50 protein-coding genes and 1 pseudogene (1 of these 51 running past the window's edge) are annotated in these 57,671 nt (G+C 64.1%); 26 read left to right on the forward strand and 25 right to left on the reverse strand.

Annotated elements, in window-relative coordinates; all coding sequences use genetic code 11:
* The 3 genes from HV796_RS43425 to HV796_RS23060 all read left to right on the forward strand — a co-directional run.
* Positions 1-545 (forward strand): RHS repeat-associated core domain-containing protein (locus HV796_RS43425; RefSeq protein WP_217477983.1); only part of this gene is annotated, 545 nt, incomplete at its 5' end.
* Between the two features lie 9 nt (positions 546-554).
* Positions 555-959 (forward strand): RHS repeat-associated core domain-containing protein, encoded by a 405-nt coding sequence (locus HV796_RS43430; RefSeq protein WP_217477984.1) that lies wholly within the window; start codon positions 555-557, stop codon positions 957-959.
* 19 nt (positions 960-978) lie between these two features.
* Positions 979-1,458 carry an Imm50 family immunity protein gene (locus HV796_RS23060; protein ID WP_175228829.1) on the forward strand — a complete coding sequence of 160 codons (480 nt, stop codon included), beginning with the start codon at positions 979-981 and terminating at the stop codon, positions 1,456-1,458.
* Between the two features lie 59 nt (positions 1,459-1,517).
* Here HV796_RS23060 and HV796_RS23065 read toward each other — a convergent pair whose 3' ends face one another.
* Complete coding sequence (locus HV796_RS23065) at positions 1,518-1,751, reverse strand: SymE family type I addiction module toxin (RefSeq protein WP_175228830.1); 234 nt, start codon at positions 1,749-1,751, stop codon at positions 1,518-1,520.
* Positions 1,752-2,389: 638 nt separating this feature from the next.
* Here HV796_RS23065 and HV796_RS23070 point away from each other — a divergent pair.
* The 8 genes from HV796_RS23070 (at position 2,390) to HV796_RS23105 (ending at position 13,157) form a co-directional block, all read left to right on the forward strand.
* The gene (locus tag HV796_RS23070) at positions 2,390-3,307 is read left to right on the forward strand and encodes a class I SAM-dependent methyltransferase (protein WP_175228831.1); all 918 of its coding nucleotides are present in this window, start codon (positions 2,390-2,392) and stop codon (positions 3,305-3,307) included.
* Between the two features lie 344 nt (positions 3,308-3,651).
* Complete coding sequence (locus tag HV796_RS23075; RefSeq protein WP_175228832.1) at positions 3,652-3,927, forward strand: DUF3311 domain-containing protein; 276 nt, start codon at positions 3,652-3,654, stop codon at positions 3,925-3,927.
* Positions 3,924-5,474, forward strand: a complete 1,551-nt coding sequence (gene mctP / locus HV796_RS23080) for a monocarboxylate uptake permease MctP (RefSeq protein ID WP_175228833.1) — start codon at positions 3,924-3,926, stop codon at positions 5,472-5,474. Before HV796_RS23075 ends, mctP begins: the two co-directional genes overlap by 4 nt.
* A 262-nt stretch (positions 5,475-5,736) precedes the next feature.
* Positions 5,737-7,602: a methyl-accepting chemotaxis protein gene (locus HV796_RS45455; RefSeq protein ID WP_175228834.1), complete on the forward strand. Its 1,866-nt coding sequence runs from the start codon at positions 5,737-5,739 to the stop codon at positions 7,600-7,602.
* A 202-nt stretch (positions 7,603-7,804) separates the two neighbouring features.
* Complete coding sequence (locus tag HV796_RS23090; RefSeq protein WP_175228835.1) at positions 7,805-8,551, forward strand: gluconate 2-dehydrogenase subunit 3 family protein; 747 nt, start codon at positions 7,805-7,807, stop codon at positions 8,549-8,551.
* Positions 8,552-8,553: 2 nt separating this feature from the next.
* A complete protein-coding gene (locus tag HV796_RS23095) occupies positions 8,554-10,326 on the forward strand; it encodes a GMC family oxidoreductase (RefSeq protein ID WP_175228836.1) in 1,773 nt (590 codons plus the stop codon).
* On the forward strand, positions 10,323-11,672 hold the full coding sequence (locus HV796_RS23100) for a c-type cytochrome (protein ID WP_175228837.1): 1,350 nt from the start codon (positions 10,323-10,325) through the stop codon (positions 11,670-11,672). The genes HV796_RS23095 and HV796_RS23100 overlap by 4 nt, the downstream gene beginning before the upstream one ends.
* Before the next feature lie 315 nt (positions 11,673-11,987).
* Positions 11,988-13,157, forward strand: a complete 1,170-nt coding sequence (locus HV796_RS23105; protein ID WP_175228838.1) for an FUSC family protein — start codon at positions 11,988-11,990, stop codon at positions 13,155-13,157.
* 99 nt (positions 13,158-13,256) lie between these two features.
* On the opposite strand, the gene HV796_RS23110 is transcribed toward HV796_RS23105, so the two are convergent.
* The 5 genes from HV796_RS23110 to HV796_RS23130 all read right to left on the reverse strand — a co-directional run bounded on the left by HV796_RS23110 (position 13,257) and on the right by HV796_RS23130 (position 18,721).
* Positions 13,257-13,688, reverse strand: coding sequence for a VOC family protein (locus HV796_RS23110; RefSeq protein WP_175228839.1), 432 nt, complete (start codon positions 13,686-13,688; stop codon positions 13,257-13,259).
* A 253-nt stretch (positions 13,689-13,941) separates the two neighbouring features.
* Positions 13,942-14,901: a transaldolase gene (gene tal / locus HV796_RS23115; protein WP_175228840.1), complete on the reverse strand. Its 960-nt coding sequence runs from the start codon at positions 14,899-14,901 to the stop codon at positions 13,942-13,944.
* 369 nt (positions 14,902-15,270) lie between these two features.
* Positions 15,271-16,485: a benzoate/H(+) symporter BenE family transporter gene (locus tag HV796_RS23120; protein WP_175228841.1), complete on the reverse strand. Its 1,215-nt coding sequence runs from the start codon at positions 16,483-16,485 to the stop codon at positions 15,271-15,273.
* Positions 16,486-16,671: 186 nt separating this feature from the next.
* The gene (locus HV796_RS23125; protein WP_175228842.1) at positions 16,672-17,847 is read right to left on the reverse strand and encodes a vWA domain-containing protein; all 1,176 of its coding nucleotides are present in this window, start codon (positions 17,845-17,847) and stop codon (positions 16,672-16,674) included.
* Between the two features lie 31 nt (positions 17,848-17,878).
* Positions 17,879-18,721, reverse strand: coding sequence for an AAA family ATPase (locus HV796_RS23130; protein WP_175228843.1), 843 nt, complete (start codon positions 18,719-18,721; stop codon positions 17,879-17,881).
* Positions 18,722-19,174: 453 nt separating this feature from the next.
* On the opposite strand from HV796_RS23130, the gene HV796_RS23135 reads away from it, so the two are divergent.
* Positions 19,175-19,543 (forward strand): c-type cytochrome, encoded by a 369-nt coding sequence (locus HV796_RS23135; protein WP_175228844.1) that lies wholly within the window; start codon positions 19,175-19,177, stop codon positions 19,541-19,543.
* A gap of 61 nt (positions 19,544-19,604) precedes the next feature.
* Positions 19,605-19,991: a c-type cytochrome gene (locus HV796_RS23140; protein ID WP_175228845.1), complete on the forward strand. Its 387-nt coding sequence runs from the start codon at positions 19,605-19,607 to the stop codon at positions 19,989-19,991.
* A gap of 151 nt (positions 19,992-20,142) precedes the next feature.
* Here the strand turns inward: HV796_RS23140 and HV796_RS23145 are convergent, their stop codons facing one another.
* From HV796_RS23145 to rsxB, 3 genes are all read right to left on the reverse strand, one after another.
* Positions 20,143-20,577 carry a DUF1841 family protein gene (locus HV796_RS23145; RefSeq protein ID WP_175228846.1) on the reverse strand — a complete coding sequence of 145 codons (435 nt, stop codon included), beginning with the start codon at positions 20,575-20,577 and terminating at the stop codon, positions 20,143-20,145.
* Between the two features lie 156 nt (positions 20,578-20,733).
* Positions 20,734-21,378, reverse strand: coding sequence for an endonuclease III (nth, locus tag HV796_RS23150; protein ID WP_175228847.1), 645 nt, complete (start codon positions 21,376-21,378; stop codon positions 20,734-20,736).
* A 17-nt stretch (positions 21,379-21,395) separates the two neighbouring features.
* The gene (rsxB, locus tag HV796_RS23155; protein ID WP_175228848.1) at positions 21,396-22,316 is read right to left on the reverse strand and encodes an electron transport complex subunit RsxB; all 921 of its coding nucleotides are present in this window, start codon (positions 22,314-22,316) and stop codon (positions 21,396-21,398) included.
* A gap of 421 nt (positions 22,317-22,737) precedes the next feature.
* Between rsxB and HV796_RS23160 the strand changes: the two genes are divergently transcribed.
* Entirely contained in the window at positions 22,738-23,370 is a 633-nt protein-coding gene (locus HV796_RS23160) for a TetR/AcrR family transcriptional regulator (RefSeq protein ID WP_175113257.1), read from the forward strand.
* A gap of 130 nt (positions 23,371-23,500) precedes the next feature.
* Here HV796_RS23160 and HV796_RS23165 read toward each other — a convergent pair whose 3' ends face one another.
* On the reverse strand, positions 23,501-24,778 hold the full coding sequence (locus tag HV796_RS23165) for a polyhydroxyalkanoate depolymerase (protein ID WP_175228849.1): 1,278 nt from the start codon (positions 24,776-24,778) through the stop codon (positions 23,501-23,503).
* A 194-nt stretch (positions 24,779-24,972) separates the two neighbouring features.
* Entirely contained in the window at positions 24,973-26,838 is a 1,866-nt protein-coding gene (locus HV796_RS23170; RefSeq protein ID WP_175228850.1) for a glycoside hydrolase family 15 protein, read from the reverse strand.
* A gap of 274 nt (positions 26,839-27,112) precedes the next feature.
* Between HV796_RS23170 and HV796_RS23175 the strand changes: the two genes are divergently transcribed.
* The gene (locus tag HV796_RS23175; RefSeq protein WP_175228851.1) at positions 27,113-27,358 is read left to right on the forward strand and encodes a hypothetical protein; all 246 of its coding nucleotides are present in this window, start codon (positions 27,113-27,115) and stop codon (positions 27,356-27,358) included.
* 249 nt (positions 27,359-27,607) lie between these two features.
* On the opposite strand, the gene HV796_RS23180 is transcribed toward HV796_RS23175, so the two are convergent.
* The gene (locus HV796_RS23180) at positions 27,608-27,748 is read right to left on the reverse strand and encodes a DUF3096 domain-containing protein (RefSeq protein ID WP_175228852.1); all 141 of its coding nucleotides are present in this window, start codon (positions 27,746-27,748) and stop codon (positions 27,608-27,610) included.
* A 347-nt stretch (positions 27,749-28,095) separates the two neighbouring features.
* Here HV796_RS23180 and HV796_RS23185 point away from each other — a divergent pair, with 347 nt between their 5' ends.
* Entirely contained in the window at positions 28,096-29,328 is a 1,233-nt protein-coding gene (locus HV796_RS23185; RefSeq protein WP_246356000.1) for a lactonase family protein, read from the forward strand.
* 65 nt (positions 29,329-29,393) lie between these two features.
* On the opposite strand, the gene HV796_RS23190 is transcribed toward HV796_RS23185, so the two are convergent.
* Positions 29,394-33,293, reverse strand: coding sequence for a DNA translocase FtsK (locus tag HV796_RS23190; protein ID WP_175228854.1), 3,900 nt, complete (start codon positions 33,291-33,293; stop codon positions 29,394-29,396).
* A 331-nt stretch (positions 33,294-33,624) separates the two neighbouring features.
* On the reverse strand, positions 33,625-34,209 hold the full coding sequence (locus tag HV796_RS23195; protein ID WP_175228855.1) for an META domain-containing protein: 585 nt from the start codon (positions 34,207-34,209) through the stop codon (positions 33,625-33,627).
* Between the two features lie 164 nt (positions 34,210-34,373).
* On the opposite strand from HV796_RS23195, the gene purT reads away from it, so the two are divergent.
* From purT to HV796_RS23210, 3 genes are all read left to right on the forward strand, one after another.
* Complete coding sequence (purT, locus tag HV796_RS23200) at positions 34,374-35,588, forward strand: formate-dependent phosphoribosylglycinamide formyltransferase (RefSeq protein ID WP_175228856.1); 1,215 nt, start codon at positions 34,374-34,376, stop codon at positions 35,586-35,588.
* A 106-nt stretch (positions 35,589-35,694) separates the two neighbouring features.
* A complete protein-coding gene (locus HV796_RS23205; protein ID WP_377693670.1) occupies positions 35,695-36,069 on the forward strand; it encodes an MliC family protein in 375 nt (124 codons plus the stop codon).
* A 578-nt stretch (positions 36,070-36,647) separates the two neighbouring features.
* Positions 36,648-38,111: a DEAD/DEAH box helicase gene (locus tag HV796_RS23210; RefSeq protein ID WP_175228857.1), complete on the forward strand. Its 1,464-nt coding sequence runs from the start codon at positions 36,648-36,650 to the stop codon at positions 38,109-38,111.
* A 142-nt stretch (positions 38,112-38,253) separates the two neighbouring features.
* Here the strand turns inward: HV796_RS23210 and HV796_RS23215 are convergent, their stop codons facing one another.
* The 4 genes from HV796_RS23215 to HV796_RS23230 are packed head-to-tail and all read right to left on the reverse strand — an operon-like array spanning position 38,254 to position 43,233.
* Positions 38,254-39,120: an efflux RND transporter periplasmic adaptor subunit gene (locus HV796_RS23215; protein WP_175228858.1), complete on the reverse strand. Its 867-nt coding sequence runs from the start codon at positions 39,118-39,120 to the stop codon at positions 38,254-38,256.
* A 12-nt stretch (positions 39,121-39,132) separates the two neighbouring features.
* A complete protein-coding gene (locus HV796_RS23220) occupies positions 39,133-39,333 on the reverse strand; it encodes a DUF1656 domain-containing protein (protein ID WP_175228859.1) in 201 nt (66 codons plus the stop codon).
* Positions 39,323-41,536 (reverse strand): FUSC family protein, encoded by a 2,214-nt coding sequence (locus HV796_RS23225; protein ID WP_175228860.1) that lies wholly within the window; start codon positions 41,534-41,536, stop codon positions 39,323-39,325. The genes HV796_RS23220 and HV796_RS23225 overlap by 11 nt, the downstream gene beginning before the upstream one ends.
* A gap of 17 nt (positions 41,537-41,553) precedes the next feature.
* On the reverse strand, positions 41,554-43,233 hold the full coding sequence (locus HV796_RS23230) for an efflux transporter outer membrane subunit (RefSeq protein WP_175228861.1): 1,680 nt from the start codon (positions 43,231-43,233) through the stop codon (positions 41,554-41,556).
* A 158-nt stretch (positions 43,234-43,391) separates the two neighbouring features.
* Here HV796_RS23230 and HV796_RS23235 point away from each other — a divergent pair, with 158 nt between their 5' ends.
* Both HV796_RS23235 and HV796_RS23240 read left to right on the forward strand, forming a co-directional pair.
* A complete protein-coding gene (locus HV796_RS23235) occupies positions 43,392-44,330 on the forward strand; it encodes a LysR family transcriptional regulator (RefSeq protein ID WP_175228862.1) in 939 nt (312 codons plus the stop codon).
* Positions 44,331-44,548: 218 nt separating this feature from the next.
* Complete coding sequence (locus HV796_RS23240) at positions 44,549-44,713, forward strand: hypothetical protein (protein WP_175228863.1); 165 nt, start codon at positions 44,549-44,551, stop codon at positions 44,711-44,713.
* A gap of 89 nt (positions 44,714-44,802) precedes the next feature.
* Here the strand turns inward: HV796_RS23240 and HV796_RS23245 are convergent, their stop codons facing one another.
* The 3 genes from HV796_RS23245 to wrbA all read right to left on the reverse strand — a co-directional run bounded on the left by HV796_RS23245 (position 44,803) and on the right by wrbA (position 46,834).
* Entirely contained in the window at positions 44,803-45,651 is an 849-nt protein-coding gene (locus tag HV796_RS23245; RefSeq protein WP_175228864.1) for a metallophosphoesterase, read from the reverse strand.
* Between the two features lie 121 nt (positions 45,652-45,772).
* Entirely contained in the window at positions 45,773-46,201 is a 429-nt protein-coding gene (locus HV796_RS23250) for a DUF2069 domain-containing protein (protein WP_175228865.1), read from the reverse strand.
* Between the two features lie 30 nt (positions 46,202-46,231).
* Entirely contained in the window at positions 46,232-46,834 is a 603-nt protein-coding gene (gene wrbA / locus HV796_RS23255) for an NAD(P)H:quinone oxidoreductase (RefSeq protein ID WP_175228866.1), read from the reverse strand.
* A gap of 86 nt (positions 46,835-46,920) precedes the next feature.
* Here wrbA and HV796_RS23260 point away from each other — a divergent pair, with 86 nt between their 5' ends.
* Complete coding sequence (locus tag HV796_RS23260; protein ID WP_175228867.1) at positions 46,921-48,279, forward strand: YihY family inner membrane protein; 1,359 nt, start codon at positions 46,921-46,923, stop codon at positions 48,277-48,279.
* 158 nt (positions 48,280-48,437) lie between these two features.
* Here HV796_RS23260 and HV796_RS23265 read toward each other — a convergent pair whose 3' ends face one another.
* The 3 genes and pseudogenes from HV796_RS23265 to HV796_RS23275 form a co-directional block, all read right to left on the reverse strand.
* Positions 48,438-48,764, reverse strand: a complete 327-nt coding sequence (locus HV796_RS23265) for an Mpo1-like protein (protein WP_175228868.1) — start codon at positions 48,762-48,764, stop codon at positions 48,438-48,440.
* A gap of 186 nt (positions 48,765-48,950) precedes the next feature.
* The gene (locus HV796_RS23270) at positions 48,951-49,793 is read right to left on the reverse strand and encodes an alpha/beta fold hydrolase (protein ID WP_175228869.1); all 843 of its coding nucleotides are present in this window, start codon (positions 49,791-49,793) and stop codon (positions 48,951-48,953) included.
* A pseudogene (locus HV796_RS23275) lies at positions 49,790-51,164 on the reverse strand (O-acetylhomoserine aminocarboxypropyltransferase). Before HV796_RS23275 ends, HV796_RS23270 begins: the two are co-directional and overlap by 4 nt.
* 212 nt (positions 51,165-51,376) lie before the next feature.
* On the opposite strand from HV796_RS23275, the gene HV796_RS23280 reads away from it, so the two are divergent.
* The 4 genes from HV796_RS23280 (at position 51,377) to HV796_RS23295 (ending at position 56,959) form a co-directional block, all read left to right on the forward strand.
* Positions 51,377-51,829 (forward strand): CBS domain-containing protein, encoded by a 453-nt coding sequence (locus HV796_RS23280; protein ID WP_175228870.1) that lies wholly within the window; start codon positions 51,377-51,379, stop codon positions 51,827-51,829.
* 358 nt (positions 51,830-52,187) lie between these two features.
* Positions 52,188-54,125, forward strand: coding sequence for an MFS transporter (locus HV796_RS23285; RefSeq protein ID WP_175228871.1), 1,938 nt, complete (start codon positions 52,188-52,190; stop codon positions 54,123-54,125).
* A 159-nt stretch (positions 54,126-54,284) separates the two neighbouring features.
* Positions 54,285-55,385 (forward strand): chorismate synthase, encoded by a 1,101-nt coding sequence (gene aroC / locus HV796_RS23290; protein WP_175228872.1) that lies wholly within the window; start codon positions 54,285-54,287, stop codon positions 55,383-55,385.
* 98 nt (positions 55,386-55,483) lie between these two features.
* Entirely contained in the window at positions 55,484-56,959 is a 1,476-nt protein-coding gene (locus HV796_RS23295; protein ID WP_175228873.1) for a tetratricopeptide repeat protein, read from the forward strand.
* Between the two features lie 112 nt (positions 56,960-57,071).
* Here the strand turns inward: HV796_RS23295 and HV796_RS23300 are convergent, their stop codons facing one another.
* Positions 57,072-57,671, reverse strand: the final stretch of a protein-coding gene (locus tag HV796_RS23300) for an electron transfer flavoprotein-ubiquinone oxidoreductase (protein WP_175228874.1). 1,074 nt of this gene lie beyond the right edge of the window; 600 of the gene's 1,674 nt are visible here — the last part of the coding sequence; its start codon lies beyond the right edge, outside the window; its stop codon occupies positions 57,072-57,074.

The raw sequence follows: 57,671 nt of genomic DNA on the forward strand, positions 1-57,671 counted from the left end.
CGCTGAACCAGTACACGGTGGCGGCGGGACGGAGCGCGACGTACGACCTGAACGGCAACCTGACGGGCGACGGGGTGTGGACGTACGCCTATGACCTCGATAACCGGCTGAAAACGGCGAGCCGTGCGGGCACCACTGCGACGCTGGCGTATGACCCGGAAGGGCGGCTGGTGAAGACGACGGTGAACGGCACGGATACCAGCCTGCTGTATGACGGGCAGAACCTGGCGGCGGAATACGGCAGCGCGGGAACGCTGACGCGACGGTATGTGTTCGGGCCTGGGGTGGATGCGCCGCTGGTGCAGTACGAAGGGGCGGGGACCACGTCGAAGAGCTGGCTGTATGCGAACCAGCAGGGCAGCGTGGTGGCGGTGGCCAACAGCACGGGCGCGACGACGGGTGGGGTGGGGTATGGACCGTTCGGAGAGACCGATGGCACATTGCCGACCCGCTTCGGGTACACGGGGCAGCAGTATCTGGCGGCGCTGGGTCTGTACTATTACAAGGCGCGGATGTATTCGCCGGGGTTGGGGAGGTTCCTGTAGACGGATCCGGTGGGGTATCAGGATGATCTGAACTGGTATGCGTATGTGGGGAATAATCCGGTCAATCTGACGGATCCGGGCGGGCTGATTGCGTCGGCGTCGGGGAACTTTGCGAGCAGTTCGGCGGCGGCGCCGGCCACGGCACCGAAGCTTGATACGCCAGCGTTCAGCATGCCTGCGGCGGCAACGAGTTCGGGCGCGATTCAGGTTGCGGCTCGTAATGTTAAATCGACGGGAAATCCGCCTGGTGTTCCTATATTTAATCCAAACGGCCTTGATGTAGATTACATCGACAGCGCCGGCAATTTGTCAGCTCAGTACCATGAAAGTCATGGTGAAGCCCATGGTCACAATTTCTGGGACGGAAAGCGTGACCCGGCCCATCTGCCGATGTCGCCTATACCATATCGGTGAATTGATTTAGGGAGTAGCAATGAACTCATCAGAAAACACATTTGGCTGGGAAATTGCGCGGTACGGAAAATTACTCTTAAACGTGCTCGGTGAATATCCCTCATTTCATGATTCATCAATTCGGAGCTTCTGTATGCGACGAGCGAGGCGTTCCTTGGTTGACGACAAAGGCAGCCCATTGCCGCCGGGGTGTGATAGAGACCTTGTTGATCTGACGCTAGAGATCGCCCACAATCGCTATGGGCCACGACCGTCTGAAGGCAACTCAGATTACCTGGTTACCGTGAATTTACTGAATATCACGACAGGGGAAATCGATATAAACGCGATGTTGGAAGAGGCTTGGATTCGGGACATTAACCTTGTCAAAATGGACGATGGGTTGGTTAGATTTGACCTGAATCCGAACCTTGGCTTGGATCTCGTTGTGACGTGTCATGAAGTTATCGTCGAGTCGATTCAGCCTTATGATCGGGATACGCTTTACCGCGTCGAATAGAGTCAACCTGTTCGAACTGATCGTTGAGAACAAGGGCCGCTGTCGCGGCCCTTCATGTTTCATGCTGGCGTAATGACGAGCCGCTGATGCTCGACGGTGATGCGCACGCGGGAGCGTGGCGCAAAGCCGGCGGTCTCGATCCACCGCCCGGAGAGCTTCATCCACGGATAGAGCGGCGGTTCCCTGCGCGGATGGAAGGGCGTGCGCGCCGGTTTCTGGTATCGCCATGACTGCTGGATGGTGACAAAGCGTTCGGTGACGGGTGGACGTGCCTTATGATGGGCGTTAGCCATGATCAACTCCTTGAGTGAGCTGGTGGTGGTCAGCGGGCCGTATGGGTTGCCGCCCATGCGGTCCGCGCTTTTACTGCGGTACTTCCCCTTCCTTCCTTTACCGGCTTGCGCCGGGGCTGCGTCGTGCGGCGGTCTTCCTGGCGGCGGGTGCCGGTCGTGCTGAATCCCATCGCCTCGTCTGGTACTTGATGATGAGGCTCTCGACGACTTCCCTGATGACGGCGCGCTCGTCGTCGGAGAGCTGCTGGACGGCCTCGAACTGCAGGGCGAGGTCATCGGAAGGCAGACGTTCTCCCTCCTCAAAAAGTAGCCAGTCGGTCGTGATGGCGAAGGTGACCTGCCCGGTTTTCTAAGGCCACTCGGTTCTAGCAATAACGGCCACACGCCGCAATCCGTATCGTTCAGTGAAAGTCACGCGACGTCGCGCGGCGGATTCGTGTCGGCACTCGGCGGTGGAGGGGACGGCGGCGGTGGAAATGGCGGCGGAGGCGGGCATGGATCCGGCGGCGGATTCCCTGAACCTTCTTGAGCTACAGGATTTGCCCCGCACGATGCATCGTTAGCCTCTTGCCCGCCCCGCCAATGCTATCCTCTCATCCGCCTCAACCCCTCCGCGCCTTCACGCGCACTCCCCATCAATGACGAAACTGATCAAACGCGCTTCCGCCGAAGCGCGTGCCTTCCGCCACAACCGCGACGACGCGCACGCGTCGCGCCAAAAGCTGCATCGCAAGAACCGCCACGCATCGAGCATCGAAGACTATCCGGAAGACGCCCCGCAAATCGAAGCCCTGCGCAAACCCCGTTTCGCCCCCGTTACCTTCTCGGAAGAAAGCGGCGTGCGCTATCTGCACTTCGGCACGGAATGGGTGCAGGGCGCGATGCGTCTTCGCAAACCCGATCATCTCGAACTCGAATACGCGCAACAGATGATGGCGTGGCTTCTGTTCCTCGAAACTCCGGCGCGCATCGTGCAACTGGGCCTCGGTTCGGCCGCGCTCACCAAATTTGCGCATCGTTTCCTCAAGCGCGCGAAAGTCGAAGCAATCGAACTGAACCCTGCAGTGGTCGTCGCGGCCCGCACGATGTTCGAACTGCCGCCCGACGACGCGCGGCTCAGCGTGCATGAAGCCGATGCGTGGGACTTCGTCAACGACCGCGCGAATCACGGCACGATCGGTGTGATGCAAATCGATGTGTACGATGCCACCGCGCGCGGCCCGGTGCTCGACAGCGTCGCGTTCTATCGCGCAGTGCGCGCATGTCTGACACACGCGGGCATCGCGACGATCAACCTGTTCGGTGACCATCCGAGCTTCGTGCGCAATATGAAGCGTCTGAACGAAGCATTCGACAGCCGTGTGGTTGCATTGCCCGAAGTGCACGAGGGCAATCGCATTGCCATCGCGTTTTCGGGGCCGCCGCTTCAGGTGCCGTTCGCGATGCTGCAGCAGCGCGCGAAGCTGATCGAAAAGACACTCGGCCTGCCCGCGCGCCAATGGCTGAAAGGGCTGCAAGCATCGACCGGACAGAACGGCGCGGCATTTACGATCTGAACGGCCTCCGAAAGGTTCAGCGACGGGCGGGTCCAGATGCAACGACTCGGCCCGCTCGCACGCTATCTTTCCTTACGCAGCCTCGCTTGACTGCTCGTTTGGCACTAGCCCGCTGACTAATGAGCGTCAACGCTCCGGGTCCTCCCGGCTTGACCGGTTATTCAACGCTCCTATACTCTTTCGATGCTTTCGGGGCGCCCGCAGGCGGGCCGCCCGCGCTTAGCCTCGCGGACCATCGCCCGTCGAACGCGGGCCACATCACAATTTAAAAGCAACGACGTTGCATGGGACCCGAGTCAGCGCTCAAGCGCTCATTTGGGGCGACCAATAAAAGAGGAGACGTCATGGCTCACGACGCCGACGCCAAAGCCAAAACAAACACCGTACCCAATGCCAATCAGTCCAGCAAACACTGGCTGTGGCTTCTATTGCTTCCCTGGATCGCGATGATCTGGGTGCCGTCCTACAACAGGATCGAACCGCAGCTGTTCGACTTTCCGTTCTTCTACTGGTACCAGTTGCTGTGGGTGTTGATTAGCGCAGTCATCACGGCGCTCGTCTACTTCAAGACAAAAACGAAAACGAAAGCGAAGTCGCGTTCGCCAGGAGATGCACGATGAATGCGATCGCAACCTTCGTCTTTGTGCTGTTCTTTATCGGCGTGACGATACTCGGTTTTATCGCTGCTCACTGGCGCCGCGGCGATCTCGCGCATCTCGAAGAGTGGGGCCTTGGTGGCCGGCGCTTCGGCACGATCGTCACGTGGTTTCTGCTGGGCGGCGATCTCTACACCGCCTATACGTTCGTTGCGGTGCCCGCGCTCGTGTTCGGCGCTGGCGCGACCGGCTTTTTTGCATTGCCTTACACGATCCTGATCTACCCGTTCGCGTTCGTCGTATTCCCGAAACTGTGGACCATCGCAAAACGCCACGGCTATGTGACGTCCGCCGACTTCGTCAACGCACGATACGGCAGCCGCATGCTCGCGCTGGCAGTGGCGCTCACCGGTATCGTCGCGACGATGCCATATATCGCGCTGCAACTGGTCGGCATCGAAGTGGTGATCGGCGCGCTCGGCTTCGATACGACCGGCTTCGTCGGTGACTTGCCGTTGATCATCGCGTTTGCGATTCTTGCCGCCTATACGTACACGTCGGGACTGCGCGCGCCGGCGATGATCGCGGTCGTCAAGGACGTGCTGATCTACATCACGATCGCCGCTGCGATTATCTGGATTCCGCCGCAGCTGGGCGGCTTCGGCCATATCTTCGGCGCGGTGCCGCCCGAGAAACTGCTGTTGAAGTCGCCTGACGTGTCGAGCCTGAACGGCTACAGCGCCTACGCGACCCTCGCGGTCGGCTCTGCGCTCGCGCTGTTCCTGTATCCGCACTCGGTTACCGCGATACTGTCTTCGGCATCGGGCAATACGATCCGCCGCAACATGGCGATGCTGCCCGCGTACTCGCTGGTGCTGGGTCTGCTCGCGCTGCTCGGCTTTATGGCGCTCGCGGCGGGCGTGAAGGACATGCCCGAGTTCGCGCCGTACTTCAAGGCGTTCGGCCCGAACTTCGCGGTGCCCGCGTTGTTCCTGCACTTCTTCCCGTCGTGGTTCGTCGGTGTCGCGTTTGCGGCGATCGGCATTGGCGCGCTGGTGCCGGCGGCGATCATGTCGATCGCGGCGGCCAATCTGTACACGCGCAATATCCATAAGGAGTTCGTGAATCGCAACATGACTCACGAGCAGGAGACGAATATCGCGAAGCTCGTTTCGCTGATCGTCAAGGTGGGCGCGGTCGCGTTTATTCTCGGTCTGCCGCTTACGTATGCGATTCAGCTGCAACTGCTTGGCGGGATCTGGATCATCCAGACACTGCCGGCCATCGTGCTGGGCCTCTATACGCGCGTGCTCGACTACCGCGGCCTGTTGCTGGGCTGGGCGGTCGGTATTGCGACCGGCACATGGATGGCGGTCTCGCTGAAGCTGGCCAGCTCGATCTTCACGATTCATATCGGCGGGCTCGCGATTCCGGGTTATGCGGCGGTGTGGTCGCTGATCGTGAATCTCGTCGTGTCGGTGCTGGTCAGCGTGCTGGTGCGCGCGTTCGGCATGAAGGGCGCCGAAGACCGCACCCGGCCCGAAGACTATCTGGACCCTGTCGAAGGATAAGGTTTCGCGCTAACACTCCGCCCGGACGCGAACCAAACACAGGAAGCCCGCAGCGTTTGCTGCGGGCTTTTTCAATTGCATTGCGCGATGCCTGGCATCGGCCTTATTGGGCAATTCGCAAACAAAATTAAAACGTCAACCATACATTTATATTTCATTTAACGCGTTTTCTCATACTCTGAAGCATTTGCTAAAGAAATTACCCTATGCGCCGTAAATAGTAGCGTTGCAGAAATAGATATCAGGCCTCGGGGAATAGCTAATGCGTATTTCGATCAAATTGCGCCTTGCACTCGCAATGGCGCTGCTTTCGGTGCTTTTGCTCGTCATTGGCGGCTTGGGCATCGCGGGGATGACCAGCAGTAACGACGCCAATCGCGATACCTACAGCGACCAGTTGCCGAGTGCGACCTATATCGGCGATGCGGAAATCGACTTGCAGCGCGAACGTTCGGCGCTGTTTCGTGCGGCGCTGAACCCGAGCGCACCGGATTTGCGCGGCATCATTACCCATTCGCGCGACTACCGCACCGAAGCGCGCGCGGCACTCGACAACTACATGAAGTTGCCGCGCACGCCTGAAGAAGACCAGCTTGCGCGCGACGTGCTTCAGAAGCGCACGGCGATGGACGACGGGCTCGATGCGTTCGGCAATGCGCTGCTCGGTGGCGACGGCGCGCAGATCATGAAGGCGACGCTATCGAACAACGACCTGTACGCGGCGTACCACGACGCAAGCGCGAAGCTGAGGGCGTATCAGTACTCGGCGGCCAAGGAAAACTTCACCGCGCAAGAGCACACGTTTGCGTTGTTCCGGATCATCACGTTGGTCGCCATGGCGCTCGGGGTGATCACCGCGAGCGGCAGCTTCGTGAGCCTGCGTGGCGCGATCTCGCATCCGCTTGTCGATGCGTTGTCGCATTTCGACCAGATCGCGCAAGGTGATCTGACGCGCTCGATTCGCTTGAAGTCGCGCGATGAAATGGGCCTGCTGATGCAAGGCATCGCGAACATGCAGGAGCGTCTGCTGCAGACCGTGCGCAATGTGCGCAACGGCAGCGAAGCAATTGCGACCGCGACGCGGCAGATGGCGGCCGGCAACGTCGACCTGTCCGCGCGCACCGAACAGCAGGCCGCTTCGCTGCAGGAAACCGCGGCGAGCATGGAAGAGCTGACGTCGACGGTCAAGCACAATGCGGACAACGCGCAGCAGGCGAGCCAGCTGGCGGCGACCGCGCGGCATGTCACGGTGGAAGGCAATCAGATCGTCAGCCAGGTCGTCGACACGATGAACGGCATCGGCGACAGCTCCGGCAAGATCGCCGAAATCACCAGCATCATCGAAGGTATTGCGTTTCAGACCAATATTCTTGCATTGAACGCGGCAGTCGAAGCAGCGCGCGCCGGCGAAAACGGCCGCGGCTTTGCCGTGGTCGCGGCGGAAGTGCGTTCACTCGCGCAACGCTCGAGCTCGGCCGCGAAGGAGATCAAGGATCTGATCGGCACGTCGGTCGATCGCGTACGCACGGGCACTGAGCTTGTCGCGCGCGCGGGCAGTACGATGCAGCAGATCAGCCAGTCGATCGAACGCGTGCATGACATCGTCGGCGAGATTGCGGCCGCGTCGCACGAGCAGAGCCGCGGCATCGAACAGGTGAACCAGGCGATTTCGCAAATGGATCATGTCACGCAGCAGAACGCGGCGCTGGTCGAAGAGGCGGCCGCGGCGGCGGCTTCGCTCGAAGATCAGGCGAGCAATCTGCGCGCGGCGGTGGTGAGCTTCAAGGTCGAGCAGGGCGGCGACACGGGCGCGCTTGCGACGCAGCGCGTAGCGCGTCCGGCTGTGGCGCCGACGCGCTCCGCAACGTCGGCAATGTCGCCTACGTTCGCAACGTCCTCTCCGTCCTCTCCGTCCTCTCCGACCGTTACGTCCGTTACGTCCGTTACGTCCGTTACGTCCGCCACGACGCCGGTCCGCGCCGCGCGGCGCGTGGTTCCGGCCGGCGCTGCGACGGCCGTCGGCTCCGCCGAAGCGGCGAGCACTTTCGCTGCACCTGCCATCGAGCTTGCTGCCCAACCTGTGGCACGCGCGCCGGCAGCGGCCGACCAGGACTGGACCGCCTTCTAGCCGCACGCGCGGCGCGCGAGCAACGGCGGTATTGCATCCGTCATCAGGCGCGACAGGTCCGCGCCTGATTCCAGCGCCGGATCCCGGCGCCTGGTTCAAACCGCTTCGCTCAAACCGCTTCGCTCAAACCGCTTCGTTCAACATCACGCAACGGTAAAACGCCGGTGCGCTATCCCCGCCATTTGACGACCCACGCTATCCGATGAAAAACGACGACCAGCCGCGCAGAAAATTTTTGCGCCAGGTATTCACCATTCTTCCCGCCACGGCGATCGCCCCTGTGATCGTCACGCAGGAAGGTTGCACCCATTCGCAAGCGTCGGACACCGCAAGCACGGCAGCGACCGTCGTGGCCGCCACCACCGCGGCGAAGTACGCGCCGGTCTTTTTCACCACGACGGAATGGGACTTCATTCATGCGGCCGTCGAAGAACTGATTCCCGCGGATCACACCGGTGCAGGCGCACGCGAAGCCGGCGTGCCCGAATTCATCGACCGGCAGATGGAAACGCCATACGGTCATGGGCGGCTCTGGTACATGCAGGGGCCATTCCATCCGGAGGTGGCGCCCGAACTCGGCTATCAACTCGGTCTCGTGCCGCGCGACGTCTACCGGCACGGCATCGAAGCATGCAACGCGGCATGTGTGCGTGACCACGGCAAGGTGTTTGCCGAATTGCCCCGCGAAACACGGGTGCTGGTACTCGAACAGCTCGAGGCAGGCAAGCTGCATCTCGATGCGGTGCCGCCGAAGCTCTTCTTCAGCACGCTGCTGCAGAACACGAAGGAGGGTTATTTCGCCGACCCGATGTATGGCGGCAACAAGGGCATGTCCGGCTGGAAGATGATCGGCTTTCCCGGCGCCCGCGCCGACTTCGCGGATTGGGTCGAGCAGCCGGGCGCGAAGTACCCGCTCGGTCCGGTATCGATTCTCGGGGAGCAGGCATAACGATGGCGATCAAAAAAGACAAAGTCGATGCGGTGATGGTCGGGTTCGGCTGGACCGGCGCGATCATGGCGATGGAAATGGCCGAAGAGGGGCTGAACGTGCTCGCGCTCGAGCGCGGCGAGATGCAGGACACCGCGAACACCGCGAAATACCCGAATATCGCGGACGAACTGGCGTACGCGATTCGCGGCAAGCTGTATCAGGATCTGTCGAAAGAAACGCTCACCTTCCGTCATGCGCCGGACGGGCTGGCGGTGCCGTACCGGCAGCACGGCGCGATGCTGCTCGGCAATGGCGTGGGCGGCGCCGGGTTCCACTGGAACGGACTCACGTGGCGGCCGCAGGCGTCGGACCTGCAATTGCGCAGCCACTATGAGCAGCGCTACGGCCGCGCGTTCATTCCGGACGACATGACCATTCAGGACTTCGGCGTCGCCTATGACGACCTCGAGCCGTATTTCACGCGTTTCGAAGAAGTCGCCGGTATCTCGGGCAAGGCGGGCAATCTGAACGGCACGATCGTCGCGGGCGGCAACCGTTACGAGTCGTGGCGCAGCAAGGAGTATCCGACGCCCGCGCTGAAAGACATCTACGGCGCGCAGCTGTTTGCGCGCGCTGCGCGCGAGCTGGGCTATGAGCCGTTCCCGATTCCCGCGGCCAACGTGTCGACGCCGTATACGAACCCGTACGGCGTGCGCCTTGGCCCGTGCAATTTCTGCGGCTTCTGCGAAGACTTCGGCTGCTATATGTATTCGAAGTCGTCGCCGCAGACCGCGATCCATCCGGCGTTGTTCCGGAAGAAGAACTTCGAATTGCGCACGCGCTGCCAGGTGCTGCGCGTCAATCGCGATGCGAGCGGCAAGGTCGCGACCGGCGTTACGTATATCGACGCGCAAGGGCGCGAGATCGAGCAGCCGGCCGACATCGTGTTCCTGAGCGCGTTCCAGATGCACAACGTGAGGTTGTTGCTGCTGTCCGGCATTGGGCAGCCGTACGATCCGGCGACCGGTGAAGGCGTTGTCGGCCGCAACTTCGCGTATCAGATGAACGGCGGCGTCAATGCGTTCCTGCCGGAAGGGACGCAGCTCAATCCGTTTATCGGCGCGGGGGCGGCCGGTCAGGCGATCGACGACTTCAACGGCGATGTGTTCGATCACGGGCCGCTCGGCTTCATCGGCGGCGCCAATGTTCGCCATATGCGTACCGGCGCGCGGCCGATCGGTCAGGCGAGCGTGCCGAAGGGCACGAAGGCCTGGGGCAGCGGCTGGAAGGCGGCTGTTCAGGACAGCTATCAACGGACGATGACGGTCGTTGCGCAAGGGTCGGTGATGTCCTATCGCGACAACTATCTGAGTCTCGATCCGAACTACAAGGACGCGTACGGCCAGCCGCTGTTGCGCGTGACGTTCGACTGGCACGACAACGAGCTGAAGATGACGCAGTACACGGTCGCGCAGGCCGAACGCATCGCGCGCGTGCTGACCGATCACGTCGACGTGAACGCGCGCCAAGCGGGCTCGCACTTCGACACGCGTGTCTATCAGAGCACCCATACGACCGGCGGCGCGGTGATGGGCGCCGATCCGAAGACGAGCGTGGTGAACCGTTATCTGCAGAGCTGGGACGTGCACAACGTGTTCGTGCTCGGCGCTTGCGCGTTCCCGCAGAACTTCGGCTACAACCCGACCGGGCTGGTCGGTGCGCTTAGCTACTGGTCAGCGCGCGCGATCCGCGACCAGTATTTGAAGAACCCCGGCCCGATGGTGCAAGCATGAGAAACGCGCTCACGAAACTTCGTTCCCGCGCGGCGGTGGCTGTTGCATTCACGTTGCTTGCCGGCGCCAGCGCGGCGGCATCGGCGGCATCGGCGGCATCGGCGGCATCGGCGGCGGCGTCGAACGGCGCGCGTGAGCGCGCCGACGATGTCGCGCTGATCAAGCGCGGCGAATACCTTGCTCGCGTCGGCGACTGCGTCGCGTGCCATACCGCGAAGAACGGCAAGCCGTTCGCGGGCGGTCTGGCGCTGCAGACGCCGATCGGCACCGTCTACTCGACCAACATCACGCCGGACCCCGAAACCGGGATTGGCACCTACACGTATACGGATTTCGATCACGCGCTGCGGCATGGCACATCGAAGGCCGGCTATACGCTGTATCCGGCGATGCCGTTTCCGTCGTATGCGCACATCCAGCCGGACGACGTGAAAGCGCTGTACGCGTACTTCATGCACGGTGTCGCGGCCGTTCATCAGCCGCGCACGCCGAACGGCATCCGCTGGCCGCTGTCGATGCGCTGGCCGCTCGCGCTGTGGCGCATCGCGTTCGCGCCCGGGGTTGCCGCCGGCACGAATGCGCAGGCCGCGGATGGCGCGACGATGTCGCTCGAGCGCGGACGATATCTCGTCGAGGGGCTCGGGCACTGTGGCGCGTGTCATACGTCGCGCGGCACGCTGCTGCAGGAACAGGCGCTCACCGACGGCAGCAGCGCGGCGTTTCTGCAGGGCGGTGTGGTCGAGCAATGGTTCGCGAATAATCTGCGTGACGACCGCGTGGACGGACTTGGCGAATGGAGCCGCGACGAGATCGTCGCGTTCCTGAAAGCGGGCCGCAATGCGCACTCGGCCGCGTTCGGCGGGATGCGTGAGGTCGTGCTCGACAGCACGCAATACATGAGCGAGTCGGACCTGAACTCGATCGCCGCGTATCTGCAGTCGCTTGCGCCGGCGCGGCAGCAGGCGGCACTCGTGTACTCGAACACCGCGGCGCTCGCGCTGCACGCGGGGCAGACCAACGTACCCGGTGCGCGGACCTTCCTCGATAACTGCGCGGCTTGCCACCGCTCGGACGGCAAGGGTTACGAAGGCGTATTCCCGCGGCTTGCGCTGAGTTCGACGGTGAATGCGCAGGATCCGACTTCGCTGGTGAGCCTCGTGCTGCACGGCGCGTCGATGCCGGGCACCGCGAGTGCGCAGACGGTGTTCGCGATGCCCGCGTTCGGTCAGCGTCTGAACGATCAGCAGGTCGCGGATGTCGTCACGTTTATCCGCGGCGCGTGGGGCAATCAGGCGCTGGCGGTCGACGCCGACACCGTGCGGCGCATTCGCAGAAGCAGCCCGTGATCCGATGCGCGTCGCATGCGACGCCGCGTCACCTGGGAAGCGTTCGCCGATGCGGTGACGCTGTGCCGTGCGCGGCTTTCCCGGCGCCGCCCGCGTCATTGCCCGCAGTGGCGGCGGGCTTGCTTTCAGACAATTGCCCGACTGTGCGTCCCGATTACGTCCCGATTGCGTCTCTGTTGCGTCCCGCTTGCGTCTGCGTCGCGCGCTGGGCGATTTTCTTTGTTCGCGCACTGTCCGACCGCTAGCGAGGTGCGCGATACTGCGCAAAGCATGCACTGACGTGAACTCCCGGATTCGAACGACTGCGAGGCGACCATGGCGCTGGACGATTCGGAACACGCGGCCGGCGGCCCGGCCATCGCGCAAGGCGGGCGCCGCCGCTCGGCCGTCACACGTCTGATGCGCACGCTGACGTCGCCGTACTACCGCTATCGGAACGCGAAGGTGCTGCACGGGTTACGCGTAGGCGCCGCGATGATCGTGGCGATCGCGGTCATACACGCGACCGACTTGCCGCACGGCATCTGGGCGCCGATCACCGTGCTGATCGTGATCGGCGGTTTGCAGCATCACGGCAATATCCGGCGCAAGGCGCTGGAACGGACCATCGGCACGCTGCTCGGCGCGGCGATCGGTCTTGCGCTGATCGTCCAGCACAGCCTGTTCGATTCGATCGTGCTGACGGCGCTGTGCATGTCGGTAGTGGCGGGGATCTGCGCGGCATTTGCGATCGGCTCGTACGGCTACATGGCGCTGCTGACCGCGATCACGATGTGCATTGTCGGCGGTCTCGGTGACAACCAGGTGGTCGATGGCCTGTGGCGGGCGGCCGACGTCGCCATCGGCATCGTGATCGCGCTCGCCTTTTCGTTTGCGCTGCCGCTACACGCGACCTACACGTGGCGCTATCAGCTTTCCGACAATCTGCGCGACTGCGCGCGCATCTACACGCGCATGGCGCATGGCGACTGGCTGTCCGCCGAAGAACAGGACGCGACGTTTCTGCGCATGGCGCGGCGCCTTGTGCAACTGCGCGCGGTGATGCCGTGGGTCGCGAAGGAGATCGAAGTCGCGCCGGCGCGACTCGATCAGATCCAGCAACTGCACCGGATGTTGCTCAGTACGCTGGAGATCATGTCGAACGGCGTACTGACGCGCGCCGATCCGGCGATGCGCGCCGGGTTTGCCGGCCAGTGCGGCCGGGACGCGTCCGCGGTGCGCGCGGTGCTGCTCGAACTGGCGCGCGCACTGCGATTTACAAATGTGCCGCACTTCAGGATGCCGGACGCATTGTCGTCCGCGCTGCAGGACCGCGACGCGGTCGCGAACGCGGCGCCGGAGTTGCAGGGCCCCTGCTGGTTGAACGAGCGTGTCGTGGAGCAGGTCGAGCGTCTGCGCGCGCTGCTCGTCGAAACCGAACCGGCATGGAATATCGAGCGGCGCACGCGCATCGCGCATCGTCGCGAAAGTCAGGAGCAGCATTGATGTGGCCGCGCATCGTGCGCCGATGCGCGACTGAGGCTTGCCGGCCCAGCGAGCCGCTGATGCAAGCCGCTGGCCCGCGGTGAGGGCAGGCGCGGCGACCTAGTCCTTGTGGCCTGCGTGGTGCGGACTCGTCACCATCCATAGAATCCCAAAGCGGTCGACGGCCATCCCGAAACCCTCGCTCCAGAAAGTTGGCTGCCACGGCATCATCACATTGCCACCGGCGCTGAGCGCATTGAACAGCCTCTGCGCGGACGCGGTGTCGTCGCCGGTGAGCGACAGCGCAAAACCGCTCGGCGCATCCTTTCCCGGTTCGCAATCGCCATCGGACCCCATGAGTTCCGTCGTGCCGATGCGGAACGTGCAATGCATGATCTTGTCTTCAGTGCCGGGCTTGATCGGGCGTTCGGGGTTCGGCGGCGCTTCCTTGAAATATTTCTGCATCAGCACTTCGGCGCCGAGTTTCTCGCGGTAGAACTTGAGCGCTTCTTCGCAGCGGCCGTTAAAGAACAGGTAAGGCTGGACTAGCATTGTTGTCTCCCATGCAAAGCAGTCTGGTTGTCGTGTTGAACAGCGTGTCGCGGTCGAAACACAAGCTATGCCGACGATTCTAGTCGGCACGGCTCGCCAGTCTGTGAAAGTTTGTTGGCACAGCGTTCGACGCGCGCATGATGCATAAAAACAAACGGCGCGTGCTGCAGTGATGCCGCACGCGCCGTTCCAGCTTTCAGCCTATGCAACCGGCAGATGCGACGAATCTGAGCGTCGTTAGCCGGCTTGCCTGTTACTTCGAACGCAGCGATTCGATCAGCTTTTCGAGCTTGACCGCATCGGCCGCGAACACGCGAATGCCTTCCGACAGCTTTTCGGTGGCCATCGCTTCGTCGTTGACGAGGAAGCGGAACGACGGCTCGTCGACCGGCACACGAGCGATTTCCGCATTCTTGCTCGCCTCGGGCGACAGCTTGCGTTCGACCTTGTCCGTGCTGTCCTGCAGCTTTTGCAGCAGATCCGGGCTGATCGTCAGCAGATCGCAGCCGGCCAGTTCGAGAATCTGGCTCGGCGTGCGGAAGCTCGCGCCCATCACTTCGGTCGGGTGACCGAACTTCTTGTAGTACGCGTAAATGCGGCGCACGGATTGCACGCCCGGGTCGTTCGCGCCACCGTCGCGCGCTTCGTCCCAGTTGCTGCCGGCGTTTTTCTTGTACCAGTCGTAGATGCGGCCGACGAACGGCGAGATTAGCTGCGCGCCCGCTTCAGCCGCGGCGGCGGCCTGCGCAAGCGAGAACAGCAGCGTCATGTTGCATCGGATACCTTCTTTTTGCAGCACTTCCGCCGCGCGGATGCCTTCCCACGTCGACGCGAGCTTGATCAGCACGCGTTCGCGCTCGATGCCGGCGTCCTTGTAGTGCTTGATCAGTTCACGTCCTTTGTCGATCGACGCCTTCGTGTTGAACGACAGCCGTGCATCGACTTCGGTCGACACGCGGCCCGGCACGATCTTCAGAATTTCGGTGCCGAACGCGATCAGCAGATGGTCGATGATCTCACCGACCGGCTTCGACGCATGGTCGCGCACGGTTTTTTCGAGCAGAGGCTTGTAGTCGTCCTTCTGCACGGCCTTCAGCACGAGCGACGGGTTGGTGGTCGCGTCGCGCGGCTTGTACTGGGCGAGTTGCTGGAAATCGCCGGTGTCGGCGACGACAGTCGTGAATTGCTTGAGTTGATCGAGTGCAGTAGTCATGTCGAGCCTTTGAGGCGCGTACGCGCCGTGGTCAGAAAATGATGACGCTGCTGCCGGTGCCGGCTGTTGCCGACTGGCCGGCGGCGACCGGTCATCCCGCAGGGTCCCGCAGTGCTGAGGCGATCGGGCGTCCCGCGCTGGCGCGTGGGAGCCACGGATCGACACGGATCGACACCGAACGGGGCCACCCAAGTCCACGGTGGCCGGACGTCATACGGAACGCCGCCCGATCCGTTCATTTTATGGCGGAACGGCGGACAATGGTTCGACTGATGCGCGGGGCCGCTCGCGGTGGGCATTCAGCGGTCGCCGAGCGGCGCGGATGCACCGCATCGGCCGTGCCAGCAGGCCGGTATTCGCGCTCTGCGTTTACCCTTTGCGCGCGGTCAGCACGAGCTGCGTGAGCACGCCCGCGACCAGTCCCCAGAATGCGGAACCGATCGACAGCAACGTTAGCCCCGACGCGGTCACCATGAATGTGACAAGCGCCGCTTCGCGCTGCTTGCCGTCCTGCATGGCGTTTGAAAGCCCGCTCATGATCGAGCCGAACAGCGCGAGCGCGGCGACCGACACCACCAGCGCCTTGGGCAGCGACGCGAAGAGCGCGGCGATCGTGGCGCCGAACACGCCTGCGATCAGATAGAAAACGCCGCACCAGAGTGCCGCGGTGTAGCGCTTCGTGCGGTCTTCATGCGCTTCGCGACCGGTGCAGATCGCCGCGGTGATCGCCGCGAGATTGATGCCGTGCGAGCCGAATGGCGCAAGCACGAGCGATGCGAGGCCGGTGGTGGCGATCAGCGGCGATGACGGTGTCGTATAGCCGTCCGCGCGCAGGACCGCGATGCCGGGCACGTTTTGCGATGCCATCGCGACGACGAAGAGCGGGATGCCGATACTGACGATGGCGGACAGCGAAAACGCCGGCATCGTCAGCACGGGATGCGCAAGCGCGATCTGAAAGTGGCTGAAATCGAGCAGGCCGAGTCCGCCCGCGACCATCGTGCCGATGACGAGCGTCGCGACGATCGCGTAGCGCGGCGCGACCCGTTTCACCACGAGGTACGTGAAGAACATCGCGAGCACGAGCGCGGTCTGGAATTGCGCGGCGCGAAAAATCTCGATGCCGATCTCGAACAGAATGCCCGCGAGCAGCGCCGATGCGATGCCGGCCGGAATCTTTTTCATTAGGGCATCGAACCAGCCGGTCAGTCCGACCGCGGTGAGCAGCAGCGCGCACGCGATAAACGCACCGATCGCCTGCGCGTACCCGACATGCGGCAACGACGCAACGAGTAGCGCGGCGCCGGGCGTCGACCACGCGATCACGATCGGCGCGCGAAAACGCAGCGACAGCCCGATTGTGCAAAGCCCCATGCCGATCGACAGCGCCCAGATCCACGACGAAATCTGCGCATCGGTCAGATGCGCGGCGCGGCCGGCCTGGAACATCAGCACCAGTGAGCTCGTGTAGCCGGTCATCATCGCGACGAAGCCCGCGACCAGTGTCGATAGCGACGAATCGGCGAACGGTTTCAGCGGGGCGGGTGCGCGGCGCGACAGATCGGGCGATGAGGGGGAACTCATGCGGGCAGGGTCTCCGATGCTTGTTGTGTTGCGTGATTGATACGGATTGACGCGAAATCAGTGCGGCATTCTGCCGCATTTTGCGGGTTTTGTGGGGGAGTGCGAACGGGAATGGGCGATCTCGGGATCACGCGCCGTGGCAGGACCCCGTCGCGGGAGGACCCCGCCGCAAGATGGCCCGCCCACCTATTTACTGAGCACGCGCATGGCGGTTTCGAGTCCCGCGAGCGTCAGCGGGTACATCCGGTGCCCAAGCACCTCGCGTATCACCGATACCGACTGCCGGTACTCCCACAGTGCCTCGGGTTCGGGGTTAAGCCACGCGAAGCGCGGGAAATGGTCGGCGAGCCGGCGTAACCAGATCGCACCCGCTTCGCGGTTGTTGTATTCGACCGAGCCGCCCGGCTGCAGCACTTCGTAGGGGCTCATCGTCGCGTCGCCGACGAAGATCAGCTTGTAGTCGGCGCTGAACTTGTGCAGCACATCCCACGTCGGCGTGCGCTCGGTATGGCGGCGGCGATTGTTCTTCCACAGAAAGTCGTACACGCAGTTGTGGAAGTAATAGAACTCGAGGTGCTTGAACTCGGCCTTCGCGGCCGAGAAGAGTTCTTCAGTGCGCTTGATGTGGTCGTCCATCGAGCCGCCGACGTCAAGCAGCATCAGCACTTTCACGTTGTTGTGCCGCTCCGGCACCATCTTCAGGTCGAGCCAGCCGGCGTTCGCGGCGGTGCTGCGGATCGTGTCGGGCAGGTCGAGTTCTTCCGCGGCGCCCTCGCGTGCGAAGCGGCGCAGCCGCCGCAGCGCAACCTTGATGTTGCGCGTGCCGATTTCGACCTGATCGTCATAGTCGCGGTACGCGCGCGCGTCCCATACCTTCACGGCACTGCGATTGCCCGCCGTGTCGCCGCCGATGCGGATGCCTTCCGGGTTGTAGCCGCCGTTGCCGAACGGCGATGTGCCGCCGGTGCCGATCCATTTGGTGCCGCCTTCGTGACGGCCTCGCTGCTCGTCGAATACTTCTTTCAGACGTTCCAGCAGCTTGTCGAGGCCGCCGAGCGCTTCGATCTGCGCCTTTTCCTCGGGCGTCAGATCGCGCTGCAGTTTCTTCGCGAGCCAGTCGTCGGGCAGATCGAGCGCAAGCGTTGCGGTCTGGTCGATGCCCTTGAAATACGCGCCGAATGCCTGATCGAACTTGTCGAAATACTGCTCGTCCTTGACGAGCGTCAGCCGCGACAGATAGTAGAACTCGTCGAGCGACGGCTCGATCACATTCGCCTTCAGCGCCTCGAGCAGCGTCAGATATTCCTTCACCGAAACCGGCAGCTTCGCGGCGCGCAGCGTGTAGAAGAAGTCGATCAGCATGCCGGGTTCTCCGCGGTGCGAGCCTGCACGCTCAGCGGTTGTTGCGGTTCATGAAGACGAGGCGCTCGAACAGCGACACGTCCTGCTCGTTTTTCAGCAGCGCGCCGGCCAGCGGCGGCACGATCTGCTTGTGGTCGCTCGAATGCAGGGCTTCGGGCGGAATGTCTTCGGCGAGCAGCAGCTTGAGCCAATCGAGCAGTTCGGACGTCGACGGCTTCTTCTTCAGGCCTGACACGTTGCGCAATTCGTAAAAGCTTTCGAGCGCCGCGCGCAACAACGCCTGCTTGATGCCGGGGTAGTGCACCTCGACGATCTGCTGCATCGTCGCCGGATCGGGGAACTTGATGTAATGGAAGAAGCATCGGCGCAGAAAGGCGTCCGGCAGTTCCTTTTCGTTATTCGACGTGATGATCACGAGTGGACGCTGCTTCGCCTTCACGAGCTCGCGCGTTTCGTACACGTAGAACTCCATCCGGTCGAGCTCGCGCAGCAGATCGTTCGGGAACTCAATGTCGGCCTTGTCGATTTCGTCGATTAGCAATACGGTTTGCTGGTCCGACTCGAACGCCTGCCACAACACACCTTTCACGATGTAATGGCGAATGTCCTTCACGCGCTCGTCGCCGAGCTGCGAATCGCGCAGCCGCGATACCGCGTCGTATTCGTACAGGCCCTGCTGCGCTTTGGTAGTCGACTTGATGTGCCACTGCAGCAGCGGCATGCCGAGCGCGGCCGCCACTTCTTCTGCGAGCATCGTCTTGCCGGTGCCGGGTTCGCCTTTGATCAGCAACGGCCGCTTCAACGTGATGGCGGCGTTGACCGCGAGCTTCAGGTCGTCGGTGGCGACGTATTGCGATGAGCCTTCGAAACGCATGGCAGGACGCTCGTTCGGGAAAAATCCCAGTATAAGTCAGATGGGCTGGCGGCTCTGGCGCTGCGGGCCTATCGTTTCGGCTGGGTTTCGGCCCGGTTTTGGCCGGCTTTGCGCGCGGTTAGCGTGGTGTCGCGGCGGATGCCGGGCCGCGCGATGGTGCGGCGCGCGCCGCGCCATCGCGCGCGCAAGCCGTGGGCCCGAGCGCGGCTGTCCGTCCGGTGGACGCCCGGCGCGGCGTCTTGGTACAATTGGGCCGATTTTTTTGGCCTGCGTGGCGATTGACAAAAAAGACGGCGCGGGTCGCCGCTTTTTTGAGCGCCCGTTTTTTGAGGCCATGATTCGGGGCTCGTGCGTGGTGCACCGCATGTCCGCGGCGGCATGTCGCGCATGGGTCTCTCGTTTTTTGTGCCCTCGTTTTTGTGCCGTTTCCCCTCAAGCCAGGTTACAAGAGCTATGAAAAAATTCGTCGGCAAACACGTCGTGATCGCAGCGCTGTCGGGCATTGCGGGCCTCGCGGCCAGTGCGCACGCAGCGGATGTCGTCGGCAACGCGAAAGCGGGCCAGGGCAAGGTCGCGATGTGTATCGGCTGCCACGGTATCCCCGACTACCGGACGGCCTACCCGGAGGTGTACCGGGTACCGATCCTCGGCGGCCAGAACGCGGCGTATCTGATCAACGCGTTGCATGCGTACAAGAAGGGCGATCGCCACTTCGACACGATGCGCGCGATCGCAGGCTCGCTGTCGGACCAGGATATCGCGGATATCGCCGCGTACTACGCGGCGCAAACGCCCACTTCGAAGAACAACCCCGACAAATGACCGACCGCGCTTCCATTTGCACAGTCGCTCGGTCATTCCGCTACGCGGGCCAGGAGAATTCATGAAGAAGCACCCACACGACCTCCACACGATGTTCAAGATCGCATGCGCGTCGTTTGCGCTGGCCGGCTTCGCCGTCGCATCGAACGCGGCGCACGCAGCCGATGCGGACAACGGCAAGACGCTGGTCGAAAGCCACAACTGCGCGGCCTGCCACGGCGCGAAGCTGAACAACCCGGTGAGCCCGGAATATCCGAAGCTCGCGGGACAGCACGCGGACTACATTTACTGGGCGCTGCGCCAGTATCAGATGGGCACGGGCAATCCGCACCTCGGCCGCAACAATCCGATCATGCAGGCGCAGGTGCAGAGCCTGTCGCTGAACGATATGAAGGATATCGCCGCCTATATCGAATCGCTCAAGGGCGATCTGGTCGAGAAGAAGTAGTTTTTCGACGCAATCGACCGGTGAGCTCCGGTTCACCGGCTAGACGAAAACGAAAACACCCCGCCGTTTATCAGTGGCGGGGTTTGTTTTTTTGCTGCTGGCACGCGCCGTACGGGGCGCTTCCGGCGGCGCGCGCGACCCGACGCGTTAATCAGTCTCGTGAAGCGCGGCGCTCGATCCGCTGCAGATAAGCGTCCGTATCGGGCGGCGTGTTCGTCCGCTGCGCCTCCCAGATCGTCTCGCCGAGGCATTCCATGATCGCGTGCTGTGCGTCGTGCGTCGAGCCGAGTCGCGCGACCAGCCGCTCGTGCGCCGCGCGAATGCCCGGCGGTTGATCGATCGACAGTTGCTCGCTGATCGCAAGATGCATCGACAGATGCAGAAACGGATTCGTTTTGCCGCGCTCGGGCGAATAGTCCTGCGCGGCGGCAGCTTCGGGATCGGTCAGCTCGGCGTGGTACTCCGGGTGTTCGACAATCCAGTCCGCCGCAATCGACTCGAGCGGCGTCAGAATATCGCCCGCGCGCTGCTTGCGCCAGGTGTCGGTGAAAAAACGTCGGACTTCGTCGCGGCTGGGATTGAACATCGGCGATGGTGAAAGCGGCAGGAAGCAAAAACAGGGCTAAAGGCAGAGCGCCAGGAGGCGGCGTGAGGCTGCGCCGTAGCGGCGCGCCGTCCAATATTTTACGCTGCGCCGCCTGTGCCCGCCGCGCTTCGCCTGCCGCGCCGGGCAACGCGCGCGTCACAGTTCAGGTGGCGGGGTCTTCTGTCTGAATTCGCAAAGCGGCTCGATCACGCAGTGCCAGCATTCCGGACGGCGCGCCTTGCACACGTAGCGGCCATGCAGGATCAGCCAGTGATGCGCATCGTGTCTGAACTCAGCCGGCGTGAACTTCTCGAGCGCGGCTTCGACCGCGCGCACATCTTTGCCCGGCGCCAGGCCCGTTCGATTCGCAACCCGAAAGATATGTGTGTCGACGGCAATCGTCGGATGACCGAACGCCGTGTTCAATACAACGTTCGCAGTCTTTCGGCCGACGCCCGGCAGACTTTCCAGTGCCTCGCGGTCGGCCGGGACCTCGCCGCCGTACTGATCGACCAGAATCCGGCATGCCGCGACCACGTTCTTCGCTTTGGTCCGGTAGAGACCGATCGTCCTGATGTACTCGGCCACGCCGGCTTCGCCCAGTTCAATCATCTGTTGCGGCGTATTGGCCACCGGAAACATCTTGCGCATCGCCTTGTTGACTGACACGTCGGTCGCTTGCGCCGACAGCATCACAGCGATCAGCAGTTCGAACGGCGTCGTGTACTCGAGCTCGGTGGTCGGATGCGGATTCAGGCTTTGCAGCGTCTCGAAGATCTCGCGGCGTTTGTTCGCGTTCATGCGGAAGGGTGGGTGCGTTAGCGCTTCGGGTTGGACGGGGCGGGGTCGCGTGCCGGTTGTGCATCGGATGGGTCGTCCGGGCCTTGCCGGCTGTCTTCCTCGTTGATGCCCAGACGCCGGCGGCGCGCTTGCGCGGCGTCGATCTGTGCCTGTACATCGGCGGTGACGTTCGTCGTGTTGTGCGGACCTTGTCCCTGCGCTGACCGCTCTTCCTTTTTCTTGCGTGCACGTTCGAGCGCAGCCTGGATGATCGCGCGTTTTTTCGCTTCGGCGTCTTCGGCGGTGGCAGATGGGCTTGCCGTTGCGCCGGGACTGGGCGGCGCTGTGTTTGCGGGCGCCGCCGCGGCGCCCGCACTGCCGGCGTCCGCGCCGGCTGCTGCCGCGCTCACCGCCGAACGTCGCGCTGCCGCGCGTGCTTCGGCCGCTTCGCGTTCATGCGCGAGCCGCGCGCCGCGCCGGTGATAACGCCCGCGCGCCGCGTCGGCCTGTTGCTGGCTCCACGCGTCCCAGCCGGTCGCGTTGCCGGTGACCGGAATCATCGCGATGCAATCGACCGGACAGGGCGGCACGCATAGATCGCAGCCGGTGCAGAGCTCGGCGACCATCGTATGCATCTGTTTTGCCGCGCCGATGATCGCGTCGACAGGACACGCTTGCATGCACAGCGTGCAGCCGATGCACAGGTTTTCGTCGATAAAGGCGACCGGCCTTGGCCGCTCGATGCCATTGGCCGGGTTGAGCGGAATCACCGGCTTGCCGAGCAGCGCGGCGAGCCGCGCGATGCCTTGCGCACCGCCCGGCGGGCACTGGTTGTAGTTCGCGCTGCCTTGCGCAATAGCTTCCGCATACGGGCGGCAACCGTTGTAGCCGCACTTCGTGCATTGCGTTTGTGGAAGCAGATCTTCGATGCGGTCTGCGAGGGTTTTCGAATCGGTCACGGTGACGAGGTCGGGACTTTCTGCTTCGCTTCATCGATGCCGACCGCGCGGGCCGTCGGTCATGCGGATTGGGGCGGGTTTGGTTCGTTGTTTCCGTCGGGCGGCGTTTCGTCGGGCGACGGCCCGCCGGCAACGCGCCATCCGCGCATGCGGACACCATGATGTCCGCCAGTGCGATGCCGGCTATGCACGGTGCGCGGCTTGTGCGATAAGGCTTTGGCCAAATGCACATTATCGCCGATTTCCCCAGTTGCGATTGCCGAACCATGTGCCATAATCGAAGCGCTTTACGAATGACCGCAGGAGGGTGTTCCCACCAACCAGCCCGCGCAGCGCCGCCATGCCGCTTCGTGTCAGGAGCCAGGGTCATGAAGCTGGCGGTGTGATCCGGAATACGCGGCTCACGAAGCACGTTGCCACCATGAATCAGCCGAAAATCAAAAGAGATCCTGAAGGCACCCGTCGCCGTATCCTGCTCGCGGCGGCCGAGGAGTTTGCAAATGGTGGGTTGTTCGGCGCACGCGTCGATCAGATCGCCCGCCGCGCGGAAACCAATGAACGCATGCTCTATTACTACTTCGGTAGCAAGGAGCAGCTTTTCACCGCGGTACTCGAACACGCGTTCAGCGCGCTCACGGAAGCCGAGCGCACACTGGACCTCGCAGGCATCGCGCCGGTCGAGGCGATTACGCGTCTCGCGCATTTCGTGTGGGATTACTACCGCGATCATCCGGAACTGCTGCGGCTCATCAATAACGAAAATCTGCACGAGGCGCGGTATATGCGGAAGTCGACGCGTATCCGCGAAATGATTTCGCCGATCGTTGCGACGCTCGGCGGCATTCTCGAGCGGGGCCAGCGCGCAGGGTTGTTCCGCACGAACGTCGACCCGTTGCGCTTTTACGTGACGCTCTCCGGTATGGGCTACTACATCGTGTCGAACCGCTTCACACTTGAAGCGACCCTCGCACGCGATTTCAGCTCAGCGGCGGAACGCAGCGAGATCGTGCAGATGAACACCGAAATTCTGCTTGCCTATCTGTTGCGCCGCTAACGGGCCCACCGGAACCAGCGAACGAACCGCGCGAAAATAAAAACGGCAACGGTCTCGCGAGAGACCGTTGCCGTTCATTTGCGTTCGCGCGGCGGGCGCTATCGATCAGCGCATCCGTGCGCCGCGAGCGTCACGCCTCGACCCGTTCCACTTCAGGCTTTTTCGCCTTGTTGTGCTCGAGGATAAAGTCGCGAATTTGCGGATAAATGATGGTGCGCCACCGGCGGCCGGAGAAGATACCGTAGTGCCCGCATTTCTCAGCGGTGAAATGCCTGCGGTGCTTCGCCGGAATGCCGGTGCACAGTTCGTGCGCGGCCTTCGTCTGGCCGCTGCCGGAGATATCGTCGAGTTCGCCCTCGATCGTGAATAGCGCCGTGCTCCGGATGTCCTGCGGACGCACCAGCTCGCCGCCCACTTCCCACGTGCCTTCCGCGAGCCGGAACTCCTGGAACACGACCTGGATCGTCTGAAGATAGTACTCGGCGGCCATGTCGAGCACCGCGTTGTATTCGTCGTAGAAACGGCGATGTGCTTCGGCGTCCTCTTCGTCGCCGCGCATCAGGCTCTGGTAGAAGTCCCAATGCGATGCCGCGTGCCGCTCCGGGTTCATCGCGACGAAGCCCGCATGCTGCAGGAAGCCCGGATAGACCCTGCGCCCGACGCCCGGGTAGTTCGACGGCACGTTGTAGATCACGTTCGTCTCGAACCAGTTGAGCGAGTGCTGCGTCGCGAGCGAGTTGACCGACGTCGGACTCTTGCGCGCATCGATCGGGCCACCCATCATCGTCATCGTGCGCGGCGTGTCTTCGCCGCGGCTGGCCATCAGCGCGATCGCCGCGAGCACCGGCACGGTCGGCTGGCAGACCGAAATGACATGCAGATTCTTCGCGCCGATATGGCGGATGAACTCCTGGATGTACGCGATGTAGTCGTCGAGATCGAACGGGCCGTCTTCGAACGGCACCATCCGCGCGTCGATCCAGTCGGTGATGTACACCTTGTGGTCTTGCAGCAGCGTGCGCACGGTGTCGCGCAGGAGCGTCGCGTGATGGCCCGATAGCGGCGCGCACACCAGCACGACGGGCTCGTCTTTCAGCTGCGCGACCGCGTCGGAATCGTCGGCGAAGCGCTTGAAGCGCATCAGCCGGCAAAACGGCTTTTCGATGATCGTCTGCTCGACGATCGGAATGTTGTGGCCGTCCTTGACGATCTGATGCAGATCGAACTCGGGCTTCTCGTAGTCCTTGCCGAGCCGGTACAGCAGTTCGTAGCCCGCCGATAGACGGGTGGCGCCCGGAATATACGCAAGCGGACTGGCCGGATTCGCGAACGATTTCGAGGCTGCCTGGGCCCAGGCGGTGAGCGGACTCAAAAGTGCCCGCTGGAATTCGTGAAATTGATAGAGCATGGGTGCTCCAGCGTTATTGCGGTGCGCGCGGGGCTGCGCGAAAGCACGCGTAGCGTCGAGGCGGCCCGGAGTGGTTATTAAACATTGATTATCGGCCGACAGACCCGTTCGATGATATCCAACCACGCGATGTTGTGCTACGCAGCAACGGTGCGCCAGGCCACAAATGGAGTGTCATCACAAACGTTATCAAATCATGCTACTGGGCTGGGTTCGGCATCGGCGTTCGACGAGCCGTCGGGTCCTTGCCCATCGTGGGGCGGCTGCCCGGTGGCCTTGGCCATTTCCTGCTCATGTTTCATCAGGTTCAGACCCGTATGGACGAGCGCGACATGCGAAAACCCTTGCGGGAAATTACCGACCAGGCGTCCAGCCACCGGATCGTATTCTTCGGCGAGTAGCCCGACATCGTTAGCGAGGGACAGAAGACGCTCGTACATCTCACGCGCTTCTTTCACTCGCCCCAGCAACGCCAGGTTGTCCACGAACCAGAACGAACACGCAAGGAACGTTCCTTCTCCCGGCGGCAGGCCGTCGTCGAATTGGGTCGTACGATACCGCATTACAAATCCGTCGTGCATCAAATATCGCTCGGTCGCGTCGACTGTGCTCGCAACCCGTGGGTCCGATGGCGGCAGGAACCCGAGTAGGGGTAACAATAGCACGCTTGCATCGAGTTCGCTGCCCCCATAGATTTGAGTAAATGCCTGCAGTTCGGGGTTCCAGCTCTTCGTACACACGTCCGCATGAATTCGTGCGCGCATCTCGCGCCAGTGATCGAGCGGCCCCGGCAGGTCGAACTGCTCGGCTGACTTGATCGCGCGGTCGTAGGCGACCCACGCCATCACCTTGGAGAACGTGAAATGCTGGCGCCCGCCGCGCGTCTCCCAGATACCTTCGTCAGGCTCTTCCCAGATCGTCTCGAGGTGCGCGAGCATCGCACGCTGAACGTTCCACGAGGTTTCGTCGGCCTGTAGCCCGCCGACCCGCGCGAGATGCAGCGCGTTCATCACTTCGCCATATACGTCGAGCTGCAGTTGCCCGACCGCGTTATTGCCGATGCGTACCGGTTTCGCGCCCTGGTAGCCCGGCAGCCATTCGATTTCGAATTCCGGCAGACGCCGCTCGCCGGCGAGACCGTACATGATCTGCACCTGGTCGGGGGCGCCGGCCATCACGCGGCCCAGCCATGTGCGCCACGCCCGCGCTTCGTCGTAATAGCCGCCGCGCATCATCGCGAGCAGCGTGATGGTCGCGTCGCGCAGCCAGACGTAGCGGTAGTCCCAGTTGCGTGTGCCGCCGAGCTGCTCGGGCAGCGACGTGGTCGGGGCGGCGACGATGCCGCCGGTGGGCTCGTAGGCGAGCGCTTTCAGCGTGATCAGCGAGCGCTGGATTTCCTTTGCGTAGTGGCCGTTGACGGTGCTGCGCGACGACCATTCGAGCCAGTGGTTCTCGGTGCGCGCCAGCGCGGTCAACGGGTCGTGCGCCGGCGGAATGCGCAGATGCGACGCCGAGTAGGTGAGCGAAAACGGCACGCGCTCACCTGCGGAGACCGTGAATTCCGCGACCGTGCGCATATTCTCGCCCTTCAGTTCAACCGGCGTGCGCAACGCGACCGTATCCGGCCCGACGATCGCCTTGATGCCGCTGTCGTGTAGCAGGCGGCTCACCCACGGAATCGAGAAGCCGTAGTCAAAGCGCAGCACGAGCTCCATCTGCATCTTCACCGTGCCGCGTTTGCCGACCACGATGCGGATCAGTTCGGACCAGCCGTTGCCAGGCGGCATGAAGTCGATCACGGTGACCGCGCCATCCGGCGTTTCGTAGTCGGTTTCGAGGATCAGCGTCTCGCCGCGATAACGGCGGCGCGTCGATTTGACCGGCTCGCCGTACGGCGCGATCAGCCAGCGTCCGTTGTCCTCGGTGCCGAGCAACGCGGCGAAGCAGGCGCCCGAATCGAAACGCGGCCAGCAAAGCCAGTCGACCGAGCCATCGCGGGAGATCAGCGCGGCGGTGTGGCCGTCGCCAACGAGTGCGTAGTCTTCAATGGGTGCGGGCATAAGCTTGACGTTCGATCAAATGATCGTATAGAGCGATGGGTAAGAAGTGCGCATTATGCGAATGCGCAGGTTCATTAAACGCTGATTTTACCGAAACGGCGTGATACATCTTGATGTAACGCAAAAAGGAGAAATTGAGTATTGGCAGGCCTCATTTTCGCTGCCTACAATCGGACTTCCGGATATCTCACGTGACCGGCAGCGCGGTTTACCGCTTGTGTCTCCGACTTCGCTGCCGCATTGCGCCCAAGGTGCAGTTTCGAGGATGAAAGCCATGCTGAACCCGTCGAAATCAGATTGCATCACCATTCTTTCCGCCGCCAGCGAACTGCCTGACGGAAAACTGCTGTCTCTCGATTGCCGTTCACTCGGCCTGTCTCGCAATGGAATGGACACCGCCGCCCGGTTCCTGATCGAGCGCGCGTGTTTCAAGCGTTATAGCGAAGGCGATGGTCATTATGCCGTCGGCAGCCTGTCGCTGCAGGGCCGTTTGCGTCTGGACCAACTGGCCAACGGTTGAGCGCATTCAAGGCTTGGATCGAGCGCGAATGATTGGGTGTGCGGCAAGCGCGTTTGGCACGCGTGGCAAGCACGCTAGTCACAAAAAGCGCGTGTCAGGCACGTCAAGCGACCCGGTTGTGCCGCGATGTGCGGCCGGGGCCGGTGCAATCGCATGTTCATGCTGCGCCGGTCCATCGCTATTCGAAGTGACACCTCACCTGTCGCCTGGGCGGGCAGCGCGGCCCATCCAGGCGGCACGCGTGCTGGCTTACTTCACGCCTATCAAGCCGATGATGCCGATAATGATCAGGTACAGCGCGACAATGTAGTTGAGCAGGCGCGGCATGACCAGGATCAGAATGCCGGCGATCAACGAAACGAGCGGGCCGAGACTGAGTGTGACGTTCATGAAGACTCCGTAGTTTGAGTTAGCCAGATTGAGCCTCGAAAGGCCGCTAGTGTCACCGCGCGATGCGTTGCCGACGCGCTGCCGGCATCGGAGCCGACCTGGTCCGGCCGGGCCGAGCTGCGCGTGACTGGGCGATCCGCTGCGACGCTTCTATACTTGCCCGTACAACCCACTACACCGACGCACTACACCGCGACATCTCCGGCACGCCCGCCAACGATCCGCCTCGGAGCGGACGGCAGACCAGCGACACCGCAACAACCAGATAAACCGATGTCAAGGAGATTCTCATGCATCGCGACAACCGGACGGCGGCCTGCGCCGTGCCGCTGTTTCCGTTCCTCCTTATGCTTGTGTTTGCGCTGATGCGTTCATTTCGCTTCCCACGTTCGACAGCCTCGATCATAAAAGGTCTTGCACTCATGGTCTCGATCATTGCCACGTCCGCGTCCGCACAACGGACGGCCACGCCGCCCGCCGACGGCGTCTACGACCTGCTGGTCGGCACCTACACCGGGCCGAAGAGCGAAGGCATCGATGTCTATCGCTTCGACACGAAGACCGGCGCGGCGACGCGCGTATCCGGCGCGCAGACCGTCAATCCGTCGTATCTCGTGGCGAGCCGCGACGGTCGCTTCGTGTACGCGGTCAACGAACTGCCGGGCGACAACGGGCCGGCCACGCAGCGCGGCGGGATCAGTGCGTTCGCCTTTGATGCGACGAGCGGGCAATTGACGTTCCTGAACAAGGTGTCGTCCGACGGCAACGACCCTTGCTACCTGAGTCTCTCGCCGGATGGCCGTTATCTGACGACCGCGAACTATTCGGTTGCGGCCGATCCGGGCGGCAGTTTCGCGGTATTTCCGCTTGAAGCCGATGGCAAGCTCGGTACCGCGGTGCTGAGCGTGCATCATGAAGGCGGTGGTCCGGTGAAAGGTCGGCAGGACAACGCGCACGTGCATTCGACGGTGTTTTCGCCGGATGGCCAGTACCTGTTCGCGCAGGATCTCGGCGCCGACAAGCTGTTCGTCTATCGCTATACGCCCGATGGCAGCCGCGGCTTGTTCGGCCCGACTGAACGTCGGTACGTTGAGATGGAGGCGGGCTCGGGTCCGCGTCACCTCGTGTTCGCGCCGGATGGCAAGCATGCATACCTGACCAGCGAACTGGCCGCGACCGTCACCGTGTTTCGTTACAGCGACGGCAATCTCACGCCGATTCAGACCCTGCCGATGACAAAGCCTGGCTTCAACGGGCAAGTCGCGGCGGCGGCGATTCACGTGTCGCCTGACGGGCGCTTCGTGTACGCGAGCAATCGCGGCGATGCGAACGAGATCGTGGTCTATGCGGTCGATCCGGCGAACGGCCATCTGCATGAAGTCGGACGCCAGTCGAGCCTCGGCCAGGCGCCGCGTGAATTTTCGATCGATCCGACCGGTCACTGGCTGATTGTCGGCAATCAGAACAGCGATACCGCGTATGTGTTTCGGCGCGATGTGCAAAGCGGGCTGCTCGACGCGAATCCGACGCGGCTCGATATCGGCGCACCGGTCGATTTCGTCTGGGTGTCGCCATCCTGAACGCGGTAAGCCGCAGCGTGACCTAACCGGTCGCTGCGGCACCGGCACATCGCGCGGGCGACCGCTCACTCCGGGGCCGGTCCCGGTGCGAGCACTTCGCGACTGCCGTTGATGCCCATCGACGACACGAGCCCGGCCGCTTCCATCTGTTCGACGAGCCGCGCCGCGCGGTTGTAGCCGATGCGCAGCTGCCGTTGCACCGCGGAGATCGATGCGCGCCGTGTGCGCACAACGAACGCGACCGCTTCGTCATAAAGCGGGTCCGCCTCCGCATCCGGCGCATCGCCGAACAGGTCCTGCGGCGCGCCTTCGGTGGCGGGTCCGTCAAGGATGCCTTCTTCGTATTGCGGTTCGCCGAACTGTTTCAGATGCTCGACCACGCGATGCACCTCTTCGTCGGCGACGAATGCGCCGTGTACCCGCTGCGGATACCCGGTGCCGGGCGGCAGGAACAGCATGTCGCCCTGGCCGAGCAGCGATTCGGCGCCCATCTGATCGAGAATGGTGCGCGAGTCGATCTTCGACGACACCTGGAACGCGACGCGCGTTGGAATGTTCGCCTTGATCAGGCCGGTGATCACATCGACCGACGGCCGCTGCGTCGCGAGTATCAGGTGAATGCCCGCGGCGCGCGCCTTTTGCGCGAGGCGCGCGATGAGCTCTTCGATTTTCTTGCCGGTCACCATCATCAGGTCCGCGAGTTCGTCGATCACGACGACGATCAGCGGTAGCGGCGACAGCGGCTCGGGGTCGTCCGGCGTCAGCGAGAACGGGTTGCCGATCTTTTTCTCGTGCGCCTGCGCGTCGCGAATCTTCTGGTTGAAGCCGGCCAGATTGCGCACGCCGACCGCCGACATCAGCCGGTAGCGCTTTTCCATTTCGCCGACGCACCAGGTGAGCGCGTTCGCGGCGAGCTTCATATCGGTGACCACCGGTGCGAGCAGATGCGGAATGCCCTCGTAGACCGACAACTCGAGCATCTTCGGGTCGATCATGATGAGCCGCACGTCCTCGGGCGTCGCCTTGTAAAGCAGCGACACGATCATCGCGTTGATCGCGACCGACTTGCCCGAACCGGTCGTGCCCGCAACCAGCATGTGCGGCGCCTTGGCCAGATCGGTGACGACCGGATGGCCGGTGATGTCCTTGCCCATCGCGATCGTCAGCTTCGACGCGGAGTGCTGATAGACGTCGGCTTCGAGGATCTCGGAGAGGCTGATCATCTGACGCTTCGCGTTCGGCAGTTCGAGGCCCATGCAGGTCTTGCCGGGAATGGTCTCCACCACGCGGATCGATGTGAGGCCCAGTCCGCGCGACAGGTCCTTCATCAGACCGACGATCTGGCTGCCGCGCACGCCCAGTGCCGGCTCGACTTCGAAACGCGTGATCACCGGGCCGGCCGACGCGCCGACGACCGTCACGGGCACCTTGAATTCCTGCAGGCGCTGCTCGATCAGTTGGCCAGTCTCGGCGAGCTTTTCGTCGGAGATCGGCTCGACTTCAGTGCGCGCGCGCGCGAGCAACGCGAGGCCCGGCAGTTCGATGTGCGACGCGGCGGGTGCGTGAAACTCGAAGTTGGTCGGCGCGTGGCCGCGCACCGGCACGCGGGCGGACGACGGCGCGAGCGGGGAGTCGGCGGGGTCGCTGTCGTCAGAAGAGTTGGCCTTTGTGGCGGCGTCCGGGTTGGCGTCCGGGTTGGCGTCTGTCAAGCCGGCGAAGTCGCTGGCGGGCTCGTTGCGAGGCGCAGCCTCGTGGTGAGGAAGCGCGGCATGCGATGTCGTGTGCGCGGCCGGGTGGGTTGCTTGCGCGCCTGGTGCAACGGGCGCACCAGGCGTACCAGGGAAAAGAACCACGTTAGACGGCGCGGCGATGGACGGTCCCGATGTCTGCGTCCGTGCCGCTGGCGCTGTCGCCGCCGACGATTCCGCGGCCACCGATGCGAGCGGCTGCGTCATGTGCGTCGTTACCACGTGCAGTTGCGGCGTGCCATGGCGTGCGCCTTGTACATCGAGCGCGACAGCGGCGACCGTCGAAAGCTGATGCGGCGCTAGCGACGAACCGGTGCGCAGTGCAGTGGCGGCATCTTCGATCGCCTCCCACGGCGCAGGCGCGGCGTGTGTCGTTGGTACGACGTCGACAGGGCAGGGCGTCGTGTGCGCACCCGACGACGTATCGGTGGTGGCGCACGCAACAGGATCGGCCGTCATGCGGGAGCCGTTTGCCAGATTCCCGGAACCGCGCGCCTCGCTCGCGTGCGATCGCATGGCGTCGATCCGTTCGAGCTCTTGTGGCGCAGGCGGAGTATTCGGCACAGTCGCGTCGTGGTCGGCAGCATTCGATGCTGTGGCTTGCGGCGCATGATCGACTGTCGTGCTAACGGGGTCGGCGCGCGGTGTCTCACCGGCGGTCGCGGTCGCAGCGGTCTGAATGAGCGGGCCGGGTTGCACGCTCGCGGTCGAGGCTGCAGGCAACGAGCGCGTGGCGTCCGCTGCGTGCGGTGCCGGTTCGCTTTGCGTGACGCCCGGCGTGCCGTCCAGACTTTGCGGCGCGCGCGTTTCGATGGGGCGGCCATCCGTCGGAGGGTTTCCCGTCGAGCGGCTTTCCGCCGGATCACGCGCGGTTCGCGTGTCGATCGCATGATCTGATGTCGGGGACACGCCACCTGTCGCGGCGCTATCAGCGCCGTCAGCGCCCGCAGTCTTCGACGGCTCGGCCTGGCTGCGCCGTGCGAGGCTCGCGCCCGCGAGCGTTGTCCATTGCGCGGCGTTCGCCTCGATGCTGCGCAGCGTTTCGCTCACGCTTGGCGCGGGTTCGATGCGCGCTGCAGTCGGTGTGGGGCGCTTGAAGCCGGTTGCGGGCGGGCGCGCGGCTGTGCCATCGGTGGGGCTCTGCTGCCGCGGCGTGGATGGCGCAGTTCCATGTGGCGTCTGTGGCGCCGGTGCGGGCGACTGGGCAGGCGACTGCGGCGTTACGGCGGGGCGCGTTGACGGGGTCCCGGCCGGGCGTGACGTCAGTGGAGTCTGACGTTGCGCTGCCATGTTTCGTGAAGGCGCATTGGCCGGATTGTCCGCCGCATTGCCGTTAGCGGGTCCGGTTCCCGGCATGCCGAACGCTTTCGACGCGTGATGCGTCGCGCCGCCGAGCGCCGCACCGCGGGCCACGTATCCCGGCGCGCTTTCGGGCGATGGCGCGCGATTGCGCGGCAGCCCCACGTTCGGCTCGCCGCGCAGCGCACCCGCAGGCGCAGTCGGTTCCGCGGGGCGACCATCAGCGGGGCGCCCAACCGCGGGTCGATCTACTGCGGCGGGGCGGTCAACCGCGCGTCGATCAACCGCGGCGGGGCGACCAACCGCAGGCACCCATCCGGCATTCGGTTGCGCGGCTCGCCCGTGCGCATGGCTGGCCTTGCCCGCAGCTGTCTCGCCACGTGCCGCGCCCGACGCGTCTTTACCACGCGTCGTCGCGGGCGGCTGCCACACGGTCGGGCGCGCATATCGTCCATTCGAGCGCGGCGTGATCGGATTCACATGACGTGCGGCGTGCGCGGCCGCTGCCTCTTCATCGGCGCGCCGGCTGCGCCGTTCGGCGCCGCGCATCCCGGGCAGGCCGAGCCCGAAGGTCGCATTGGCCCACCGGATGGCGCGCGACCAGCGAAAACCGAGCAGCCACGGCAGACTTAACGCGAAGAGCGCGCCCATCGCAAGCAGTGTGCCGACGCGTCCGAGCAGAGGGTTAAAGCCGTTCGCGAGCGCGTGACCGACAGCGTTGAAGCCGGCGATGTCGAACAGCGACGCCTCCGCTGTGCAACTCGCGAGCATCACGCAGACGAAGCCGAGCCACAGGCGGATCGTGCCGGGCCCGCGCAGGCCGGCAGCGCCGGGCAGCGCGGATTTCACGAGACGCCAGAGGAGCGGGAACAGCCAGACAGTCGACCCGCCGAACCAGCCGAAAACTACCGTATGCATGCTAGACATCAACGAATGACAGACGCGCCGTAGCGCAACCCGTCGAGTTTAAACTGACGAAGCACTGCGCTTCGAGCGTCGTTATAAATTCGCTGTTGCGCGCTTGCCACCTGCGTGTGCCGGTTGTGTGAGCCCGGTGCGTCGGTTGCGCCGGATTTCTGGCGTGGCACCGGCGCCGTGCGCCCGCGCTTCGCGTTGTTGCAGATGCGGCCCGCATGGTCGCGAACGAACGCGAACAATCGCGTGTTGCCCGCACGCGGCGCGGTCGGCCGCGCGTGCTGCCACGTGATCCGGCTTGACGACAACCTGAACACATGCCGTCGCCGCACGGTCATTTATCGTTGCGCGCAAACATCAGCGTATCGCCAGTCGTGGTGATCAGCTGCAATTCCTGGGGTGGGCGCATTTGCACGCCGCTGCGCTCGATGTGCGCGAGCGCGTCGAGATAGGCGTCTTCGATTTCGCCGCCGATTCCGACACAGGCCATCCGTGTGCTCGCCAGCTGTCCGAAGCTGAGCGTGCCGTTGCGTAGCATGTAGCTGCCCGTGTAGCGGTTACAGCCGGAAAAGCCGCTGGCGCGGCGCTGACCGTTAGCGGTCGATAATGTCAGCGTGATCGGCTCGCCTGTCACGCCGCCGGCCTGGCTCGCGTCGCCGCCGTGCGGTATGTCGCGCGCCGTGCCGTCCGCGCGGGTCCAGCCGGTCAGCTGCCAGCTCGTGTTGTCGAGCAGTTGCGTGGCGGCGGGGTTGAACGGATCGGGCAGCGGCGCGTCTGCGGCCGTGTGTTTCGGCATCGCGCATGCGGCCAGCAACGCCGCGGCCGCGAGCCATGCGGCGACACCGCGCATGCGCGCCGCGCGGCGCTCGCGCGTGAGCAGGAAACATGCGATGCGTCGCGCGGCGGACGTGAGAACCATGGCGTCGTTCCTGTCGAAACTGGAAAAGGCTTAAGGGTAACGTACTACGCGCGCGGCAAGCGAGTGTGATCCTTGCCGCTCTCGCACCGCGCGGGCGACAGCGGCCGCGCATGTTAACATCGCCGCACCATTCGATCCACCCATTGCACTTCTTCGGAGCTTTCATGCAGACCGGCCAACGTATCGGCACACCGCTTTCCCCTTCGGCCACGCGCGTCATGCTGCTCGGCGCAGGCGAACTGGGGAAGGAAGTGATCATCGCGCTGCAGCGCCTCGGGGTCGAAGTGATCGCGGTCGACCGTTATCCGAATGCGCCGGGCCATCAGGTCGCGCATCGCGCCCATGTGATCGACATGACCGATCCCGTCGCATTGCGCGCGCTTGTCGAAGCGGAGCGGCCGCATCTGATCGTGCCGGAGATCGAAGCCATCGCCACCGACGCGCTCGCCGCCGTCGAAGCCGACGGTCTAGCTGAAGTCATTCCGACCGCGCGCGCGACGCAACTGACGATGAATCGCGAAGGCATTCGCCGTCTCGCCGCGGAGGAACTCGGCCTGCCGACTTCGCCGTATGCGTTTGCGGACTCGCTTGACGAACTGAAGGCGGGCATTGCCAAGGTTGGCTATCCGTGCGTCGTGAAACCGGTGATGTCGTCGTCGGGCAAGGGCCAGTCGGTGGTGAAGCACGCCGCCGACGTCGAAGCTGCGTGGCAATACGCGCTTGCCGGCGGCCGCGTGAATCGCGGGCGCGTGATCGTCGAGGGCTTCATCGATTTCGACTACGAGATCACGCAGTTGACCGTGCGCGCGATCGATCCGGCAAGCGGCGCGACGCGCACGTACTTTTGCGATCCGGTTGGCCACGTGCAGGTCGCGGGCGACTACGTGGAATCGTGGCAGCCGCAGCCGATGAGCGCGGTCGCGCTTGAGCGCACGCGTGAGATCGCGCATAAGGTGACCGAAGCGCTCGGCGGCCGTGGGCTGTTCGGCGTTGAACTCTTCGTGCGCGGCGATGACGTATGGTTCTCCGAGGTGAGCCCGCGCCCGCACGACACCGGTCTCGTCACGCTCGCGTCGCAACGGCTTTCGGAGTTCGAACTGCATGCGCGCGCGATTCTCCGCTTGCCGGTCGATACATCGCTGCGTGCGCCGGGCGCGTCGGCGGTGATCTACGGCGAGCTCGACGAAGCCGGCATCGCGTTCGACGGCGTCGCGCAGGCGCTCGCGGTGCCCGACGCGGATCTGCGCCTGTTCGGCAAGCCGGAGAGCTTCGCGAAGCGGCGCATGGGTGTCGCGGTCGCGACCGGCGCGACGGTCGACGAGGCGCGCGCGCGGGCGAAACAGGCCGCCGCGGCAGTGCGGCCGGTGTCGGCAAAGTAGCGTGCGCTCCCGTCACGGGGTGTTCGAAGAAGCGGAGTGGTCGATGGTGAACAGGCTGATCGGGCAGTTAATCAGGCCGTTAATCAGGCCGCCAATCAAGCGGCTGATCAGGCTGCTGCTGCCCGCAGTGGCGGCGCTGGCGGCGCTCGCCGTGGCGCTGCCGTGCAGCGCGGCGGCACCGGGCGCGCCGCGCTTTGGCGACTTGCACACGAAGAAGCCGCGCACGCAGAAATATACATGCGCGACCGGCCGGACCTTCAACGTCACGTATCTGAGCGCGACAAACGGGCAGAGTTTCGCGTTGGTGCCGGTGAAGGGCCAGCAGATGCTCTTCGTCAACACGCTGTCGGGCTCCGGCGCGAAATATCAGGCGGGCAGCTATACGTGGTGGACCAAGGGCACGCGCGCGGATCTATACGACGCAATGGCGGGCCCCGATGCGCCGCCGGTATTGTCCAACTGCGTGACGATCGTCCGTTAGGCGGAAATGCACGCGCATGTCACGCTATTGTCGCAAGCGCGCGCCAGTCTTATCGACGGCAAACCGCTCTGTCGCGCAGGGCCGCGACCGGCCGCGCAAGCAAACGCATCCGAGGCATTGGCGTTGAAGTGCTACAATACGGCCCTTTGCGGCGGGTGTTTGCGCCGTCCGGAGCCGGCCAATTTAGCCTCGCGGCCCTCTTCGGCTTTTCGACCGCCTGTTGTGCGCTGAACTATCCAGCGCGCGTGCGGCACATCGTGGCTCCGCCTTCATTCTGCCGCTTTGCGCGGCGCCGGCCGCTTCAGCAGGCAGCTTCAGCAGGCAGTCAAACGGCGCGCGAGCATGTTCGAGGCCGCGGTTTTACAGCCTGATTGCACAGCCTGATTGCACGGCGTGTTTCTGGGTCTGATTTCACGGCTCGATTTCACGGCCCGGTATTGAGCGCTGGTTTAATCGGCGGTTGATTGTTCATCGCCGATCGCCAGTGCCGCAAGGGCCGGTTTTTATAGACCGCCGTTCAGATCAGTTCAAGGGCCGCGCGTAAGTCGCGCGCGGGCGCATTTTTAGCGAAAGCCACCATGTCCGACACAGTTGCCATTCCCAGCACCGCGACCTTCGACCAGTTCGGCCTGTCAGCCGACATCCTGAAAGCCATTGCGGAGCAGGGCTACACGACGCCGACGCCGATTCAGGCGCAGGCAATCCCTGTCGTATTGGGCGGCCGCGACGTCATGGGCGCCGCGCAAACCGGCACCGGCAAGACCGCCAGTTTCTCGCTGCCGATCATCCAGCGTCTGCTGCCGCTCGCGAGCACCAGCGCGTCGCCGGCGCGCCATCCGGTGCGCGCGCTGATTCTCACGCCGACCCGCGAACTGGCCGACCAGGTGGCCGCCAACGTGCAAGCCTATGCGAAACACACGGCGCTGCGTAGCGCGGTGGTATTCGGCGGCGTCGACATGAACCCGCAATCGGCGGAACTGCGGCGTGGCGTCGAAATCCTGATCGCGACGCCGGGGCGCCTGCTCGATCACGTGCAGCAGAAAACCGCGAATCTCGGCCAGGTGCAGATTCTCGTGCTCGATGAGGCGGACCGCATGCTCGACATGGGTTTTCTGCCCGATTTGCAGCGCATTCTGAATCTGCTGCCGAAAGACCGCCAGACGCTGCTCTTTTCCGCCACGTTCTCCGGGGAAATCAAGAAGCTGGCGGCCACTTACCTGCGCAATCCGCAAACCATCGAGGTCGCGCGCAGCAACTCGACGGCGGCCAATGTCACGCAGATCGTCTATGAGGTCGCCGAAGGCGACAAGACGGGCGCGGTTGTGCAGCTGATTCGCGAGCGCAATCTGAAGCAGGTCCTCGTCTTCTGCAACAGCAAGATCGGCGCGAGCCGGCTTGCGCGGCAGCTCGAACGCGACGGTGTCGTCGCGACCGCGATCCACGGCGATCGCACGCAAAGCGAGCGGATGCAGGCGCTCGACGCGTTCAAGCGCGGCGAGATCGAGGCGCTGGTGGCGACCGACGTCGCTGCGCGCGGGCTCGATATTGTCGAACTACCGGCGGTCATCAACTTCGACTTGCCGTTCAACGCGGAAGACTACGTGCACCGGATCGGGCGCACTGGGCGCGCGGGCGCGTCAGGCGATGCGCTGTCGCTGTTCAGCCCGAACGAGCGCAAGCAGCTGCAGGACATCGAGAAGCTGATCAAGCGGCCGCTCGAAGTCGAACGGCTGGTCGTCGATTCGCCCGTGCGGCACCATCACGACGAGCGGGGCGCGCGGCGCGGCCGTGACGAGCGCGATGAACGCGGCAGCCGGCGCCGTTCAGGCGGCGGCTTCGAGCGTGCCGGCACGCACACGCATCGTCAGGCGCCGATCGACGACTTTTTCCTGAAGCCGTACGAGCCTTCGCCAAGTGCGTTGTCCGCGGCGTCCGCCAAGCGCGATGAGGCCGAGAACCTGCCGCAAAAGCCGGCATCGAAGCAGCCGCTCGCCGCGCTGCTCGGCGGCTTCGGGATGCCGCGCAAGACGTCTTCTTCCTGAGTCTTCACGCCCTGAAGGTTGAGCGGTCAAGCGGCACGTGGCGCGCTTGGCGCAGGCTGTGCCGCCGCGCCATCTTTTTCCCCTTTCGCTTCTCCAGCCGCTTCCGTCGCGTTGCATCCGCACGTGCGTGCGTTGCGCACGCTTATCGCCGCGACGGCTTTAACACAACCGTACAGGTCGTGCCGGCCGACAGCAGCATGCCGTCGGGCACCGAATCGATCTTGATGCGCACCGGCACGCGCTGCGCGAGGCGCACCCAGTTGAAGGTCGGATTCACGTCGGCGAGCATGTTGCTGCCTTGCGGGTTGTCGCGATCGTAGATGCCGCGCGCGATGCTTTCGACGTGCCCGCGCATGACGCCGCCGCTCATCAGGCGCATGTCGGCTTCGTCGCCGATACGCACGCGCGGCAGCTTGGTTTCCTCGAAGTAGCCATCCACCCAGAACGAATGGCTGTCGACGATCGCGAGCCGCGGCGAGCCGGCAATCGCGTAATCCCCGCGAAACACGTTCAGATTCGTCACATAACCATCGACCGGCGAGACGACCCGTGTGCGCTCGAGATTGAGCTTGGCCGCATCGAGCGCCGCGATTGCCTGCTGATACTGCGCCTGCGCCGAATTGGCGGTGTGCGCGGCGTTTTCGCGCGACTCCTTCGACACGACGAGGCTGTCCATGTCCGCGCGGCGCTTCGCGTCGTCAATGCGCATCTGCAATTCGGCCTTGCGCGCGCCGACCGCCGCCTGTGCCTGTTCGACCGCGATCTGATAGTGCGACGGGTCGATCTGCATCAGCAGGTCGCCCTTCTTCACCATCTGGTTGTCATGCACCGGCAACTGGACGACGGCGCCCGACACATCCGGCGCGATATTGATGACTTCGGCGCGTACGCGTCCGTCGCGGGTCCACGGTTCGTACATGTAGTGGACCCATAGCGCACGGCCGATCAGCACCGCGACGACGAAAATCGCCAGAGTTGCGATGAAGCCCAGAATGTTACGGATGGTCATGATTCGAATTGATCAACGATAAACGGCCAGTCCGAGCACGCCGCATATACAAATGAGCAGGCTCGCACGAAACAGGGAAGGGTGCCAGACCACGCTATACAGCCCGATGTACGCGAGTATCCGGTCGAGCGCCCAGGTCAGCACCGCGCCGACGAAAAACAGCACGAGTACACCCGGCATATAGGCGTCGAGGATGGCGATCTCACGAGGCATGGCGCGCTCCAGGTGGCGGGCTGCCCGCGCCGTTGCCGTTGCCGGCGAGCGTCGCGAGCGGCGATTGAGGATCGAGCAGCGCGCTGCGCACGAAGTGCGCGTGGCTCAGGATACGTTGCAGCCGTTGGCGCTCGTCGTGTGCCGGCTCAAAGGCCGCGAGCACCTGCTGGACGGCGGCGATCGCGTCGTTGGTCGAGGCGAGCGCGATGTCGAGCCGCTTCGCGGTCGGTGTGTCGAACAGCCGGCCAATGTCGTCACGCATCGCGCGCAGCTTGACACGCCACGGCATCGAGCGCGCATAGCGCGGGTCAGGCGGCAGTTCGTCGATCTCGCGGCGCAGGTCGGTGATCGCATTGCCCACTTCGAGCACCGCGAACAGCCAGCGCAGCGTTTCGCGCTTCAATTCGGGCTCGTTGGCCGCGAGCGCATTGATCTGGAACATCAGGTCACGCGCACCGCTTTCGAAGCGCGAGCGCAGACCGGCGACACGCCCGCGGCAGCCGGCCACCACCTGACGGCGCAAATCCACCAGCAGCCGGTTGCGCAGCCACGGCGTCGACGGCGGCAACAGAACCGCGAACGCGACCGCAGTGACCAGGATTGACAGCACGAGCGCGAGCGCGTCGTTCATGAACGTGATCGGCTCGTACGCCTGGAGGTTGTCCGGGCCCGCGAGAAAGCAGAAGAAGATGCAATAGCCCACCCCGTAGCCGGCCAGTTTCGGACGCGTCGTCATGAATACGCCCAACGCGAGAAACGGCGTGAGCGCGGCGCACAACATCACAAAGCCGTCGATATGCGGATAGATGCCGAACGTGATGATCATCGCCATGAACGACGCCAGCGTGGTGCCGAGTGCCATCTGCCACGCCATGCGCGGCGGATTCGGCGACGACGACGCGAGCGCGCAGGTCGCGGCCGCGTTCAGCGTGAGCGTCGTGCCGCTCGGCCACGCGGTCGCGATCCAGAACGCGCCGAGCACGCACATCACGATCGCCGCGCGCAGACCGGAGATACCGGCCGTGAGCAGATTCGTCTTCGGTTCGTAGTGCTCGATCCAGCGCTCGCGCGCATGGATCGGCACCGCCAGCGACGCGTAGGTCGCCGTGTACGCGTACAGGTCTTCGACAAAGCGATACAGGAGCTCGGACGCGGTATCGAAGTCGAGCATCGGCTCGTCCGGATGCACGGCGAGTTCGGCGCGCGTCGCGCGGAGGCGCTTCGGCAATTCCGTCTTGTACGCTTCGAGCTGTTCCGCCGCGGACTTCGCGTCAGCGGCGGTGCGCACCGGCTCGCCGGATTTGTGCCGCAACAGCGGTGCGATTTCGCGGAAGTACGGTTCGAGCGCGTCGATCGTCGCCCACGCGCTCGCCATATGCAGACGGTTCATCAACTGATGCAGCGCATGAAAGCGTGTCGATGCGGTCATGAATTCGCTGTTTAACCGCGACAGCCGGCCGCTACGCATCCGCGAGTCGGGGCTCTCGAACACCGCCATGCTGCGCATCGCTTCGAGGCCGACGATATCGGCAATAAAGCGCGCGTTGGTTTCTTCGATCTGCGCGCGCTCAATGCGGCCCTCGAGCACGTTGCCGACATAGTCGACGAACGAACTGAAGCGTCCGCGCACCGTCGTGCGCAGCAGCTCGCCGGTATGTTCGGGAAACACCAGTGCGCTGACCGTGCCTGCGCAGACGATGCCGAGCAGCACTTCCGATACACGCGTCATCGCGGACAGGAATGCACCGTCCGGATGCTGTGACGCGGGAATGCCGATCAGCGCGGCGGTGTAGCCGGCCAGCACGAAGCCGTATGAACGGAAGTTGCGGTTGCGCGCGGCGCCGGCGGTGCAGATGCCGACCCACAGCGCGGTCGACAGGATGAATAGCTCAGGCTGCTGCGGAAAGAGGCCGAGCAACGCGAGCATCACGACAAGGCCGACGAGCGTGCCGCAGATCCGGTAGAAGCTCTTCGCGAACACCGCACCGCTTTGCGGCTGCATCACGATAAATACGGTGGTCATCGCGGTGCGCGGCTGCGGCATCTCCAGCTTCATCGCGATGCCGATCGCGAGGAACGCCGCGGCGAGCGCCTTGAAGATATACAACAAGGTGTGGCCGTCGGTGTGCGCCCAGTCGACGAATGCCGCATGGAGCGACGGCAGCGACCATGCTGTAGGTTGAGCGGGGGACGGAGTGGTCATGACGGATGGCTCCGCGCTCAGCGCGCGTTTGCGTCGGCCGCGTCGAGCGGCACGGCGCGTTGTGCGGCGGCTTTTGCGGGCGGTTGTGCCGCCGGTTGTGCCACTGGTTGCGCCACCGGCTGTGCGCCCCGCTGTGCGGCCGGTCGTGCGGCCGCTGGCGCGGCGCCCGCCGCGGCCGCGGCATGGGCGCCGCCGCGTGGCGCCGCTTTGCGGCGTTCGCTCGCGGGCCAGGTGTCGGCTTCCGCAGGACCATCGGCAGGGTCCGACAGACCGCCGCCGAGCACCACGACCAGTGTTGCGCGCGCGCTCAGCCGATCGGCCTGCACCCGCGCGACGCCTTCCTGTGCGCGCAGCTGCTGGGTCTGCGCGATCAGCACGTTCACATAGTCGGTCAGGCCGCGCTGGTAGCCTACGCGTGCCAGCTGATAGTTTTTCGTCGCGATATCGACCGCGCGCTGCGCTTCGTTCGCCTGCGTTTCGAGCGAGCGAATCCGCACGACCTGGTCGGAGATCTGCTTCAACGCGTTGACGATCGCCTGGTTGTATTGCCCGGCGGCTTCGTCATATCCCGCCGACGCGGCGCCGAGCTGCGCGCGCAGGCGCCCGCCATCGAGAATCGGCAGCGAGGCCGCCGGTCCGACCGTCCACGACCCGTTCTGCGCATGCAGAAACTGGAAGAACGGTCCCATTGCCGCAAACCCGCCGATCGACGCGAGCAGATCGATATTCGGATAGAAGTCCGCGTGCGCGACGTCGATGCCGCGCGCTTGTGCCGCGACCGTCCAGCGCGCCGCGACGATATCGGGCCGATGGCCGATCAGCTCGGCGGGCAACGCCGACGGCAGGCCGGCGGGGCCTGACAGCGCGAGTTGCGGCCGCGTGATCGTGTCGCCCGCGCCCGGGCCTTTACCGGCGAGCGAGGCAAGCTGGTTGCGCGCGAGAGCGATTTCCTCTTCGAGCGCGTCGATGCGCTGTTCGGACGCGGGCAGCGGCGTTTCGGCTTGCGCGACTTCGAGCTGAGTACCGAGACCGCCTTGCAGTCGCCGGTGCGCGAGTGTCGCGACCTGCTGCTGTTGCGCGAGCGTGCTTTTCTGGATGTCGAGCAACGCATAGTTCATCGACAGATCGATGTACGTGCGCACGACGTTCGCTTCGATTTCGAGTTGCGCCGCGCGTGCATCCGCCGCGCGCGCATGGGCGAGATCGAGCGCAGCTTCCGTCGCGTTGCGGTCGCGGCCCCAGAAGTCGAGGTGATACGACAGGCTAAGCGCCGCGGTGTTGTTCCAGGTGGTCTGGTCGGCGAGCGGGCCGGGACCGTAGTAGACGTTGTCCGGCCAGTGTTCGCCCTGAATGGACAGATTGCCGTTGACTTGCGGCGCAAGCGCGGCCGCGTTGACTGCGGCGAGCGCCTGGGCATTGCGCACGCGCGCCTGCGCAATGGCAAGCGTCGGGTTGCCCGCGAGCGCGGCTTCCACCCAACTGTTCAGTTGGGGATCTTTATAGGCGCGCCACCAGTCGACGTCAGGCCATTTCGCGTCGATATCCGCCGCGCGAATCGCGGCGCCCGCATCGAGCGACATCGGGTCCGTGCCGTGCGCCTGCGGGGCGACGTTTCCGGGACTTGCGCAGCCGGCAATTATTAGCGGGATCGCAAGAACCGCGAGCGCGGTGATCCGATAACTCACCGGATGCTGCACGATTTCCTCCCTAATTGACTATGAAACGTGGTCCGACATTATATTTTTCAGCAGATTAATGAATAACTGGCAAAGGTGTAACGGATCGTTACGCAGATTGAGATAATCTTCCTTGCGGTTTGTGCAACAATCTTTTGTAAATGTAGTCAAGGGTCGACATGGATACGCTCCAGAACATGCGCGTCTTTTCGCGCGTCGTCGAGGCGGGCAGTTTCACCGCCGCCGCGCAACATCTCAATACCACCACAGCCTATGCGTCGCGCGCCGTTTCGGACCTCGAAGCACATTTGCGCACGCGTCTGCTGAATCGGACCACGCGCCGCATCGCGCTTACCGAAGCAGGCGAGCGCTATTTGCAGCGCTGCGAGCAGATTCTCGCGTATGTGGACCAGGCCGAAGCGGAAGCAAGCGATGCGCATGCACGTCCGTCAGGCAGGCTGAAAGTACACGCGATGACCAGTTTCGGCCAGCACTACGTCGTACCGGCGGTTGGTGGATATCAGCAACTTTATCCTGATGTGCAGGTGGAGTTGACGCTTGCGCAGCGCATGCCCGATCTGCTTGATGAAGGCTACGACGTTGCGCTCGCGCTTGCGCAGAGTCTGCCCGATTCGGGGCTGGTGTCGCAGCGTCTGGGCAGCGTGTTTAGCATCACCTGTGCATCGCCCGCGTATCTGGAACGCAAGGGCGTGCCGCAGACACCCACGGATTTGCGCGACCACGACTGCCTGCGCATGCTGACGCCGATGTTCCCGACCGACGAATGGATGTTCAACGGTCCAAACGGGCAGGAAACCGTTGTGCTCGGCCCGGCGACGTTCCAGGTGAACGTCGCGGAGGCGAAGGCGGTGGCGGTGCGCGAAGGGATGGGGATCGGCCTGCTGCCGATCTACTCGGCAATCGCGGGGCTGCGTAGCGGCGAACTCGTGTGGGTGTTGCCCGAGTACACCGCGCAGGATATGAATCTGTACGCGATCTATGCGTCGCGCCAGTATCTCGACGCGAAGATTCGGACGTGGGTCGAGTATCTGCGCGACGGGTTGCCCGCGACGCTTGCAAACGATCAGGCGGAACTGCGTAAGTTCGCGCGCACCTGAGCGAAGGCCTGCGCGAATGTCTGAGGGAATACCTGAGCGAATATCGGCCGAACGCTCCGACGCTGGCGGTTCAGGTACGACGTTACAAATGGCCGTTGCATCGCAACACTTCCTTACTTCCCCCGCAGACCGGTTTTGCTAACGTGGAGTCCGTGCCGTCGCTCGAACGCGGCGGCGCACGTTGCAATCCGCTACGACGATCTACGAAGAGGGAAAACATGGATACGCATCTGATGATCGGTGTCGCCGTTATTTTCGGGCTGATCGCGGTTGCCGCGTCGCGCGATCTGCTACGTCGCTTGCGGCCGCAGCCGCGGCTCGTGCCGGTCAAATCGACGACGGCGCTCAAGCCCGCGCGCAAGGATGACGCGAGCAGCCTCTGAGTCCGGTTTGAGTCCGACCTGAGTCCGGCTCTCGGGTCCCGATTCGAGCGAGGCAGGCGCGCGTCGGCTGAGCGCCGTTGCCGTTGCGTTCAGATCTCGACGACCTTGTTCCAGCTGAACTGCTCGTTTTCGAGCTTGCGCGCGCGCCAGTCGAAGTAGCCGCGCGGATTGCACACTACACGCGTGCCGTTCTCGACGTAATCGAAGCCGGTATGGGTGTGGCCGTGAATCCATAGCGCAACGGGTGCGCGGACCAATGCGGGCAGGTCGCTGACGAAGCCCGCCGATACCCGGTCATCTGTATAACGCTCCGCAAGGCTGCGACGATGCGGCGCATGATGCGTCACGACGATCGTTTTGCCTGTGAACGGCTGCGCGAGTTCGCGTGTCAGCCACGCGAGTGAGCGTGTATGCAGCGCGAGTGAATCGGCCGGCGTGAAATCGCGAGGGGTGCCGCGTTCGAGCGGCGTGGCTGCGCGTGGCGTGCTCGCCCGCTCCTTTGCCGGGTCGCCCCACGTGACCTGGATCAGTCCGCGATAGTCGAGCATCGCGCGCTGCGTGGCCGCCATGGAGGCAGCCCGCTCTTCCGGTTGTGCACCGTACAACTCGAAATCGGTCCACAGCGTCGTGCCGAGCACGCGCCAGCGGCCTTGCGGATCGACCAGCGCCGCGTTGTTCAGAAAGTGCACGTTGTCAACGGAGCGCGCGGCATCCTGCATCGCCGCTTCGAGCGCGCCGAATTCGCCGTCGTAGTACTCGTGATTGCCCGGTACGTAGACGACCGGCACCGCGCCGTCGAAGGTTTGCGCGGCCCAGCGCAAACCTTGCGCGTGATTGTGGATGTCGCCCGCCAGCACGACGAGGTCGGCGTCGGCGTGCGGAATCACGTCGGGCTCGTCGCATTCGAGATGCAGATCGGACAGCACGCGAATCCTCATCGATACGGCTCCGTTGCGTTGCCGCGCAGGCGGCGCGAATTCTGTTAATGCCCGCGCCACGGCGGCGCGGATGATGCGTCTAGCGTAGCACCTTGATACTTTCCGCAACGGGATCGTGTCGTCAGGCTGCCTTTTTCGCGCGTCGCGCGGCGCGTTTGAATGGCGCGACATAAGCGAGTGCGCATACGAAAAACAGCAACGCGAGCAGCGCTTCGAGCCACGCGAGCAATGCGCTCGGACCGCGGTCGCTCATGCCGCGCACGATGCCTTCCATCAGATATAGCAATACCAGCATCGACGCCCACTGCAGCGTGTACAGACGGCGGCGCCACACGCCGCGCAGTGCCAGCACGAGCGGTACGGCCTTCAGCACGAGTGCCGAACCGCCCGCCCGCAGCGGTGCGATGCGCCATTCCCACGCGATGCACAGCGCGATCAGCAGGATGAGTGCAGCGGCTGCGCCGTACGCGGCCCATGCCCGCGCGCGCGGGATGGACGCGGAAACGGTCACGGCAGCCGCCGGGTTGGGGGAGTGCAATGGCGTGTTCATCGTGATACGGGGTGCTTGCGCATTGTTTGCCTACGGACGTTCGGTCAGCGACGCCGCGGTGCGTGCGATGCGTGTGCCGAGTGCGATGGCAAGTGCCTTCTCGTCGGCGGAGATGCCGTGCGCGGCGGAATCCGCACGCGCGTGGTGCGACGCGCCGTACGGCGTGCCGCCCGTTTGTGTCATGTTCAGCAGGCTTTCGGTGTACGGGATGCCGACGATCAGCATGCCGTGGTGCAGAAGCGGCAGCATCATCGACAGCAGCGTGGTCTCCTGGCCGCCGTGCAGGCTGCCGGTCGACGTGAACACGCATGCGGGTTTGCCGGCGAGCGCACCCGACAACCATTGCGGCGTGGTGCCGTCGAGAAAGTATTTGAGCGGCGCGGCCATATTGCCGAAGCGGGTCGGCGAGCCGAGCGCGAGGCCGGCGCATTCTTCGAGGTCGCGCAATTCCGCATAGGGCGGTCCTGCGGACGGGATATCCGGCGCGGTGGCCTCGCACACCGTCGAAACCGGCGGTACGGTACGCACGCGTGCCTGCATGCCCGGGACGCTGTCGACGCCTTGCGCGATCGCGAGCGCGAGTTCGCGCGTCGCGCCATGCCGGCTGTAGTAAAGCACGAGGATGTCTTTCATGGGCTCATTTTAGTGAACGGGTATTATAGGGGCTCGTTCCCGCGCTCAGGCCGCCGTTCACACCCGGCAGCATCACGGAGAGATTGATGAAGTGGAAGGTGCCCGGCTTGCGCTCGTGCGTGTTATCGCTGTTGTCCCGCTTGCGGGTCGATTTCGACACAATCAAACGCCTCGCGCATTTCGCCGCGCAGCGCAGTAGCGAAGACCGTATTCCACAAGTAGCGGGCAGTCTCACCTTCACGACGATGCTCTCGCTCGTGCCGCTCGCAACGGTCGCGTTCGCTCTCTTTACGGCGTTTCCGATATTTGCTTCATTTCAGACATCGCTGCAGGGTTTTCTCGCCGATCATCTGATGCCGGAGCAGTTCAACAACCAGATCTTCAAATACCTGAACCAGTTCGCGTCGAAGGCCAAGGGGCTGACGACGCTCGGGCTGATCTTTCTGTTCCTCACGTCCGTGATGACGATGATGACCGTCGAGTCCGCGTTCAACGTGATCTGGCGCGTGCGCAAGGCACGGCCGCTGGCGCAGCGGGTGCTGGTCTACTGGGCGATTCTGACCCTCGGGCCGCTGCTGATCGGCGTGAGTCTGTCAATTTCGTCGTATCTCTTTACGCGATCGATGGCGTACACGGCGACGCAGCACATTCCGTCGATGATCGAATGGGCGTTGACCGGGGCCGCGCTGCCGCTGACGATACTCGCGTTCACGCTGATGTACGTGTTCGTGCCGAATTGCCGGGTCGCATGGCGCGACGCGGCGGTGGGCGGGCTGTGCGCGGCGGTGGCGTTCGAATTCGCGAAGCGCGGCTTCGGCTTCTACATTCGCCGCATACCGAGCTATACGGCGGTGTACGGCGCGTTCGCGGTCGTGCCGCTGTTCCTGATATGGATGTACCTGAGCTGGTTCATCACACTGGCCGGTGCGATGATCGCGTCGGCGCTGCCGGCCATCCGTATCGGGCAGTTTCACCGGCCTTACTTTCCCGGCGGCGATCTGTTGTATGCGCTTGAACTGCTCGCGATGCTCAGCGAAGCGCGCGACATCGGCTCGCGTGGCTACACGGTGCCGGCGCTCGCGCGGATGCTTCGCCGCGATATGGACACGACCGTGCGCCTGCTGCAGCAACTGGAGGCGATCGGCTGGATCGTGCCGATTGATGACAACGGTTTGCAGCCGCACCACGTCTTGCTGGCCAACCCGAATCAGATTACCGTGCGGCAGTTATACGATCTGCTCGTGATCGATCGCAACGAGCTCGCGTATCAGGCCAATCTCGATTCGACGCACGTCCATGGTGCGACGCTGCTTGCCGCGCTCGAAAACGACAAGCTCGATGTCACGCTGGCCGCGTTGATCGCGGCGCGCGCGAGTGAGCGGACCGTGCAGCGGTCCGATGACGGCGCGCGCAGCCCATCGACCATACCGCATCGGGTTGCGTAGCCGCCGCTTGTCTGAGCGCGCGTCGGTGCCGCGCACTGGGTCGCCCGGCTGCTGCACACAGGGGCCGCGTATCGGGTCGCACACCCGAGGCACACCCGAGGCGGATGACCAGACCGATTACCCGATGGTCGCGGGTACGGTCGGCAACGCCGCATCGGCTAGAGCGAGATCTTTCCCGTGCAGATGTCCTTGAACATCACCCAGTCGCCCATCAGGCTGTAGATCGGGTGGCGGAACGTGGCGGGATGATTCTTTTCAAAGAAGAAATGCCCGACCCATGCGAAGCCGTATCCGCAAATGACCGCGACCGGCAGCCACAACCAGTCGGACGACGCGAGCGCCATCGCGACGCAACCGATCACGCCAAGCGAACCGAGGAAGTGCAGCCGTCGCGAAGTCAGATTGCGATGCTCTTCCAGATAGTACGGATAGAACTCCGCAAAGTTCGCGAATTGCGGTTCTTCGTGCGTGGAGTGCGGGTCCATCTTCAGCTCCCGAGCGTTGGCGCCTGCAGGTTCAATTCATTGTGCGTCGTTCCACGCAGGGGCGCAACCTGGCCGTTCGGCCGATGGTGCGCCGTCGCTCACGCGGGTAAGGTGTCGGCGGTGGAGTCGCGACGGCGCGGCGTGCACGAGTTCCGCGCGCCGCATGCGTGATGCTTGAGCGGTCGGCTAGGACTGTGTGGGCGCCGGCGCCGGCATCAGTGCGGCGAACGTATAAAGCGCGTCGAGCGTGGCGTCCGGCTGCTCGGCCATCAGCGCGTGGCCAGCGTCGAGCGTGACGACGTCGAACTTCACGTTCGCTTGCCGGAATGCCTCGGCGAGCGCGCGGGTGGCGCGCGGCGGCGTCATCCCATCGCGCCTGCCGACCATCACACGCACCGGGCAGCGCACCTGCGCGGCGCGCTCGAGGCCGTCCGCATAGTCGTTGCATGCGCTGAAGTCGGTGTGAAAGAGACGCGGCTCGCCGGTCGCCGCGACGCGTTCCATCAGGCGCTGGTTCATCCCGTGCAGCCAGAAGCCGGGCGCGGGGGACGACGGTTTCGCGGCGATCGTCGAATGCGACCACTGGTTGACCATCGCGATCGCTTCGGTTTCGCGCTCGCGCGCGGCTTCGAGCAGTGCGTCCGAAACGGTCATCGGCACGGCGGTCGCGAGGAGCGCAAGGTGTGTCGCCCGCGCGGGGTAGCGCGCGGTGAAATCGAGCGCGACAAGCGACCCCATGCTATGTCCGGCGACCCATGCGCGCGCGGTGCCGGTCGCGTCCAGCAGTGCCGCGAGCCAGTCCGCCAGCGCGCCGATACGGGGCAGCGCCGGGCCTGCGCTGCGGCAGTGTCCGGGAAGATCGGGCGCCAGCACGCTGAAGCCGTGATGCGCGAAGTAGCGGGTTTGCAGCGCCCAAACGCTGTGGTCGTGCTGTGCGCCGTGAATAAAGACGGCGACGGGCAGCGCAGGGTCGAAAGGCTTGCCGCCGGTGTACGCGTAAGCGGCTTTGCCATGGACATCGACGATCATTCGGGCTCCTTGCGCGCGAGGCTGGCGGTTGCGTCGGCCTGAGGCTTCGCCGCCGCGGACGTCTGATGGTCTTGCCGGCCGCCGGCGGCCGGCTGCGCCGCCTTCAGTGCGCGCTTGAGATCGTCGATCAGGTCATCCGGGTCTTCGAGGCCGATGGACAGCCGCACCGTGCCTTCCGCGATGCCGGCGGCCGCGAGCGCCGCGCGGTCCATCCGGAAGTGCGTGGTCGACGCGGGGTGAATCACGAGCGAGCGCGCATCGCCAACGTTCGCGAGATGCGAAAACAGGGCGAGCGCTTCGATGAAGCGGCGGCCGGCCGCGCGGTCGCCGCGCAGGTCGAAGCTGAACACGGCGCCCGCGCCGCGCGGCAGCAGACGCGTGGCGAGCGCATGGTCCGGATGCGTTGGCAGTTCCGGGTAAGCGACCGATTCGACCGCCGGGTGCGCGGCGAGAAAATCCACCACCTTACGTGTGTTCGCAACATGGCGCTCCATACGCAGCGGCAACGTTTCAATGCCCTGTAGCAGTTGCCATGCAGCCTGCGGATGCAGGCACGCGCCGAAGTCGCGCAGCCCTTCGCGGCGCGCGCGCAGCAGGAATGGCGCGACCGTGCTTTCTTCGGCGAACACCATCCCGTGAAAGCCCGGATACGGCTCGGTGAACTCCGGAAAACGGCCCGACGCGGTGAAGTTGAAGGTGCCGCCGTCCACCAGCACGCCGCCGATCGTCGTGCCGTGGCCGCCGAGAAACTTGGTCGCCGAGTGATAGACGAAGTCCGCGCCGTGCTCGAACGGCTTGAGCAGATACGGCGTCGTAAACGTCGAGTCGACCAGTAGCGGCACGCGGTGCTCATGCGCGATGTGCGCGACCGTCGCGATATCGAGCACGTCGAGGCCCGGGTTGCCGAGCGTTTCGCCGAACAGCAGCCGCGTATTCGGCCGCAGTGCGGCGCGCCAGCCATCGAGATCGCCGGGCCTGACGAAGGTGGTGTCGATCCCGAAGCGCGGCAGCGTGTAGCTGAGCAGATTGTGCGATCCGCCATACAGCGCGCTGGACCGCGACGATATGCGAACCCGCGCCCATCAGCGTGGCGATCGCGAGGTGCAGCGCCGCCTGGCCGCTTGCGGTGCCCAGCGCGCCCGCGCCGTTCTCGAGCGCGGCCACGCGCTCCTCGAATACGGCCACGGTCGGGTTCGAGATCCGCGAGTACACGTGCCCCGCGCGCTCCATGTTGAAGAGCGCGGCCGCATGATCGGTATCATGAAACGAGAAGGAGGTGGTCTGGTAGATCGGCGTCGCGCGCGCGCCGGTGGCAGGGTCGGGGGCCGCGCCGGCATGCAGCGCGAGCGTGTCGAAGCGGTTGGCTGGCATCGGATCGGCTGGCCGTGAAGCCGCGCGAAGGTGACGGTGCGGCCATCGTATCATCCGTGTGGCCGCGTCGGACAGCACGCAGCCGCTGGCGCGCGGCCGCTCCGCGCGCACCTCCTGGCCGCTTGCCCCGCTGCTTTCCTTTTAGGGGCCTTTCCGCTAGCATCAAAAATAATGCCATTCAAGCCTTTCCGCGCTTCATCAGGAGACGAATCATGCGAGTCAGCGATATCCTCAAAGTCAAAGGGAATACCCTATTCACGGTAACCCCCGACACTCCGCTCAATGACGCAGTCAATGCGATGGCCGAACACGATATCGGCTCGCTCGTCGTGATGGAGTACGGCGACCTGGTCGGCATGCTGACCTTCCGGGAAATCATCCTCACGTTGTCCCGCAACGGCGGCAGTGTCGGCACCACGACGATCCGCAAGATCATGGACGACCATCCGGTAACCTGCACGCCGGAAACGGACGTCAACGAAGTGCGCCGCATGATGCTCGAGCATCACGTGCGTTACCTGCCGGTCATGGACAGCCGCGCGCTGATGGGCGTGATTTCGTTCTATGACGTCGCGAAGGCGGTGGTCGAAGAGCAGGGCTTCGAGAACCGGATGCTGAAGGCCTACATTCGCGACTGGCCGGAAGAGCGGGAACAGGCACAGTAAGGGGTTCTGTCACGGGTCCATTCAGGACCGACCGCGGTAACGGCGACGAAAAGGGCGACGAAAAGGGCCACGCTATCCGGCGCACACACCGGGTGAACGCGCCCCCGCTCCCGCCGCGGAGCACACCGGCCACCCGACGGGCGAGCAGACTTCACGTTACCGCGTCACCCGTTTGGTGTACGGTACGGGTTATCCCGATGTCGCCGCGCTGTTGTCGATACCGGATCGCTGACGATGCATTGGAGCGCGCGCGCAAGCGTGCGCTTTTTTGTGTCCGCTCGCGCGGCCAGTTGGCCGCCCGACGGACCATCGTCTACCTTACATTGTGCCTTTCGGCCTGACCCGCCCCGCCCACCCGATGAGCGACCGACCGCTACCCGCCGCCCGCCGTGCCGCCCGCGCTGATGACGCGCATGGATCGCAGTTCCGCCTGCTGCGCGAGCGGCGTTTCGCGCCGTTTTTCTGGACACAGTTTCTGGGCGCGATGAATGACAACGTGTTCAAGATCGGTTTCACGTCGCTTGTCACCTATCAGGCCGCGCGTTTTTCCGGCGTGAACGCGGAGACGGCCGCGTTTCTGATCTCCGCCATCTTCATCCTGCCGTTCGTGCTGTTTTCGGCCACCTCCGGCCAGATCGCGGACAAGTACGACAAGGCGATGCTGACACGCTTCGTCAAGACCTTCGAGATCGGCGTGATGGTGGTCGGCGGCGCGGGCTTCTGGCTGCACAGCGCGCCGCTGCTGTACCTGTGCACGTTCATGATGGGGGTGCATTCGACGTTATTCGGCCCGGTCAAATACGCGTATCTGCCGCAGCATCTGGAAAAGCAGGAGCTGGTCGGCGGCAACGGGCTCGTCGAGATGGGCACGTTTGTCGCGATTCTGCTCGGCACGATCGTCGGCGGTGCGGCTGCGGGCCTTGCGTCGCACGGTGAGGCCATTCTCGCGGGCGGCTGTATCGCGATTGCGGTGATCGGGCGTGTGGTGTCGGGGTTCGTGCCCGCGTCGAGGCCCGCGCAGCCCTGCCTGCAGATCAACTGGAACCCGGTCAGCGAGACCTGGCGCAATCTGAAGCTCGCGCGCGAGCAACGGACCGTGTTTCTGAGCCTGCTCGGCATTTCGTGGCTATGGTTTGTCGGCGCGACCTTTCTGTCGTCGTTTTTCCGTTTCGCGAAGGAGGTGCTTTCCGCGAACCCGGATGTCGTGACCGTGTTGCTCGCGACGTTCTCGATCGGGATCGGCATCGGTTCGCTGATGTGCGAGCGGCTCTCGAAGCGCCGTATCGAGGTCGGCCTCGTCCCGCTCGGTTCGATCGGCATCAGCGTGTTCGCGATTGACCTGTTCTTCGCGAGCCATGCGCTGCCGAGTGCGCCGCATCTGCTGTCGGTCGCCGAGTTTGTCGCGGTGCCGGCGCACTGGCGTGTGCTGGCCGATCTGTTTCTGCTGGCGATGTTCGGCGGCTTTTACAGCGTGCCGCTCTACGCGCTGATTCAGTCGCGCAGCGTGCCGAGCCATCGCGCGCGCATCATCGCGGCGAACAATATCCTGAACTCGCTGTTCATGATCGTATCGGCGCTGATGGCGGTCGCGTTGACGTCAGCGGGTGTAGGTATCCCGGGCCTTTTTCTGGTGACGGCGCTGCTGAATGTGGTTGTAGCGATCTATATCTACTCGCTGGTGCCGGAGTTTCTGCTGCGCTTTATCGCGTGGCTGCTCGTGCACACGTTCTACCGGATTCGCCTCGTGCACGCCGAGCGTATTCCCGAGGCGGGCGCGGCGGTGCTGGTCTGCAATCACGTGAGCTATGTCGACGCGATCGTGATCATGGCCGAGAGTCCGCGGCCGATCCGCTTTGTGATGGATCATCGGATTTTTCGCACACCGATCGTCGGCTGGCTGTTTCGCGACGCGAAGGCGATTCCGATCGCGCACGCCCATGAGGATGCCGCGCTGCTCGGGCGCGCGTACGACGCCTGCGCACAGGCGCTCGCCAACGGGGAACTGGTTTGTATCTTTCCCGAGGGCAAGCTGACCCGAACCGGCGACATCAATCCATTCCGCCATGGCGTCACCGAGATCTTGCGCCGCGCGCAGGCGCCTGTCGTGCCGATGGCGCTGTGCGGGCTGTGGGGCAGCGTGTTTTCACGCGACGATGGCGCGCATTGGCCGCGGCCGGTGCACAAGGGCGTGATGAGCCGGCTCACGCTGGCGGTCGGCGAACCGCTCGACCCAGCGCAGGTGACGCTGGAGGGCTTGCAGCAGATCGTCACCGAGTTGCGTGGCGCGCGAAAGTAGTGACGCGAACAGGCGGTAAAGCGGGCAAAACCGGCAAGCAAACCAGCGAACGGAGCAACCAGACCGGCACGCGAGTGAAGGTTGCCGCCCACTGCCAGCGGTTTGCGCGTTCCGGGGCTGGCATAATGACGGTTTCCGGCTTTACTTTGGACGACGCTCATGTCCGGCAACACCCTCGGTACGCTTTTCACCGTCACGACTTTCGGCGAATCGCACGGTCCCGCGATCGGTTGTGTGATTGACGGCTGCCCACCCGGCATGGCGCTCGTGGAAGCCGATATCCAGTTCGAACTCGATCGCCGCAAGCCGGGTACGTCGCGTCATGTCACGCAACGCCAGGAAGAAGACAAGGTCGAGATTCTGTCGGGCGTATTCGAAGGGTGCACCACCGGCGCGCCGATCGCGCTGCTGATTCGCAATACCGACCAGCGCAGCAAGGACTACGGCAACATCGCCGACACGTTCCGCCCCGGCCACGCCGATTACACGTACTGGCAAAAGTACGGCATTCGCGACTATCGCGGCGGCGGGCGCTCGTCGGCGCGCCTGACCGCGCCGACCGTCGCCGCTGGCGCGGTCGCGAAGAAATGGCTGCGCGAGCAGCTGGGCACCGAGATTCGCGGTTATATGGCCGCGCTCGGCGAGATCGACGTGCCGTTCGTCGACTGGGCGCAGGTGCGCGAGAACCCGTTCTTCGCGCCGAATGCGGACATCGTGCCGCAGCTCGAAGCGTATATGGATGCGCTGCGCAAGGACGGCGATTCGATCGGCGCGCGTATCAACGTGGTCGCGTCCGGCGTGCCGGTCGGGCTCGGCGAACCGCTGTTCGACCGGCTCGACGCCGACATCGCGCACGCGATGATGGGCATCAACGCGGTAAAGGGCGTCGAGATCGGCGCGGGCTTCGCCAGCGTCGCGCAACGCGGCTCGGTGCATGGCGACGAACTGACACCCGAAGGCTTCGTCGGCAACCATGCGGGCGGCGTGCTCGGCGGCATTTCGACCGGCCAGGACGTCACCGTATCGCTCGCGATCAAACCCACGTCGAGCATCCGTACGCCGCGCCGTTCGATCGACAAGGCCGGGCAGCCGGCCATCGTCGAAACGTTCGGGCGGCACGACCCGTGCGTCGGCATTCGCGCTACGCCGATCGCCGAGGCGATGCTCGCGCTGGTGCTGATCGATCACGCATTGCGGCATCGCGCGCAATGCGGCGATGTGGTCGTCGCGACGCCAAAGATCGCGGCGAGCGCGCCATAACCGTGCGCTAACGACGCGCGGTCGACGGTCTGCCGGATCGGCTGGCCGTCGGACCGACGCGCGACCCCACACCGATTTTCCGTACGTGGAGCACACGAATGACAGACTCCACACCTTCCAGCGCCGCCCCATTGGCGCAACTCCGTGCGCGCGTAGAGGCGCCGACCGCGGTGGCTGCCGACTGGCTCGCGTACGGCAACGCGCTACTCGCGCAAGCCGGGCGCGACACACAGCGCTTGTGTGACGCGCTGAACGCGCTGGTGCGCGCGTGGCGACTCGACGCATCGAGCGACCCTGCGCTATTGCCGACGATTGCGCAGACCGCGTTTATCGTGCGCGACTGGTCGCTCGTCGAATCGGCGACGGCCTTGCTGCTCGCGCGCGATCCCGCCGATGCGAACGCGCTCGTCTGGCGCGCGGCCGCGGCTCAGCAACGCGACGATTTCATCGAGTCCGAGCGCTTGCTGCTCGAAGCCGCGCGCGTCGCGCCGAACAATCCGGTGGTGCTGCACAAGCTTGCGTTGTGCATCAAGGAGCAGGCACGCTTTGCGGAGGCTGAAGCGCTATTGCGCCGCGTGCTCGAACTGTCGCCGCAGAGCCCGCATGCGCTATTCGATCTGGCGGAGCTCGAGATCCGCGCGGGCCGCTTCGCGCAAGGATGGCCGCATTACGAAGCGCGTTTGACGTTCGACGACGGCATCGACAACGCGCAACAGGCGCTCGCGGCAATCAGCCCGCATTGGCGCGGCGAGTCGCTCGCGGGCAAGACGCTCGTCGTGTACGGCGAGCAGGGCCATGGCGACTGCCTGTGGGCGGTGCGCTTCCTGCCGCATGTCGCGCAACGCGCGCGCGAACAGGGCGGTCGCGTGATTTTCGGCCATGAAGGGCCGCTGCGCGCGTTGTTCGAGCGCATGCTTCCCGCCGATGTTGCGCTGGAAACCCGCCTCGACACGCATCCCGACTTCCACTGCGGACTGATGAGCCTGCCGCTGCATCTCGGCATACACGATGCGGCCGGATGGGCGCAACCGTATCTGAGCGCAGACCCGGTGCGCATCGATGCGTGGCGCCAGTATGTCGTTGCGGCGGCAACCAACGGTCAATGCCGCGTCGGGCTTGTCTGGAACGGTAATCCCGCGCATATCCGCGATGTGCGCCGTTCCGTGCCCATCGAGCAACTCGGGCCGCTGCTCGAGGTCGGCGGCGTCACATGGTTTGCGCTGTCGCCAAGGCGTGCGGTGACGGTTGAGCAATGGCGCGCGCACGGCATGAACATCGTCGACCCGACCGGGCACTTCACGGCCGGCTTCGACGATGTCGCCGCGTTGCTGATGAACCTCGACCTTGTCGTGACGATCGACAGTGGTCCTGCGCATCTGGCCGGCGCCCTCGGCGTTCCGACCTGTCTGATGATCGATCGCGTGTCCGCGTGGTTCTGGGGCAGTGAAACGCAAAGCACGCCGTGGTATGGCTCGATCGAGCTATACCGGCAGCCTACGGTCGGCGCGTGGGCGCCGGTGATCGGGCAGGTAAGAGCGAGAATCGAAACGCTGGCCGCTACGCGCGGGGATTAACGCAACCCCTCGCACGGTGACGTGCCGCCAACAGAAAGCGCCGCTTCAAGCGGCGCTTTCATCTCCAGTGGCGCATGCAATGCATGCTTGCACGTCGCAGGCGTGCACGGCATCACATATTCGGATAATTCGGCCCGCCGCCGCCTTCAGGCGTGACCCACACGATATTCTGCGTCGGGTCCTTGATGTCGCAGGTCTTGCAGTGCACGCAGTTCTGCGCGTTGATCACGAGATGCTCGTTGCCGTCGTCGCCTTTGACGAACTCATAGACCGCGGCGGGGCAATAGCGGCTCTCCGGTCCCGCATAGGTCCTGAAGTTGATATTGACCGGCACCGACGGGTCTTTCAGCGTCAGGTGCGCAGGCTGGTTTTCCTCGTGATTCGTGTTCGAGATGAACACCGACGACAGCCGGTCGAAGGTCAGCTTGCCGTCCGGCTTCGGGTAGGGGATCGGCTTGCATTCGGCGGCGGGCTTCAGCATCTCGTGGTCCCAATGCTGATGATGCAGCGTCCACGGCACATTGCCGCCGAACACCTTCTGCTCGATCCCGACCATCAGCGTGCCGAGATAAAGACCTTTGCTCATCCACTGCTTGAAATTGCGCGCACGGTGCAGTTCGCCATGCAACCACGATTGCTTGAACGCGTCCGGATACGCGGTCAGTTCGTCACCCTGACGACCCGCTTGCAGTGCGTCGAACGCGGCCTGCGC

The organism is Paraburkholderia humisilvae (assembly GCF_902859855.1).
Classification (GTDB): Bacteria; Pseudomonadota; Gammaproteobacteria; order Burkholderiales; family Burkholderiaceae; genus Paraburkholderia; species Paraburkholderia humisilvae.

Excerpts from the sequence above, each read along its gene's own strand:
- HV796_RS23060 (WP_175228829.1), top strand. The coding sequence starts at position 979 with ATGAACTCATCAGAAAACACATTTGGCTGGGAAATTGCGCGGTACGGA.
- HV796_RS23065 (WP_175228830.1), bottom strand. The coding sequence starts at position 1,751 with ATGGCTAACGCCCATCATAAGGCACGTCCACCCGTCACCGAACGCTTT.
- HV796_RS23070 (WP_175228831.1), top strand. The coding sequence starts at position 2,390 with ATGACGAAACTGATCAAACGCGCTTCCGCCGAAGCGCGTGCCTTCCGC.
- HV796_RS23075 (WP_175228832.1), top strand. The coding sequence starts at position 3,652 with ATGGCTCACGACGCCGACGCCAAAGCCAAAACAAACACCGTACCCAAT.
- mctP (WP_175228833.1), top strand. The coding sequence starts at position 3,924 with ATGAATGCGATCGCAACCTTCGTCTTTGTGCTGTTCTTTATCGGCGTG.
- HV796_RS45455 (WP_175228834.1), top strand. The coding sequence starts at position 5,737 with ATGCGTATTTCGATCAAATTGCGCCTTGCACTCGCAATGGCGCTGCTT.
- HV796_RS23090 (WP_175228835.1), top strand. The coding sequence starts at position 7,805 with ATGAAAAACGACGACCAGCCGCGCAGAAAATTTTTGCGCCAGGTATTC.
- HV796_RS23095 (WP_175228836.1), top strand. The coding sequence starts at position 8,554 with ATGGCGATCAAAAAAGACAAAGTCGATGCGGTGATGGTCGGGTTCGGC.
- HV796_RS23100 (WP_175228837.1), top strand. The coding sequence starts at position 10,323 with ATGAGAAACGCGCTCACGAAACTTCGTTCCCGCGCGGCGGTGGCTGTT.
- HV796_RS23105 (WP_175228838.1), top strand. The coding sequence starts at position 11,988 with ATGGCGCTGGACGATTCGGAACACGCGGCCGGCGGCCCGGCCATCGCG.
- HV796_RS23110 (WP_175228839.1), bottom strand. The coding sequence starts at position 13,688 with ATGCTAGTCCAGCCTTACCTGTTCTTTAACGGCCGCTGCGAAGAAGCG.
- tal (WP_175228840.1), bottom strand. The coding sequence starts at position 14,901 with ATGACTACTGCACTCGATCAACTCAAGCAATTCACGACTGTCGTCGCC.
- HV796_RS23120 (WP_175228841.1), bottom strand. The coding sequence starts at position 16,485 with ATGAGTTCCCCCTCATCGCCCGATCTGTCGCGCCGCGCACCCGCCCCG.
- HV796_RS23125 (WP_175228842.1), bottom strand. The coding sequence starts at position 17,847 with ATGCTGATCGACTTCTTCTACACGCTGCGCGCCGCGAAGCTGCCGGTT.
- HV796_RS23130 (WP_175228843.1), bottom strand. The coding sequence starts at position 18,721 with ATGCGTTTCGAAGGCTCATCGCAATACGTCGCCACCGACGACCTGAAG.
- HV796_RS23135 (WP_175228844.1), top strand. The coding sequence starts at position 19,175 with ATGAAAAAATTCGTCGGCAAACACGTCGTGATCGCAGCGCTGTCGGGC.
- HV796_RS23140 (WP_175228845.1), top strand. The coding sequence starts at position 19,605 with ATGAAGAAGCACCCACACGACCTCCACACGATGTTCAAGATCGCATGC.
- HV796_RS23145 (WP_175228846.1), bottom strand. The coding sequence starts at position 20,577 with ATGTTCAATCCCAGCCGCGACGAAGTCCGACGTTTTTTCACCGACACC.
- nth (WP_175228847.1), bottom strand. The coding sequence starts at position 21,378 with ATGAACGCGAACAAACGCCGCGAGATCTTCGAGACGCTGCAAAGCCTG.
- HV796_RS23160 (WP_175113257.1), top strand. The coding sequence starts at position 22,738 with ATGAATCAGCCGAAAATCAAAAGAGATCCTGAAGGCACCCGTCGCCGT.
- HV796_RS23165 (WP_175228849.1), bottom strand. The coding sequence starts at position 24,778 with ATGCTCTATCAATTTCACGAATTCCAGCGGGCACTTTTGAGTCCGCTC.
- HV796_RS23170 (WP_175228850.1), bottom strand. The coding sequence starts at position 26,838 with ATGCCCGCACCCATTGAAGACTACGCACTCGTTGGCGACGGCCACACC.
- HV796_RS23175 (WP_175228851.1), top strand. The coding sequence starts at position 27,113 with ATGCTGAACCCGTCGAAATCAGATTGCATCACCATTCTTTCCGCCGCC.
- HV796_RS23180 (WP_175228852.1), bottom strand. The coding sequence starts at position 27,748 with ATGAACGTCACACTCAGTCTCGGCCCGCTCGTTTCGTTGATCGCCGGC.
- HV796_RS23185 (WP_246356000.1), top strand. The coding sequence starts at position 28,096 with ATGCTTGTGTTTGCGCTGATGCGTTCATTTCGCTTCCCACGTTCGACA.
- HV796_RS23190 (WP_175228854.1), bottom strand. The coding sequence starts at position 33,293 with ATGCATACGGTAGTTTTCGGCTGGTTCGGCGGGTCGACTGTCTGGCTG.
- HV796_RS23195 (WP_175228855.1), bottom strand. The coding sequence starts at position 34,209 with ATGGTTCTCACGTCCGCCGCGCGACGCATCGCATGTTTCCTGCTCACG.
- purT (WP_175228856.1), top strand. The coding sequence starts at position 34,374 with ATGCAGACCGGCCAACGTATCGGCACACCGCTTTCCCCTTCGGCCACG.
- HV796_RS23210 (WP_175228857.1), top strand. The coding sequence starts at position 36,648 with ATGTCCGACACAGTTGCCATTCCCAGCACCGCGACCTTCGACCAGTTC.
- HV796_RS23215 (WP_175228858.1), bottom strand. The coding sequence starts at position 39,120 with ATGACCATCCGTAACATTCTGGGCTTCATCGCAACTCTGGCGATTTTC.
- HV796_RS23220 (WP_175228859.1), bottom strand. The coding sequence starts at position 39,333 with ATGCCTCGTGAGATCGCCATCCTCGACGCCTATATGCCGGGTGTACTC.
- HV796_RS23225 (WP_175228860.1), bottom strand. The coding sequence starts at position 41,536 with ATGACCACTCCGTCCCCCGCTCAACCTACAGCATGGTCGCTGCCGTCG.
- HV796_RS23235 (WP_175228862.1), top strand. The coding sequence starts at position 43,392 with ATGGATACGCTCCAGAACATGCGCGTCTTTTCGCGCGTCGTCGAGGCG.
- HV796_RS23240 (WP_175228863.1), top strand. The coding sequence starts at position 44,549 with ATGGATACGCATCTGATGATCGGTGTCGCCGTTATTTTCGGGCTGATC.
- HV796_RS23245 (WP_175228864.1), bottom strand. The coding sequence starts at position 45,651 with ATGAGGATTCGCGTGCTGTCCGATCTGCATCTCGAATGCGACGAGCCC.
- HV796_RS23250 (WP_175228865.1), bottom strand. The coding sequence starts at position 46,201 with ATGAACACGCCATTGCACTCCCCCAACCCGGCGGCTGCCGTGACCGTT.
- wrbA (WP_175228866.1), bottom strand. The coding sequence starts at position 46,834 with ATGAAAGACATCCTCGTGCTTTACTACAGCCGGCATGGCGCGACGCGC.
- HV796_RS23260 (WP_175228867.1), top strand. The coding sequence starts at position 46,921 with ATGAAGTGGAAGGTGCCCGGCTTGCGCTCGTGCGTGTTATCGCTGTTG.
- HV796_RS23265 (WP_175228868.1), bottom strand. The coding sequence starts at position 48,764 with ATGGACCCGCACTCCACGCACGAAGAACCGCAATTCGCGAACTTTGCG.
- HV796_RS23270 (WP_175228869.1), bottom strand. The coding sequence starts at position 49,793 with ATGATCGTCGATGTCCATGGCAAAGCCGCTTACGCGTACACCGGCGGC.
- HV796_RS23280 (WP_175228870.1), top strand. The coding sequence starts at position 51,377 with ATGCGAGTCAGCGATATCCTCAAAGTCAAAGGGAATACCCTATTCACG.
- HV796_RS23285 (WP_175228871.1), top strand. The coding sequence starts at position 52,188 with ATGAGCGACCGACCGCTACCCGCCGCCCGCCGTGCCGCCCGCGCTGAT.
- aroC (WP_175228872.1), top strand. The coding sequence starts at position 54,285 with ATGTCCGGCAACACCCTCGGTACGCTTTTCACCGTCACGACTTTCGGC.
- HV796_RS23295 (WP_175228873.1), top strand. The coding sequence starts at position 55,484 with ATGACAGACTCCACACCTTCCAGCGCCGCCCCATTGGCGCAACTCCGT.